The sequence below is a fragment of the Parabacteroides sp. MSK.9.14 genome, assembly GCF_019041495.1.
In the GTDB taxonomy this organism is placed as follows: domain Bacteria; phylum Bacteroidota; class Bacteroidia; order Bacteroidales; family Tannerellaceae; genus Parabacteroides; species Parabacteroides merdae.
In genome coordinates, this window is the sequence record NZ_JAHPXO010000039.1 from 1 (window position 1) to 41,766 (window position 41,766).

Annotated in this window: 29 protein-coding genes, 2 tRNA genes and 1 pseudogene; 14 read left to right on the forward strand and 18 right to left on the reverse strand. The window is 45.5% G+C overall.

The features are described from left to right. Positions 1–148: 148 nt before the first annotated feature. From KTG12_RS17485 to KTG12_RS17500, 5 genes and pseudogenes are all read right to left on the reverse strand, one after another. Positions 149–742 carry an RNA polymerase sigma factor gene (locus KTG12_RS17485; protein ID WP_005635085.1) on the reverse strand — a complete coding sequence of 198 codons (594 nt, stop codon included), beginning with the start codon at positions 740–742 and terminating at the stop codon, positions 149–151. A gap of 210 nt (positions 743–952) precedes the next feature. Beyond that, entirely contained in the window at positions 953–2,647 is a 1,695-nt protein-coding gene (locus KTG12_RS17490) for an OmpP1/FadL family transporter (RefSeq protein ID WP_022321506.1), read from the reverse strand. An 87-nt stretch (positions 2,648–2,734) separates the two neighbouring features. Further along, on the reverse strand, positions 2,735–4,093 hold the full coding sequence (locus KTG12_RS17495; RefSeq protein ID WP_022321505.1) for a hypothetical protein: 1,359 nt from the start codon (positions 4,091–4,093) through the stop codon (positions 2,735–2,737). A gap of 411 nt (positions 4,094–4,504) precedes the next feature. Further along, positions 4,505–4,651, reverse strand: a pseudogene (locus KTG12_RS21875) (cAMP-binding protein); the annotation flags it as partial. Next, positions 4,652–5,215: an RNA polymerase sigma-70 factor gene (locus KTG12_RS17500; RefSeq protein WP_022321504.1), complete on the reverse strand. Its 564-nt coding sequence runs from the start codon at positions 5,213–5,215 to the stop codon at positions 4,652–4,654. Between the two features lie 151 nt (positions 5,216–5,366). On the opposite strand from KTG12_RS17500, the gene KTG12_RS17505 reads away from it, so the two are divergent. The 6 genes from KTG12_RS17505 (at position 5,367) to KTG12_RS17530 (ending at position 11,051) form a co-directional block, all read left to right on the forward strand. Then, positions 5,367–6,635 (forward strand): carboxypeptidase-like regulatory domain-containing protein, encoded by a 1,269-nt coding sequence (locus tag KTG12_RS17505; RefSeq protein WP_138272984.1) that lies wholly within the window; start codon positions 5,367–5,369, stop codon positions 6,633–6,635. Between the two features lie 78 nt (positions 6,636–6,713). Beyond that, the gene (locus KTG12_RS17510; RefSeq protein ID WP_005635095.1) at positions 6,714–7,265 is read left to right on the forward strand and encodes an RNA polymerase sigma-70 factor; all 552 of its coding nucleotides are present in this window, start codon (positions 6,714–6,716) and stop codon (positions 7,263–7,265) included. After that, positions 7,258–8,106 (forward strand): FecR family protein, encoded by an 849-nt coding sequence (locus KTG12_RS17515; protein WP_155144271.1) that lies wholly within the window; start codon positions 7,258–7,260, stop codon positions 8,104–8,106. The genes KTG12_RS17510 and KTG12_RS17515 overlap by 8 nt, the downstream gene beginning before the upstream one ends. A gap of 30 nt (positions 8,107–8,136) precedes the next feature. Further along, positions 8,137–9,696, forward strand: coding sequence for an STN and carboxypeptidase regulatory-like domain-containing protein (locus tag KTG12_RS17520; RefSeq protein ID WP_155144273.1), 1,560 nt, complete (start codon positions 8,137–8,139; stop codon positions 9,694–9,696). Between the two features lie 493 nt (positions 9,697–10,189). Continuing rightward, positions 10,190–10,522: a 6-carboxytetrahydropterin synthase QueD gene (queD, locus tag KTG12_RS17525; protein WP_005635104.1), complete on the forward strand. Its 333-nt coding sequence runs from the start codon at positions 10,190–10,192 to the stop codon at positions 10,520–10,522. After that, positions 10,509–11,051: a radical SAM protein gene (locus KTG12_RS17530; RefSeq protein ID WP_005635107.1), complete on the forward strand. Its 543-nt coding sequence runs from the start codon at positions 10,509–10,511 to the stop codon at positions 11,049–11,051. Before queD ends, KTG12_RS17530 begins: the two co-directional genes overlap by 14 nt. Positions 11,052–11,093: 42 nt before the next feature. On the opposite strand, the gene KTG12_RS17535 is transcribed toward KTG12_RS17530, so the two are convergent. The 6 genes from KTG12_RS17535 to KTG12_RS17560 all read right to left on the reverse strand — a co-directional run bounded on the left by KTG12_RS17535 (position 11,094) and on the right by KTG12_RS17560 (position 21,503). Continuing rightward, complete coding sequence (locus KTG12_RS17535; protein ID WP_005635110.1) at positions 11,094–12,434, reverse strand: dihydroorotase; 1,341 nt, start codon at positions 12,432–12,434, stop codon at positions 11,094–11,096. Positions 12,435–12,441: 7 nt separating this feature from the next. Then, positions 12,442–15,240 (reverse strand): polysaccharide lyase family 8 super-sandwich domain-containing protein, encoded by a 2,799-nt coding sequence (locus KTG12_RS17540; RefSeq protein WP_022321500.1) that lies wholly within the window; start codon positions 15,238–15,240, stop codon positions 12,442–12,444. Positions 15,241–15,267: 27 nt separating this feature from the next. Beyond that, positions 15,268–16,770 carry a glycerol kinase GlpK gene (gene glpK, locus KTG12_RS17545; protein WP_022321499.1) on the reverse strand — a complete coding sequence of 501 codons (1,503 nt, stop codon included), beginning with the start codon at positions 16,768–16,770 and terminating at the stop codon, positions 15,268–15,270. Positions 16,771–17,038: 268 nt separating this feature from the next. After that, a complete protein-coding gene (locus KTG12_RS17550) occupies positions 17,039–19,384 on the reverse strand; it encodes a transglycosylase domain-containing protein (protein WP_046451801.1) in 2,346 nt (781 codons plus the stop codon). Positions 19,385–19,465: 81 nt separating this feature from the next. Beyond that, positions 19,466–20,512, reverse strand: a complete 1,047-nt coding sequence (locus tag KTG12_RS17555) for a YeiH family protein (protein WP_046451802.1) — start codon at positions 20,510–20,512, stop codon at positions 19,466–19,468. 103 nt (positions 20,513–20,615) lie between these two features. Then, positions 20,616–21,503, reverse strand: coding sequence for a LysR family transcriptional regulator (locus KTG12_RS17560; RefSeq protein WP_046451803.1), 888 nt, complete (start codon positions 21,501–21,503; stop codon positions 20,616–20,618). A 485-nt stretch (positions 21,504–21,988) separates the two neighbouring features. Between KTG12_RS17560 and KTG12_RS17565 the strand changes: the two genes are divergently transcribed. Together KTG12_RS17565 and KTG12_RS17570 are read left to right on the forward strand one after the other, a co-directional pair. Further along, positions 21,989–22,336, forward strand: a complete 348-nt coding sequence (locus KTG12_RS17565; RefSeq protein ID WP_138272988.1) for a hypothetical protein — start codon at positions 21,989–21,991, stop codon at positions 22,334–22,336. 263 nt (positions 22,337–22,599) lie between these two features. After that, entirely contained in the window at positions 22,600–25,881 is a 3,282-nt protein-coding gene (locus tag KTG12_RS17570; protein ID WP_155144275.1) for an AsmA-like C-terminal region-containing protein, read from the forward strand. Here the strand turns inward: KTG12_RS17570 and rfbB are convergent. Both rfbB and rfbC read right to left on the reverse strand, forming a co-directional pair. Next, positions 25,878–27,017, reverse strand: coding sequence for a dTDP-glucose 4,6-dehydratase (gene rfbB, locus KTG12_RS17575; protein ID WP_022322220.1), 1,140 nt, complete (start codon positions 27,015–27,017; stop codon positions 25,878–25,880). The genes KTG12_RS17570 and rfbB overlap by 4 nt on opposite strands. Before the next feature lie 22 nt (positions 27,018–27,039). Next, positions 27,040–27,597 carry a dTDP-4-dehydrorhamnose 3,5-epimerase gene (rfbC, locus tag KTG12_RS17580; RefSeq protein WP_036723469.1) on the reverse strand — a complete coding sequence of 186 codons (558 nt, stop codon included), beginning with the start codon at positions 27,595–27,597 and terminating at the stop codon, positions 27,040–27,042. A gap of 156 nt (positions 27,598–27,753) precedes the next feature. Here rfbC and KTG12_RS17585 point away from each other — a divergent pair. The 3 genes from KTG12_RS17585 to KTG12_RS17595 all read left to right on the forward strand — a co-directional run bounded on the left by KTG12_RS17585 (position 27,754) and on the right by KTG12_RS17595 (position 28,820). Further along, positions 27,754–27,825: transfer RNA gene (locus tag KTG12_RS17585), tRNA-Cys, on the forward strand. A 36-nt stretch (positions 27,826–27,861) separates the two neighbouring features. Continuing rightward, positions 27,862–27,933, forward strand: a tRNA-Cys gene (locus tag KTG12_RS17590). A gap of 80 nt (positions 27,934–28,013) precedes the next feature. Continuing rightward, positions 28,014–28,820, forward strand: coding sequence for an MBL fold metallo-hydrolase (locus KTG12_RS17595; RefSeq protein ID WP_022322219.1), 807 nt, complete (start codon positions 28,014–28,016; stop codon positions 28,818–28,820). Here the strand turns inward: KTG12_RS17595 and KTG12_RS17600 are convergent. Continuing rightward, on the reverse strand, positions 28,811–30,799 hold the full coding sequence (locus KTG12_RS17600) for a glycoside hydrolase family 97 protein (protein WP_022322218.1): 1,989 nt from the start codon (positions 30,797–30,799) through the stop codon (positions 28,811–28,813). The genes KTG12_RS17595 and KTG12_RS17600 overlap by 10 nt on opposite strands. Positions 30,800–30,919: 120 nt before the next feature. Between KTG12_RS17600 and KTG12_RS17605 the strand changes: the two genes are divergently transcribed. Further along, entirely contained in the window at positions 30,920–32,671 is a 1,752-nt protein-coding gene (locus KTG12_RS17605; RefSeq protein ID WP_122116562.1) for an SGNH/GDSL hydrolase family protein, read from the forward strand. A 247-nt stretch (positions 32,672–32,918) separates the two neighbouring features. On the opposite strand, the gene KTG12_RS17610 is transcribed toward KTG12_RS17605, so the two are convergent. Both KTG12_RS17610 and murB read right to left on the reverse strand, forming a co-directional pair. Beyond that, entirely contained in the window at positions 32,919–33,704 is a 786-nt protein-coding gene (locus KTG12_RS17610; protein ID WP_022322215.1) for an MBL fold metallo-hydrolase, read from the reverse strand. Continuing rightward, complete coding sequence (gene murB / locus KTG12_RS17615; protein ID WP_122116561.1) at positions 33,705–34,718, reverse strand: UDP-N-acetylmuramate dehydrogenase; 1,014 nt, start codon at positions 34,716–34,718, stop codon at positions 33,705–33,707. A gap of 253 nt (positions 34,719–34,971) precedes the next feature. Between murB and KTG12_RS17620 the strand changes: the two genes are divergently transcribed. Both KTG12_RS17620 and upp read left to right on the forward strand, forming a co-directional pair. Beyond that, on the forward strand, positions 34,972–35,262 hold the full coding sequence (locus KTG12_RS17620) for an HU family DNA-binding protein (RefSeq protein ID WP_005635153.1): 291 nt from the start codon (positions 34,972–34,974) through the stop codon (positions 35,260–35,262). Between the two features lie 106 nt (positions 35,263–35,368). Further along, a complete protein-coding gene (upp, locus tag KTG12_RS17625; protein ID WP_005635155.1) occupies positions 35,369–36,022 on the forward strand; it encodes a uracil phosphoribosyltransferase in 654 nt (217 codons plus the stop codon). A gap of 9 nt (positions 36,023–36,031) precedes the next feature. Here the strand turns inward: upp and KTG12_RS17630 are convergent, their stop codons facing one another. Both KTG12_RS17630 and KTG12_RS17635 read right to left on the reverse strand, forming a co-directional pair. Next, positions 36,032–38,428: a PAS domain-containing sensor histidine kinase gene (locus tag KTG12_RS17630; protein WP_227226269.1), complete on the reverse strand. Its 2,397-nt coding sequence runs from the start codon at positions 38,426–38,428 to the stop codon at positions 36,032–36,034. 141 nt (positions 38,429–38,569) lie between these two features. Continuing rightward, the coding region (locus KTG12_RS17635) for a DUF1080 domain-containing protein (protein WP_216945493.1) at positions 38,570–41,766 on the reverse strand (3,197 nt) is incomplete at its 5' end.

The following is a 41,766-nucleotide window of genomic DNA, read 5'->3' on the forward strand; positions in this document are numbered from 1 at the left end:
GTAAACGGGAATCTTCGGCACTTTTTCTGACTGTTTGAAGCAAAATAAGTCACGTGTTTCAACAAAAAAGACGGCATCTCCTACAGAAAAACATCCTCAATACAACTCTCACAACCAACAAATGCAAAATTTAAACAGGCTCTTATTATCAAGCCATCGACAGCTCGATACTGTTTTCTTCCGCCATACGACGCATATTCAAGATCGCATAACGCATACGTCCCAAAGCCGTATTGATGCTTACACCTGTAATATCGGCAATTTCTTTAAAACTGAGATCTTGATAGTAACGCATTTCCAATACTTCGCGTTGGCTGTCGGGAAGGTGCTTCACCAACTTTTTCACATCAGACAATACCTGACGGCGTACGATGTTATCTTCGATCGTGCCGTCGCAAAGTTTGATATTATTGAATAGATCCACTTCCACTTCATCATTTGAAACCGTATTTTCACTGCGTTCCTGACGGAAGTTATCGATAATCAGGTTATGAGCAATGCGGGTAATCCATGCTTTAAACTTACCGTTTTCGGTATAACGGCCTTGTTTAATGGTCATAATCACCTTGACAAAAGTCTCCTGAAAGATATCTTCTGTGAGATCTTTGTTATGGACTATAAAGTAAATGTAGGAGTGTATGCTACTTTTGTAACGATTCAACAATACATCGAAAGCAGCATTATTACCTTCTGCATAAAGAACGACCAGCTCTTCGTCAGTCATCATTCTTAAAGTCTTCATTACTTCTATATTTTTAGTTTTTTCTTGAGTAATGTTTATGCTATAGGCAACGATATTTAAAATTGTTAGACAATAATATTATTTATATTTACAAAGGCAAAAGAACAAAAAGTATTTTAAATAGGCAAACATTTCCTTTATTTTTTGCAAAAAAATCCTCTATCCGTAAAAAGTTACACGGATAGAGGATTCACCTAACACCTATATTTATTAAAACTTATAACCTAACGTAAGAGCAACCTGGGTTGTGTTTGTTTTCAGACCGATCGCTTCTGAATCGACAAGCGTGTGAAGACCATTATTATCTTCTATAATAACTTTAGAAAACGTATAAGCATCTTCCTTATATTGGCGATATACACAGGCCAAATCCATATAAAAGTTAGGAGTGAAACGATATCCTAACCCCACCGAATAGGAAATTGTTCCTTTATCCAAAGTGTAATGGGCCACTGTCCCTGCCGGAAATACCTCAAAAGCCCCTTCTCTAAACTCCTTTTTCATCGGACTTGTCCGCCAGTTAGCACCGGCACGAACAGCGAATTGAGGAGTGATTTTCACTTCCGCCCCCAGTTTCAACGTATGGGCCAAACCGAAATCCTTCTGGATCAAATCATGGTTCAAAGCTTCATAATGCTCATATCCATACGGATCGGAAAGCTTCATATATTTATAATTTCCTAATTCATAATCCAAACTGATCAATGCTGTCTGCCCGATAATACCAGCCACACTAAAAATCCACTTGTCTGCTGTACGAAGTTTATAATTCGTATAAGGATACGGGCTGGCAGGAGTCTCTCCACTTACATCCGGATCCTCCGGATAGTTTTCATTATGCGTATCGGCATATCCCCAATAAGAGTCTGTCATCTTATACCAGATGGGAGAATTATAGGCAACCCCTAAACGCAGATAATCGGCAGGACGCACGATAACACCCAAATTAAATGAATATCCCGTACCATCCACTCTCAAAGTATTGCCCCAATCCAAATAATCCATACTGTTATCCGTATAGAGATAATTTTCAAAATAACTGGAAGACATACGGTAATTCAAATCTGTCACCGCAATCGTCGCACCGATGAAAACCCGATTCGAAATATTGGTTGCAAACGAAAAGTCATACTGGTCAATAGCGCCACTTTCACTCACATCTAAACCGACATCATCCGGACGACTGTCTGAATACCAATTCTGATTGTTCTGATCCCATTCTGCAAAAGCAGAGTGATAATAGGTATCATTCACGTTTGCCTGATTTGCACCGATCATCCCCGATTGATAAGCCAATCCCGACAACCATCCACCATTATAAGCACCTAACTTATCATATACCAAATCTGATTCGTTGTTGACCACACCGAACGGAGGCATTTCATTTTCTGGAATACCAAACCATTCACCGCTATTCCGATCCGTTCCGGCATAAGACGCCTTAGCTGCTGCATAATCAGCCAATGAGTAATTTTGAGTGCCACGCAAACGATAATTACGATTGAAATTTTTCACCCGATTGTAGGAAAAACCGACATTCCACCCGATCAAACCTTCATCGTTTCCAGTAGGAAAATATCCGACATAAGCAATGTTATCAAAATTAAACTTCGTCTTATTCGCATCCACCTTCGAACCGCCCCAATCCGATTTTGCCTTGATCGAAGACAGACTCAATGTAGTAACAATTTCTGAACTACGATAGATTCCTAAACCTGCCGGATTAGACGACATGGACGAAATATCTCCGCCCAATGCGCCAAAAGCGCCTCCCATGCCCAAATAACGTGCAGTACCATTCAACTCCGTTTGAGAATACCTGTAGGCATCCAACTCTCCTTGTGCAAATACAACGCCACTGCTCAACAGGGATGCAGAAACTAATAAGCATGCTATTCTATTCATCACTTTTTCTTTATATAAATCATACTTTATAGAGAAAGGGGCAAAACTGCCCCCTACTATTTCTTACTTCGCCAAACATTCCTATCCTTATCGACGCCCGCCGCTTCTGCTGCTACCACCTCCCGAACGGCTGCTACCTCCACCGAAGGAGCCCGAACGGTTGCTGCCACCACTACTTCTCGAAGGAGCATAAGTACTCCGAGAAGGGCTATAACTATTCTGGCTTCGTGACTGATAAGAGCGGCTGTTGCCATTGTCGATGCTGCTCCGGTTGCTGCTTCTCGAAGGCGCGTACAATTGCTGACGACTTGACGAACCCGAAATACGGGATCGGGAAGAAGAGCCGATTGTGCCCGAATCATTCCGACGATTCACACGGGTTCTCGTCGTAGTGCCAACAGATGAAGGTCGTGTTGAAACAGAGTTGTTACGGAGGGACGTGCCTTCTGAAGAAGCCGGACGTCCGGAGCGGGTACTGCGGTTAGGCGCCGCAATGCTGCTGTTATCCCCCCTTAGCGAAGTAACGGATCCGTTATAGCGATTACGCGTACCGGAACGATAGGTCGAACTACTGCTTCGCCCACCACTTCCTCTATAATTGCTTGCATAGGAAGAACGTCTTCCTGTCTCATTCCGATAATAATTCGGTTGATAATGATGGTGATGATGTCCCCAATAGCCACCCCAGTAGCCGCCACCCCAATAACCAGGTCCCCAATAACTCGGACCCCAGCCCCAAGACGGGCCCCAGTAGCCGGCATAGAAACCACCCCAACCCCAGCCGAAACCGAAGGATGGACCGTAGCCCCAATAGCGGGCCGGGCTGTAAATCCAAGGATCATACCAACCGCCGTACCAGCCACCATACCATCCGCTGTACCACGGATCATAGTAACCGCCCCAGCCATTGCCGATGTTCACATTGACACTTACGTTGGTACTGCCGTTGGAATAATCCGTATCGTAGCCATAAGCATAATATCCGTCACTCAGATACAGATCGACTTGGTCTGCTCCGGCAATCGTAATCTTGCTCGGCGAATGGTAACGGATGATACGCTCGGTATATTCCGTATCCGAACGACGTTCCTTTTTAGAATCGGAAGCGACTGTTTTTTCATTATCCATATCGTCGTTATATTCGGCCAAGACTTCACCGTCTGAATCTTCATCATACGGCTCCTCCACGTCAACCGAAGTATAGCGACGGTTATATTCATCTACATCTCGTTCTTCATCAGACACAGCACTTTTTCTTTTGCTGGTGTTGTATGTAGACGTCATCGTAGTACGTTCAGCATCCTCTTTAGGCTGTATAACCTTCTCTTCTGTTTTTTCTTTTTTATCTTTTTTGCTGGAAGAGAAATACACATCATCAAAGAACTCCTCCTGGGCTGCGGCACTGAAGCCTACCAAAAGCATCACCATCAAAGATGTTAATTTCATGGGTTTCATATTCGTTTCTCCTCTACTTTATAATATTTCTACTCTTTAGACTAAATACAGAGGGGTAAGTTTAATACCCTTTCTGCCTCACCAATAAAAACCATCCATTTTATTCACAAATATAGCTGTTTCCAAATAGTTTCCAAGCATTTATATATACTTTAACCATCCGAACAGCTTCATCGTCCAATAATCCCCATCATAGATAAGATGCTTTGGAAAAAAGAAACGCTGCACAACATACAGAAATGACCGTGTATCAAAAATGTCAAGACCACCCCATGTAAATAGGATTATATAAGACATGCATTTTGAAACAACATTTGCGGGTAATATATTTTTTCACCTTTCTACCCGCCAGGCAAAATACAGACTCTACTTACTAAATGATAAACGTGTAAAAAACAAATGTTATTTCACAGAGGCGCGTATCCGGCTAAGCGACTGCGGGGTAATTTGCAGGAATGAAGCAATATGCTTCAACGGGACCCGTTGGAAAAGGTCCGGGCGCGTACGCAACAAGGTCTCGTATTGCTCACGGACATCACTCCAACTGTCTCAATTTTCGGTTCCGCTTATATAACGCGACAACATATCCCGCATCCGCCCGATCGCTTTCTGTAACTGTACATCGACCGTATTGACGCTTATACCCAAATCTCTCGCGACCTCGGCATAAGACTGCTTTTCTTCACGTACACGGATAAATATTTCACGGCATCGCTCCGGCAGACGATCAAGGGCCTTGACATAATGGGCGAAAAGTTCCTCACTGACCAGGATGTCTTCCGGCGATTCACCGGAGATGGACACACCGTCAAAAGCATCCGCCGTCATGTCTTTCCGGCGTTGTTCCTTTTCGAGATAGTTCAGAGAGGCATTTTTTATCGTGACAAAGAAATAATCTTCCAAATTGGCTATATGGTGCAAAGACTCGCGACGTTCCCATATTTTCAGGAATACATCGAGGACAACCTCCTGTGCCCACTCTTCCGTATGCAGATAGTAGTAGGCAATACGAAAGAAACGGTCGAAACAAAGATTATAAAAGCTACGCAGAGCAGTCTGGGAATTCTCTTCTTCGATCCGCCTTAAATATTTCCTTATCTCCTGCTCTGTCATCGTCTCATCTTATAACCTGCGCAAAAATAGTCAAATTTTCAAACTATGTCCATCATTATAAAAAAATCCAGGGACGAAGCATAGGGTATTTGCCGGCTGAACCATCTTAGTAATACAAGCACAAATATTTACTTATTAAACTATATGAGATATGAAAGCGATGCATAAACAACTATGGGGATACTTGCTCATTACACTGTCGCTGGCGGGATTCACGCCTTTACAGGCACAAACGGATTCGGTTGACGAAGGGGGATACATCACGGTCAGTGGTATCGTAAAAGACAAAAAGAGCAAAAAGAGCCTGGAATATGTTAATATTTCTATTCCAGGCAGTACGACCGGCACGGTCACGAACGCCGACGGTGAGTTTTCTTTCAAGGTAAAAGATTCCATCCATGCCAAAGAAGTGGAGATTTCGCACCTCGGATATTTCAACAGTAAAATAGAACTCAACGGCAAGGATGTGGAAGAACAGACCGTGTGGCTGACCCCCTACACGAATATGCTCGACGAAGTTATCATCCATGCCCGCGATCCTCGTTACTTGGTGGAAGAAGCAATCAAAAAGATTCCGGCCAACTACAGTTCGAAGCATAGCCTCCTGACCGGATTCTATCGTGAAACGGCCCAGAAAGGGCGCCGGTATATCAACATCTCGGAAGCGGTGATCGATATCTACAAGACTTCTTATGACGAGGGAGTAGACCGCGATCGCGTACAGATATTCAAAGGGCGCAAGCTGCTCAGCCAGAAAGCGAGCGACACATTGGCCGTCAAACTGCTGGGAGGCCCGAACCTGTCCGTCTATGTGGACGTGGTGAAGAATCCGGATGTACTGCTCGACCTGGAAAGCCTGCCTTACTATAAATTTCGGATGGAAGAATCGACAACGATCAACGACCGGCCACAATACGTTATCAATTTCGAGCCGCAAGCCATATTACCGTATGCGCTTTATTATGGAAAACTATACATCGACAAGAAACGGCTCTCTTTCACGCGGGCCGAATTCTTTCTCGACATGAACGACCACAACAAGGCCACGCAGGCGATCCTCCGGAAAAAGCCGTTCGGGTTACGGTTCAAACCGGTCGAAGTCTCGTTCCTGGTCAACTACAAGGAACGCAATGGGCTGACTTATCTGAGCTACATCCGTAACGGCGTCCGCTTCAAATGCGACTGGAAACGCAAATTGTTCTCAACCAATTACACCATCCTTTCGGAGATGGTCGTAACAGATGGCAAGGAAAGCGGCATAAACACTATTCCCTACAAGATGGCATTCAGATCCAGCCAGTCCTTATCGGACAAGGTTTCCAATTTTGCCGATGAAAGTTTCTGGGGTTCCTACAATATCATCGAGCCGACAGAATCATTGGAACACGCTGTCAACAAACTGAAGAAGCAACATAGGTAATGTGCCAATTTGCCAATGAGCAGATTAATGTATAAATTAGCCACATTTCTCAATTGGCACATTGAATAATTATTAAACATGAAAGACCTGCTTACACTTACAAAGATCAAAAATGGAGACGTCAAAGCTTTTGAACAAGTATTCCGTCTGTATTATATGCCTCTTTGTATGTTTGCAGCCAGCATAACCGGAAGAATGGATATTGCGGAAGAGATCGTACAAGAATTATTCTATGTGTTTTGGAAGGAAAGGGAACGGTTACAATTGTTTCATACGATAAAAAGCTATTTGTATGGGGCCGTGCGTAACCAATCCCTCCAGTACTGGGAACACCAGGATGTACGCAACCGTTATCGGGATGCCATCCTCTCCCACCCGGATAAAGACGACACACCGGACGACCCACAGGAGCAGATCGAATACAAGGAACTGGAAGCTCTGGTAAACCGGACACTCGAAAAGCTTCCCGAACGTCGTCTCCGCATATTCCGGATGCATCGTTTCGAAGGAAAGAAATATGCGGAAATCGCATCCAACCTCTCCCTTTCAGTCAAAACAGTCGAGGCCGAAATGACGAAAGCACTCCGAACACTACGAGACGAATTAGAGATTTACATGAAATATGATTGAAACAGAAAGAAATAAAAGAAAAACAGACCGGGCCTGGAATACGTTGTACCAACGTCTGGATGAAGAAGGTTTGCTTTCGAGCAGACCGGCTTCGCCATTCAGAAGCCCTGCATGGAAAAGAGGAGTAGCCGCTGCTGCCGTCGCCCTTCTTTGCCTGCTTGTCTCTGTCACCTACCTGAACAGGTCTGGGCAGGATACCGATCCGAACCTGCTCACCCGTCAGAACAGTGAGACGGCAACGACATTGGTAACCACCCTTGAGGATGGTTCCGTGGTCTACCTGGCAGGAAATACTTCATTGAAGTTTCCTGAACATTTCTCATCCGACCGACGGAAAGTGAGCTTGCAAGGGAATGCCCTGTTCGATGTAACCGGCAACCACAAGCGGCCGTTCGTGATTGAAACCGAAGATACACGCATCGAAGTGTTAGGGACGGCCTTCAATGTGAAAAGTAACGATAGCACCCCTTTCGAACTGTCTGTACAGCGAGGGGAAGTAAAAGTGACGTTGAAGAAGGACGGACAGGACATCCATGTAAAAGCCGGGGAAACCGTCACGCTCCTCTCCCGAAGACTGCAATTGAGCATGACGCCCGATCCGGCACTATTCGACCGCTATACCAAACGAATCAGGTTCAAAGACGAAAAATTAGGCAATATCCTGCGGGTGATCAATCTGCAAAATCCGGATACCCGGTTGGAAACGACACCAGAGCTATGGAACCGGACGCTTACCGTCACCTTCTTCAATGATACACCCGAAGCGATGGCTGAACTGATCTGCCTTGCCCTCGATTTGAAGAAAACACGACAGGACAACATGATCCTTTTATTCAATTGACAATTAAATGTTATTTATATAGTGAAGCTAATGATTCAGATTTTTCGCCTTCTCTGTCTGTGCTTTTGGATGCTTTTGCTTCCGACAGGCCTGTTATGCGCAGAGGGAGGCGATGATGTTTTGGCCCGCATGATTCACTTATCCAAAGAAAAAAATACCGTCTACCGCCTGCTTGACAAAGTATCGGAACAAACCGGCTTTCTCTTTATCTATGACAGCAAGCTGATCGATAATGAAAAAACGGTACGCATCCCGAAAGGAGACTACACCATCCGGCAGGCAATTTACCTGATCACAGGAAACAAAGAACTGAGCTTGCGTGTGATAGGCGATCACATCCTGATCTCCGGGCCGCAACCTGCCAGGCAAACAGCCATTCCCGAGATCATTCCTCCAAAAGAGGCAGACAACCATTTTATTGTCAAAGGAATCCTACAAGACCAACAGACGAATGAACCGATCAAGGCGGGCACTATAGGAGTCCTTGCTACTTCAATCGGCAGCATCACCAATGCAAACGGGGAGTTCCGACTCACGCTGCCCGACTCGCTTCGCCGGTCTACGCTCTACTTCTCCCACTTAGGCTACGAACCCCGCAAGATAGAGGCCTCTCTTCTCGCCGGACAACACACGGTGATCACGCTCGATGCCAAAATAATCCCGATCCAAGAAGTCGTAGTGCGCATCGTCAACCCACTCCGCCTGCTTCGAGACATGAAAGAAAACATCCGGAAAAACTACCCGCAATCACCCGCTTACCTGACTACTTTCTACCGGGAAGGAATCGAACGAAAAAATAAATTCGTAGGATTGACGGAAGCTGTATTCAAAATTTACAAATCGGCCTACAAGCCCAATCCGGCACCGGACCAGGTCAAACTGCTCAAAATGCGCCGGATCATCAGCCAGCAGGAAAAAGACACGATCATCGCCCGGATGAAGTCGGGAATCAACGCCAGCCTGAGCCTGGACTTGATAAAAGAATTGCCTGACTTCCTTCTGATAGATGAAAAGATAGAGTCTTATATGTATGCATCTTCCGATATCGCCGTGATCGACGACCGGTTAGCCCATGTGATCTATTTCGAACAAAAAGGAAACATCAACTCCGCCCTTTACCGGGGAGAACTGTATATCGACACGGAAAACAACGCATTGCTCCGCGCCCATTTCGAAATCAACCCCAAATACATTAAACAGGCTACCGGGATGCTGGTGGAGAAAAAGAGTCGCAACCTAAAGATCACTCCCCAAAAAGTGATCTATACCGTAACATACAAACCTTACAACGGCCAATATTACATCAACCATGTCCGAGGCGACCTCTTTTTCAGGATAAAGAAAAGGAAACAACTGTTCGGAACTTTCCCATTGCATACCTGGTTCGAGATGGTTACCTGCAAAATAGACACGAACCGAGTAAGCCGCTTTGCCCGTAGCGAAGCATTACCGACACGGACAATCTTTGCGGAAACCCGATTTACTTACGATGAAAAGTTCTGGGGCAACTTCAACATGATCCCACCTGAAGAAAAACTCAATGATGCGATTGGGAAAATATCGTCAAAAATAGAAGAAACGGAAGAGTAACCCTCTAAAAATCATAAAGAGGACCTTTTCTCAAAGGTCCTCTTTATAGGTTTTAATAGGTATTAGTCTTTAAGGCAAAAAGATTGTTTAGGTTATCTGCTTACAAAGATGAGGCATTTTAAATTACTGAACAAATAAAAAAAGATATTATAAAACACATTTTTAAGATTATCGAAACTTATTTGCAGCTTCTTCTATTTTTTAACAATATAGGACTGCTGTCGAAATACTGGTTCAGAGACATTAAAACCACCTCATATCTTTGATTATGAAGCAAATTAATACATAATATTTTTATTTCACAACAAAAAAGTTCATTTTTACGATAGATCCTCCCCTGATCTTTGTTTTAAATACATACAAACAGTTACAGATATTTTTAATATTTCAATACATTAAGTACCGCTTCGGAACCCGATTTTTTCAGTAAATTTGCACCTTGTACCGAGGTGACATTAGGTGCAGGCATAATATTCTAAAACAGTTTTATCGTATGTATACCGTTATCAAACGTATGGAGATTTCGGCAGCTCACAGTCTGTCGCTTTCCTATCCGAGCAAATGCGAATATCTGCATGGTCACAACTGGATTATCACCGTGCATTGCCGTTCCAAAGAATTAAACACAGATGGCATGGTGATCGATTTCACCCATATCAAGCAGGTCGTAAAAGATCAGCTCGATCACCGGAACCTCAACGAGGTGCTCCCTTTTAACCCGACAGCCGAGAATATCGCCCGGTGGATATGCGACCAGCTTCCCACCTGCTACAAAGTAGAAGTTCAGGAATCAGAAGGAAACACGGCAATCTATGAGAAAGATTAACGAGATATTCTACAGTCTCCAAGGAGAAGGTTTCCATACGGGTACGCCTGCCGTTTTCGTCCGCTTCTCCGGATGCAACCTGAAATGCAGTTTTTGTGATACCCGACACGAGGAAGGGATCTTGATGTCTGATGAAGATATTTTACAAGCTATTTCAGCCTTTCCTTCAAATGTCGTTATCTTGACAGGAGGCGAACCTTCGCTCTGGATCGACCAGACTTTTATCGATCTGCTACACATGGCAGGAAAATATATTTGCATCGAGACTAACGGGACAAACCCGTTGCCGGAAGGCATCGACTGGGTGACCTGTTCCCCGAAAGGGTTTCCCTTGAGGCTGACACATATAGATGAGATCAAAGTGGTCTATACAGGACAGGACCTGACGGAATACGCCGGTTTGAAAGCAACCTGGCATTTCCTCCAACCCTGTTCCTGCCTGAATACAAAAGAGGTGGTAGAGTACATCCTCCACCACCCCCAATGGCACCTCAGCTTGCAAACGCACAAACTTATTGATATCAGTTGAAAGGTGAAAGTTATAAAGAGACGTAAAATTAACTTTCACCTTTCAACTATACCGAGCTTCCATCCCGCGAACCTCATCATTCACCCGTCCATTGTCATAGGCCAGTTGCCCGTTGACGAATGTTTTCCAAACGGCATGATGGAATGTATAGCCTTCGAAAGGAGACCAACCGCATTTATACAGTATATTTTCTTTTGCCACTGTCCAGGTTTCTTTCGGATCGACCAAGACAAGGTCGGCATAATAACCTGGACGGATATAGCCACGGCGATCCACGCGGAAAAGTTCTGAAGGCATGTGAGCCATCTTTTCCACCACTTTTTCATAAGTGAAACGGCCTTCCATCGCCAATTCCAGCATAACAATAAGCGAATGCTGGATCAGCGGACCTCCGGAAGCGGCTTTCAGGCAACTTCCCTCCTTTTCGGAAAGGAGATGCGGGGCATGGTCGGTCGCCACAATATCGATCGTGTTGTTATTAACGGCTTCACGCAGTGCCGTACGGTCTGCCAGCGTCTTAATCGACGGGTTCCATTTGATACGGTTTCCGAACTGTTCATAATCGCCATCGTAAAACCAAAGATGATGCACACATACTTCACCTGTGATCTTCTTTTCACTAATCGGAAGCTTATTACTCAACAAAGAAAGTTCTTTTGCTGTCGAAAGATGCAGAATATGCAGACGGGAACCGAGACGGGTAGCCAGTTCAACTGCCTCGGACGAGGAAGCATAGCAGGCTTCCTCGCTACGGATCTTACTATGGAAGGAGATATCCAGGTCGTCACCGTGCAAGCCCGTATAATGAGCGATGTTCCGTTTGATGACCTCCTCCTTTTCAGCATGGATAGCGATAAGCATCCCGGCTTCGCCGAAAATACGTTCCAGGCTATCCTTCTTATCGACCAACATATTACCGGTGGAAGAACCGAGAAAGAGTTTCAGACCCGGCACACGGCTACGATCCAGTTTACGGATTTCATCCATATTGTCGTTCGTCCCGCCGAAGAAGAAGGAATAGTTAGCAACCGACATTTCAGCTCCCCGTTGCAATTTCCATTCCAGATCGGCAAGAGTTGTCGTCTGAGGCTTCGTATTCGGCATATCCATGAAGGTAGTCACCCCACCAGCTACGGCAGCACGGCTTTCGCTGGCGATATCGCCTTTATGCGTCAATCCCGGTTCACGGAAATGCACCTGATCGTCGATAGCACCCGGAAGCAAGTATTTACCTGTAGCATCTATCACGGTCGCATCACCGGACTCAGCCGGAATTGTCCCTTCATATACTGCGGCAATCTTATCATCTTCGATCAGTACCGAACCGGTGAAGGTGCGGCCTTCGTTAATGATAGTGGCGTTTTTTATCAGCGTTCTATTCATATTTCTTTTATTTTAGTCGTGACAAAGGTACGAAATTCTCCAGTTTTAATATTCCCAAAGAAGACGGGATATGGAAATCCGGTTCGGCAGCATCAGGGACGATCCAGGATGACCAGATCACGCGCTCCCCGGCATCGTCGAAATAATCGGCCCGGTAAACACCCATGCGGATTTCACCTTCCGGAGAAATCAACCCTAATTTTCTTAGCGTCTTCAACGAAATGCTCCCTTCCACACGGTAAGAATCTTTGCCGACGGAAGTTGCCAACTTCAGATCCTTGAAGTTCCAGTTAAAATCAAACTTACGATAGTTATGCGCTTCATAATCCATCACTTTCCCCTTCGGATCGATCTCCGCACAATAATACGTCTTCATCTCCGAATCCTTGCTCATAAAAAACTCGATCCGGTCTCCATTACCGACAGAAGCCTCCGTCTTCTCGTCATTATAAACCAAAGTAGTATCAGACACCTCATACAGGAAATACAGGTTCTTTTGATCATGACAGGCATAAAAAGCGGTTTTGTCTTTTTCCGCCCCGTCCCAGGGAGCGATTAGACCAGTTACAGCCGAGACGTTTTTCCAGTCGTCTTGTTTACCATCCACTTTGATTCCTTTGGAAAAAGGAGCACTGATAAACGGTTGGGCAGAAATGCTTTTTCCCGGTTCATGACAGGGAGGGAAGACGATCTTCACATCCTTCCCATTCATTTTGAGCGACAGGGAATGTTGCTTGTGTGTCGGATCGGCAGCTTCGATCAACCAATTTCCATTATGCAGACGGAACATATAAATACCCGGAGTCTGTAAATCGACCTGCAAGTCTTTTTGCAAGTTTACTACCTGCGGCTCATACGCCGTCACATAAAAACAGTTGCCGGCAGCAACAGCCTGAATGGATGTGTCATTCCGGATCACCCGGATATCCTGTACTGCAAAAGCTGCGGTTTTTTCGGCGGTAGAAGCTGGAAGGATCAAATATTGGTAATCGGCGTTATCCTCTCTTCCATGATCGATATAGAGACTAACAATCTCTCCTTCTACCATTTTAGGAGCATATGATCCCATAAAATCACACCAGCGCCCGGATCGCTTTTCCGAAATGGCCACATAGGCGGAAGGTTGTAACAGAATATACCCTGTGTTATCATGGAAGAAACGTTGTTCCTCCGGAGAAGAAACATACTTTCCCTGTACCGGCAACCAATTACCATCGGCATATCGGAGCAAATCGCCCCGTTTCACCCGCTGGTCTACAGATGTCGTAACCGCCAAAATGCTGTCCGAACGAATCCCGGCACCTAAGCAAAGGACATAATCGCGGGTAAAGATCCAGGACTTGTGCGCCTGCAAACCATCCCGATCCAAGACCATTGCCGTCATTCCGGTTTCACCATCCGTCACACCTCCGACAAAGGCAGTCTTATTCCTCACATGCGCCCCATAATTGAAAAAAGCAGGAACGGGAGCCTCGCTCTCATAAGCGGTAATGCCTGGAATCTTCCGCCAGTCCCAGAAAGGAAAAATATTCAGATACTCGTCACCACGACAGTACGTATAAAGAGCACCGTCGCCCATATAAAAGCCTTTCAAATTATCTTCGTTCACCAACTCCGTGCCGATCACCCGGTCAGAGGCCATCTTGACCGAAGCCATCCAGGTGGAGAAACGATGAACGGTCTGATCAGAATCCCAGAAATGTTTATGCCCGATGAAAGCACTACCTTTTCTTTCGGGAGCATAGTTATCTTTCAGGAACTCATTCATCTGCCGGATATCTTCAGCGGAACTGCCACGCATCAGGGCATTTGTGGCAAAAGCCAGACTGAATGCCTTGTGTATCTGCCCGCTATGAAACAATTGCCGGTCCAGAGCATTGACATCCATATACCCTTTCCAGACAATCCAACGATAGCCGTTCAGAAGGAAAGAATTCAAAATTCCCTGTTGTTCCTTGTTCAGGGCAAAAACGGTTCCCGCAAACAGGCCGGAATAAGAACTCATCTCCGTCAGGAAAGCCAATCCGTAGTTTCCGAATTGTTGCTGCGGTCCGTGCTGATGAAAGCTCCAGTCGCTTTTGATCCCTTCCTGCATACCAGTCGTAATCTCGGATACAATAGTATCACGGGCAGCCTTTACCAATTCGAAATCATCCTGCAACAGTCCACGCATCAACACATTCCCGGCAAGCCAGACTTTATTCTGTCCTGTCATGCCGAACTTGGCATTTTCCATCACCTCGATGGCGGCTTCCTTTTCCTCCGGGTTCAATTGTTCTTTCATTAGGAGGAAAGCTGGTCCCAATGTCTTGGGAACACCGATCTGGTTATACCACCAGTTCTTACAGACCGGTTTCTCCCGGAACCAGTAGCCCAATGCCAGGTGAATGACCGATTCGAGCTTCGGTTCCCAATGACAATCGCCCTCTTCAGCCCTGTACAGCTTGGCTAGTCCCAGCACCCGGTCGGCATGTTCCTTGACAGACCAGCCCGATCGTTTCTGGTCGTTATAGTTAATATCCGGCCAGGAACCGTCTTCTCGGATCGTTTCCATATATCCCGCTATTTTCTCCACGTTGAAAGGATAACGCTGGTGGAGTTCAACGACAACCTGATCGGATATTTCCATTTCAGGCTGTATACCTGACAAGAGTTCCACCAATGAAGCCATCCGGTCGTCATTCGATATAAAAGACTGGATATAGTTTTGTTGAAGCCGTTCCAATTCCTGTTGCGGTGTCTGTGCAAACAATGGAACCGCCACAAAAGAGAGTAGAAAAAAAGAGACTTTATTTCGTAAATTCATGGTATATATTATAGATTATTCATACAACTAATCCGCAGCCCAATTCAAGCTCCTACCGACCGCTTTATGCCATTCGGTAAGCAAAGTCTCGGCCGTTTCTTCATGCATTTCAGCACTAAAGATATTATCCAAGGACCACTGTTCTTTCAGTTCATCCACATCTTTCCAGTAACCGATCGCCAACCCTGCCAGATAGGCGGCACCCAAAGCCGTTGTTTCAAGGACACGAGGACGAACCACCGGACAACGACAGATATCCGCCTGGAATTGCATCAGGAAGTTATTAGCAATCGCTCCACCATCCACACGGATCTCTTTCGGCTTGGCATGTATATCGTTTTCCATAGCCATCAAGACATCGTAGACCTGATAGCAAATACCTTCCAAGGCGGCACGGGTCAGATGGGCTGTACTTGTTCCGCGCGTGATTCCGATGATGACTCCACGGGCATACTGGTCCCAGTAAGGAGCTCCCAACCCGGTCAGCGCCGGAACAAAATAGACACCTCCGTTATCCGGCACGGAATTGGCCAGCTGCTCCGTGATAGCGGCACTCTGTATCAATCCTAACTCGTCACGCAACCATTGAACGACCGCACCACCGACAAAAACACTTCCTTCCAACGCATACGTCACTTTCCCATCCAGTTTCCAGGCAATAGTCGTCAACAAATTATTTTTAGATAAAACAGGCTTGCTTCCAGTATTCAGAATCATAAAGCATCCTGTTCCGTAAGTCGTTTTAATCATACCGATATCCGTACACAATTGTCCGAACAGGGCGGCTTGCTGATCACCGGCCATTCCCGAAACCGGGATACCGGTCTTAAATATCGGGGTGGAAGTCTCGCAATACACTTCGCTACTACTTTTCACTTCCGGCATCATGGATGCCGGAATTTGGAAAAGGTCAAGCAGTTCCTTATCCCATTCCTGCGTATGAATATTGAACAACATCGTACGGGAGGCATTCGTAATATCCGTAATAAATTCGTTTCCGCGGGTCAGTTTCCAAACCAACCAGGAATCGACCGTACCGAAACAAAGCTCCCCACGCTCGGCACGTTCCCGGACACCCTTCACATGATCAAGAATCCAACGTATCTTCGTAGCAGAAAAATAAGCATCGATCACCAATCCGGTCTTCTGCTGGATCAGAGAGGCATACCCCTTTGTTTTCAATTCTTCGCAATAGTCTGCCGTACGTCTGTCCTGCCAAACAATGGCGTTATAGACAGGGAAGCCGGTCTCCCGGTCCCATATTATCGTCGTTTCACGCTGGTTGGCAATACCGATACAGGCAATATGCATATCCGTCACATCCGCTTTAGCCATAGCCTCCTTGATGGCAGACGATTGTGTGTACCAAATCTCGTTCGGGTCATGTTCCACCCAGCCAGGCTTAGGGAAATACTGCTGGAATGTTTTCTGCGCTAGTGTGATGATATTGCCCTGATGGCTGAAAAGGATGGCTCTCGAAGAGGTCGTGCCCTGGTCGATAGCCAGCACATATTTATTTCTGAAATTCATATCTTTCGTCTCATTAGATTATTTTAATATAATGGGATACTACCCGGTTAAAGTCTTTCAACCGGACGGTCTACCATGTTTTATCTTTTCCCCGTTCCATATCCCATATCATGAAAAGTTAACACATACAAATCTAACAAATAAATTCCGATTATGGTTCCACCGTCATGAAAAAGAAACACACGGATATAATAAAAAAATGCATGGCCATAAAATGAAAATTCCATAACCACGCATTTTTTATTGCACTTAAAAGCAAGCCTGTTTCTTATTCAAACATCTTATCAATGCCACCCACATCTGCCGGTGCCTGTTTTCGTTCCTCTTCGGTGGCCATTTTACAAGGATTCTGATACTGTTCGGGAATGTCGAAATCCTCTTCCTGCGAATAGCCCAACGTTTTGTCGGCATAAACTTTCTGCATGTAAAGTCCATAGATTGGCAGAGCCATACTAGCTCCCTGTCCTTCCGACATCCGGTCGAAATGGATAGAACGATCTTCACCGCCGACCCAGACACCGGATACCAAGCTCGGCGTAAAACCCATAAACCAACCGTCGGAGTTATTCTGCGTCGTACCGGTCTTTCCTCCCATCGGCGCTTTGATGCCATAACGGGCACGAATACGACCACCAGTACCACCGTCTATCACATTTTTCAACATGTGGAGCATCTTATAAGAAGCATCTTCCGTCAATACTTCACTCATCTGCGAATTGAAATTCGCAATCGTATTGCCGTAAGGATCCTCTATTCGGGTCACATACAAAGGTTCGACTCGTATGCCTTTGTTGGCAAAAGTCGTATAACCGCTTACCATCTCACCAACCGAGACATCTGGAGTCCCCAAACAAATCGAAACTACTGGATCCATTTCGTTCTTTAATCCGAACGAATGCAGCAGACGAACAAACGTATAGGGAGACAATTGGCTCATCAACCAAGCCGTCACCCAGTTGTCGGAATTCTGCAATCCCCACTGTACAGAAACCATCTCACCGATCCGTTTCTTATTCGAGTTACGGGGTTCCCAAAGCCGTCCGTTCTCATCGGTCAGGCGTTGTTGCACGTGCAACATCTCGTCACACGGACTGATACCTTCAATCATTGCAAGGGAATAGAGGTAAGGTTTAATAGTGGAACCGATCTGACGACGGCCTCCATTCACCATATCATACTGGAAATCATTATAATCGATACCACCCACATAGGCTTTCACATGACCGGTGCGCGGATCCATCGACATGAAGCCGGTACGCAGGAAACTCTTATGATAGCGGATCGAATCCAACGGAGACATCGTCGTGTCTATAGCACCTCCCCAACTGAACACACGCATCTCGACCGGTTCGTTAAAGGCAGCCTTTATCTCTTTCTCACTCGCTCCCGCCTTCTTCATGGCACGGTACCGATCTGTCTGGTGCATAGCATGCATAAAGATCGTATCAACCTCGCCTTGACGTAAATCACGGGAGAACGGAGCATAACTTTTTCCTCTCTTCTCTTTAAAAAATGCAGGTTGAAGATAACCTCCGATATGCTCACGGACGGCATCCTCAGCATATTTCTGCATACGGGAATCAATGGTCGTATATATTTTTAAACCATCCGTATACAAATTATAGAATTCTCCATCAGCCTTTTTGTTCTTGTTACACCAACCGTATGCAGGATTCGTTTCCCAGGCAACCGAGTCTTCCTTGAACTGCTGCATCTGCCATCCCCGATAGTTTTTACGCTCAGGTTTCTTCGCCGTCAAAAATAAGCGCAGATATTCGCGGAAATAAGGAGCCAACCCTTCCTTATGATCCATACGGCTAAAATGAAGTGTGAGCGGCAAAGCCTTCAGCGAGTCACATTCCGCCTGCGTTATATAGCCGGCTTTCTGCATTTGTTCCAAAACCGTATTACGTCGTCCGCGTGTCCGCTCGTTATGGCGCCTGGGATTAAAATAAGAGGGATTCTTACACATTCCGACAAGTGTCGCCGCTTCCTCGATCTTCAACGTCTTGGGCGTCTTTCCGAAATAAACACGGGCAGCAGACTGGATTCCCACGGCATTATAAAGAAAGTCAAACTTATTCAGGTACATATTAATGATCTCTTCCTTCGTATAATAACGTTCAAGCTGGACGGCAATCACCCACTCGATCGGTTTCTGGAACAAACGTTCCATCACATTGTCAACACTTGGAGAAAACAATTGCTTTGCCAATTGTTGCGTAATGGTACTACCACCACCACCACTTTTCTGCATCAAAATGCCTCTCTTAACAACTGCACGAAACAGTCCCTGCGCATCGATACCGCTATGTTCGGCAAAACGGACATCTTCCGTTGCGATCAACGCCTTCACCAAATCGGGAGATAGATCGTTATAATTGACCATGATACGGTTATCCTGGCTATGCGCATAGATACCGAGTGTTTTCCCATCAGCAGACACGACCTGTGAAGCATATTTATCAATCGGGTTTTCAAGCTGTTCGACCGGTGGCATATAGCCTATCGAGCCTTTGGCTATTGCTGAAAACAATAAAACTACAGCACCTACCGCTATCGCAAACAGCAGCCAGAACGAAATTATAATACCTTTTGTTACCTTTGAAACCACTTTTCTCTATTTTTCTTGTTTTGGGCACAAAGGTAATAATTTATTAAGACACTCCCTCACCACAGCATCAAGCAATTTATGTTAAACCAAATACTTCGCCAACAAATAGCCACCACCTAACAACCAGATATACAATACTGCCGCCAAGATGAAAGGTTTCGCTCCGGCTTTCTTAAACTTCTCGATACTAGTTTCCGTACCCAATGCCGTCATGGCCATCGTCAACATAAATGTATCTATATTATTGATCCCGTCCACAACTGCATGAGGCAACAGATCAAAAGAATTAAAACCAATCGCAGCCAGGAAACCGAAAGCAAACCACGGGATTGTGATCTTACCCCGTTTTGCTGTAACGGCTGCTGTTTCCTTTACGCTATCAGATACGGCTTTCACGGCGGTACGCGCCAAAGCAAAACTCATCATCACCAAGACGGGAGCCAGCATCATAACGCGAATCATTTTCACAATAATAGCCGTATCCGAAATTTCCTTTCCCATAACATTACTTGCACCTACGACATGCGCCACCTCGTGCAAGGTCGATCCGGTATAAAGCCCCATTTGTTCAGATGTCAGGTCCAATATGCCTGCACGGTACATGGCCGGATAGATAAACATCGACAAAGTGCCGAAAATAACGACTGTCGAAACGGCCACCGCTGTTTTATGCGGCTCGCTTTTCACGACCGGCTCGGCTCCCAATACGGCAGCAGCCCCACAGATCGCGCTACCGGTGGATGTCAGCAAAGCGAGATCTTTATCCATTTTCAGCAAACGCCCGACAAATAAACCTATGAATATGGTAACCGCCACTATAATCGCATCGATCAGGATGGCCGGAAGCCCGATCTCGACCACGCTCTGAAATGTCAGCCTGAAACCATACAACACAATACCGGCACGCAGTACCTGCTTCGTACAAAACAAAATACCGGGCACCCATGTCTCAGGCAGATGATTGCGCAAACTGTTCGCATATACCATTCCCAACAGAATACCGACGATCAGAGGACTAAAGGATAGATTTTTGACAAAGGGAAACTCTGCTATGTAAAAAGCAGAACAAGAGAAAAGGGCGATCAACAGAATGCCATGAAGTACGTTACTCCTTTTTTCGCTAAACATATTCAATCAAGTTTAAAATCCATTATTTTTTAAAAACGTGGCAAAAGTAAGGCTTTTTTCCTCTATCCTTTCCTAATATATTTTTATAGAGTATAACATCAGGTTATCGCCAGTTTTGGCAGGCATATCGGATGAAGCTCTCTTCCACTCCCCCGTTCTGTCCCTGCGGCTCGGCAAAGGCAAACATCCGTTCGGCGCGGAACCCCTCCACTTCGATCACCTTCAGCCTGCCGGACATCAATTCGCGGGTCACGGCACGGATAGAAACAATTCCCAACACCTCGGAGTTCTCCAAAAACAACTTAATACTTTCCGTACTCCCCATCTGCAACACCACATTCAGTTGCGAAAGTTTCACCTGATGTTCCGCCAGGGCAGCTTCCACCACATCCAGCGTTCCCGAACCGTTTTCGCGCAGGACAAGAGGCAGCGTACGGAGCTGTTTGAGCGAAATCTCGTCATAGGCCGCCAATGAACTGCCCGTATGCGCCACGACGACCAGTTCGTCTCTCATAAAAGGGGTATAGTGAAGCGTGCTCTGGTGCGCCGTTCCTTCGACCAGGCCGAGGGTGATCTTTCCCTCCCGCAAGACCTGTTCGATATCGCGGCTATTCCCGTTCAGCAAAGAGACTTTTATCTCCGGGAACTTCTTGATAAAAGAGGCAAGGACAGGCGGCAGCACATATTGGGAAATCGTCGTACTTGCCCCCAACCGCAGTTCCCCGGCAAAATTATCCGTCAACAGGTTCATCTCGAAATCCATCTGCCGGTATGCAGCCAACAGCTGTTTCGTATGCGACAACAACAATTCACCCGCATGGGTCAGTCCGATATGGCTTCCCACCCGATCGAACAACGGTGTTTTATATTGCACCTCCAATTCATGAATATGCTTGCTGATGGCTGGCTGACTGATAAACAACTCTTTTGAAGCCTTCGTAAAGCTCAAATTCGTGGCTACGCTGTGAAATACTTTCAGACGAAAATCCATAAATATATTACTTTTTACTTTACCAAACTCATTAACGTGTCATAACTGTCAATCTTGCCATACTTAACTTCGGAGAAACTCTGATTTAGAAGACAATCTGCTATTAAGGTCATCTACGACATGTTCATTTATATTTTTTATTAGTTTAGGGCTCCATACTACTCAATCAGGCAAATGTTTCATGACAATTGCAAAGATAATCAAAATATCACTACTACCCCATCAAAATCGGATTTCTATCCCATGTTTTTAGAATAGTATTGCGGGTAATATTTTTTAACACAACAAATATACAGCTTTACCGTAATACATATAGCAAAACGATATTTGTCCAAAATGCACATCTGCATTGTTTAGGCACGAACTCAAATAAAGTCAATTATTATTTCACAAGGATAAATTTTACAATATCCCCTGTTTTTCTATTTCAATCGAAAAGCTGAACGCTTTCAGATTGACCTTTACACACCAAAACAGCACTTTTCGTGGCATATATGAAAACCGTCCACTTGGAAAATAAAAAAAGCCGGCTGTTTGTCAATCTTTTTACCGAAATTCCCGACATTCCGACAAAGCTAAACTCCCGGAGAATCGGATATCCGGGGAAACAAAAGGGAGAGTCAAGGAATATGGAAAGAAATCCGAGGGTATTTTCAAGGATTCCGGCACCCCGTTTCCGTGACGACCGTCTTCATCGCCGTAAAAACGGACTTCATCGCCCCAGGATGCCGACTTCCCCTTATACAAAGACGGTCGTCATGGCAACGAAGACCGTCTTCGCGGGAAAAAACTGCGCACCTCACGGGAACAGTCTTTTCCTAACCACCTTTTAAACAGAAAACAGACCTCTGCAAACCGTTTATTTTAACTCAGATTTTGCAATTTCAGATCGTTTTTGACAATAAGGGGGCTCGCCATGCGATCCTAATCTTACTTTGTCTATCTTTTTTTAAACCACGACCCAATCTTCAAATGGCAAAACGGAATGAGTACTAAACGGATTATTCAAAAAAGGCAACAGATCACCTTCGTCATCTCCGGCTTTTTCATACTTTTGTATATTATAATTCTTGACAGAAGCATACATAAGATAAATATGAAAAGGAAAAAGAAAATACTGACGATCATCGTTCTGGCGACTATAACCCTGATATTCATACTCCCGGCTATCGGGTTCAGCATTCTGAACTGGGGAGTATTGCCGCCAGAGAAACTGACGCCACTGGTTATCGAGCAGGCAAATAAGTTCATCGATGCACATTTGGATTGCGAACGGGTGGAACTGACCTATTTCGAAACCTATCCTTATTTAGGCGTGAAGCTGACGAACGGCCACCTGATCTCGCACGCAGCCGAAGATTCGACCGCCCATGAAGAAGAACTGGCAATTCCTTCCGATTCGCTGCTTGCTTTCAACCGGGCAACCCTGTCTTTGCAACCACTCGATTACCTTTTTGGTAGTAAGATCACCATCAAAGACTTTTCCATCGAGAACCCGCGTTTCTATGGATTCGTCAATAAAAACGGACGTGCGAACTGGGATATTTACGAAAGTGAGACGGATTCGACAGAGACCGATGCAGGCAAAAAGCCCCTGCCGCCTATCGACCTGCAAAAGGTACGCATCTACGGAGGACATTTCACGTATGACGACCGCCAAGCTGACCTTTTTACCGAAATGCAGGGCTTCTTCGTACGCCTTGACGGTTCATTGGCTGGAGGAGCCAATACACTCGATTTGGAAATGGGCTGTTCATCCCTTTTATTCAGTAACCCAACTTATACATTGAAAAACGACTTGTCACTTCGTCTCAAAAGCAGGTTAGTGCTCGCCGAACACTACAACTCGATTACCTTGAAAGATGCGGAATTGAAGGTGAACAATCTGCCTTTCACCGCCGATGGCACTATACGCCACTTTCCGGAAAACCGACACACCCGTATCGATATGGATATGGGATTGAAAATCTCGGATATGAACGATCTGCTGAAATTCATTCCCGATGCCTATTTCCAGAATCGCGATAAGATACAAGCGGAAGGTTCAATCCTTATGGAAGGAAGCATTCACGGTTTCTTAGGGGACAGTATCGTACCAAATGCGAACCTGTGTTGCAAAATAGAAAACGGCTCCTATCATATAAAGGACATCAAACAAGGTATCGACACACTGGAAATGGACCTAGATATCCATCTGAACGGACCTTTTCCGGATTCTTCTTTCGTCTCGCTCGAACAACTCACGATGAAAGGGCTCAACACTTCATTGGATATGCAGGCCAAAGTAACCAACCTGTTCAAAAATCCGGCCGTCCGGGCCGGAATGAAAGGTAAAGTGGACTTCACCCGGTTGGGACAGGAATTCCTTAATCCGGACACGCTGTTAGTGGAAGGTGTAATGGATGCAGACCTATCGACCACTTTTACCGTGAATGACCTTGTCGAAAGCCGGTTCGGGAAGATACACAGTTCAGGAAAACTCAATATTGACAAGCTAAAAGCGTTCAGCCAGTCACTCGGCATGGATATTTTCATTTCCGATGCCTATCTGACAATCGACACGACACACCAGAAAAGTCTTTACATCGAATCACAAAACCTGATGCGGATGACGATGGGAATAGATAGCCTGAATATCAAATATAAAGATGAAATCAGCACGAACATAAGTAAATTGGAAATGCTTGCTCAAACATCGCCTGTTATTGATACAACAGCCGTCATACCGATGACCGGGCAATTGGCCTTCAACCATCTGAGAACCCGAACGGCCGATTCCGTCTGGATCGTGGCCGGACGTTCCGAACTGAAAGGTGGTATCAAACCGTCCACTTCCGACAAACTAACCCCGACTGCAGCCGCTGTCATTTCGATCGACACGCTGAAATACATCAGTATGCCTTTACGGACAGGACTCTCCCTAACGGGAAGCTCGTTTACGATCGAGGCCCTTCCCTATCGTGATGCACAACGCCTACAGATGGCAAACCGGCAACGCCGCACACTGACCGACGAACAACGTGTACATCTGACAGAAAAGAGAAAGAAGATGGCCGGGAAAACTGCCGTCGGCGACAGTAGCAAAACAGAAGGTCAATTCCTGCGCAAATGGGAAGCACGGGGCAGCATCTCTTTCAAACAAATGCGCGGTTTCAGCCGCATGTTCCCACTCCCGATATGGATGGAGCCGACGACGATGAGGTTCAACACAAACGACATCACACTGACAGATGCCCGCCTGCATCTCGGCAAAAGCAATTTCACCCTTAACGGCGAGATCAGCCAGATCCGGAAAGCGATGCTCCGCGGAGGAAAGTTGAAAGGAAATTTCAATCTAAATTCGGATTATATCGATTGCAATCAGTTGATGCAGGCAGCCAACAACGGTATGCAATATGGGGAAAACACGGACCTGCTAATGCTCAGTGATGAAAATATCGCACAACTCAATACCGAATCGCTGCAAGATAGTATCGCACAAACAGAAACCGACACGACCAGCCAATTATTTGTTCTTCCAGCCTTTCTCGACATGGCTCTCCATACGAATGCAAAACGTATCGATTTCAAGGATCTGGAATTAGAGAACGTGGTCGGCGAGATTGTCCTGCGCGATCAGAGTATCAACTTGAGCAAGCTCAATATACAATCCAATATGGGGAATGGGAACCTGACAATGGTCTACCGGGCTAAGAACGGACAGGAGGCAACCGCCGGTTTAGACCTCGATATGGAAGATGTGAAGGTGGAGAAGTTGATCGCCCTCTTCCCTTCCATCGACACATTAGTCCCGATGCTCCGTTCGTTCGAAGGTGTTTTGGATTGTCAGGTCACGGCTACTTGCAAGATGGATTCGACCATGTCTCTCATTATGCCGTCCATTAACTCGTCTTGCTATCTACACGGGAACAATATGGTACTGCTCGATGGAGAAACATTTACCGAAATATCCAAGACACTGATGTTCAAAAACAAGAAACGGAATATGATAGACAGTATTTCAGTAGACCTTGCCATCAAAGACAATAAGATCGAAGTCTTCCCATTCTTGGTGGAAATGGACCGTTACAAAGTGGCTGTCGGCGGAACGCATAATTTGGACATGACATTCAATTACCATCTATCGGTACTCAAATCGCCCGTTCCTTTCAAATTAGGAATCGACATCACCGGCAACCTGGATAATTTCAAATATAAGATCACGAAATGTAAATACAAGGATATATTCAAGCCGGCCAAGCAAGCGGAATTGGACAGCACACGCAAGAATATCCGGAAAGATATCCGCGACGCAGTACGCAAACAGATCGAGGAAGCTGCGCCGGAATTAGGAAAAGACTTAGCTTTGGTAAAGGCTGCGGATGTATGGGAACCTTAACGGTTCCCATACATCCGCTCGTAATATTTCATATAATCTCCTCCCGTGATGTCTTCCACCCACTTCTGGTTGTCCAGATACCAACGGATCGTCTTGACAATTCCGGTTTCGAAAGAAGTTTCAGGTGTCCAGCCCAATTCGTTTGTAATCTTTGTCGGATCAATAGCATAACGCTGGTCATGGCCCAAACGGTCTTTTACAAAAGTAATCAGGCTGTCGTTGATCCAGTCGATGGAAATCTGCCCGTCCGCACCGATCTCTTTTTTCTTCAGAATCCGGCGGTATTCGGGTTGTTCCGTCATCAATCGGCGAATGGTACTGATTGTCAACTTCACGATCTCGATATTCTGCTTCTCGTTATGGCCTCCTACGTTATAGACCTCCCCTGCCCGTCCCTTATGGATCACCAAGTCGATAGCCTTGCAGTGGTCTTCCACGTACAGCCAGTCGCGTACATTTGTCCCGTCACCATAAACAGGAAGCGATTTACCTTCGAGAATGTTTTTAATAATCAGAGGTATCAGCTTTTCCGGGAAATGGTACGGACCATAATTGTTGGAACAACGGGTGATGCTGACCGGCATCTTATAAGTTTCGGAGTAAGCTTGTACAAACAGGTCGGCACTCGTCTTGGATACACTGTACGGACTACGTGGGTCCAATGGAGTCGTTTCATGGAAATAGCCTTCGGCCCCCAGGCTACCATACACCTCATCGGTAGACACTTGGTGGAAACGGACACCCTCACGCCATTCAGGATAACCGGTAGCCGCTTTGCCCGTCACCCACGCTTTACGAGCAGAATCGAGCAGATTTTGAGTACCTAATATATTCGTGACCAGAAAAAGCTGCGGATTCTCGATACTGCGGTCCACATGGCTTTCCGCCGCAAAATTAACGACATAATCGAACTGGTATTTGGCAAAGAGCTCGTCCGTCAACGCACGATCGCAGATATTACCTTTCACAAACTCGCAACGCTCCCCGTCGATGTCTTCGGCAATCGTTCCGAGATTACCGGCGTAGGTCAGCAGATCCAAAACCACAATCTTTATTTCGGGATACTTCGCCAACATGTATTTAATGAAATTAGCGCCTATAAAACCAGCCGCTCCGGTAATCAAGTAAGTTTTCATATCTATATTTTTAATTCATAATTCAAAACTCAAAATTTATCTCAGCGTCTTGCAGTAAAGCAGCATTCCTATCTTTATCCGACAAATTGAGGATAGCCGGTTCCGTGATCTTCCAGTCCACCCCGACCGTCGGATCGTCAAAACGCAATCCGCGCTCATGTGTAGGTGCATAAGGGTTATCGACTTTATAAGTAAAAACCGCTTCCTCGCTCATGACATGAAAACCGTGGGCGAATCCCTGTGGGATAAAAAATTGACGTTTATTCTCATCGGACAACTCGACTGCTACATATTTCCCGAATGTCGGAGAACCTTTACGCAAATCGACGGCCACATCCAAAACACATCCTTTTATCACGCGTACCAACTTGGACTGCGAGTAAGGAGCCAACTGGTAATGCAATCCTCTCAACACGCCTTTTGATGAACAAGACTCGTTATCCTGCACAAATTCCACTTTGCCGATATGTTCTTCAAACTCCGCCTTCTTCCAAGCCTCCATAAAGTAACCGCGTGCATCTTTAAACACTTTCGGTTCAATGATCCACACACCGGGGATTTCAGTTTCAATATATGTCATTATCTTATTGTTTATGCTAATAGATGACAAAGTAACCTCTTTTTCCTTACTTCTCCAAACCTCCCCGAAAACAAAAAGAGAGAAAAAGATTTGCATATTCCAAATATATTATCTTTCTTTGCACTCGCAAAACCGGAATGTTTACAAAAACATATTGGTTCCTTGGATGAGTGGCTTAGTCAGCGGTCTGCAAAACCGTGTACGGCGGTTCGAATCCGCCAGGAACCTCTTATAATTGAAAATTATTTTTCACGACTTTATTTCGGTTCCTTGGATGAGTGGCTTAGTCAGTGGTCTGCAAAACCATGTACGGCGGTTCGAATCCGCCAGGAACCTCAAAAAAACCCTCTTAGCAAGTTTTTGTTAAGGGGATTTTTTATTTTTGTCCCGTAATCGGGTATTAAAAGAATAAGATTATGCATTACAAAATCACGACGCTCGTGGAGAATGCCGTCTACGGGCGGAACTTACAAGCGGAACACGGGCTTTCATTGCTTATTGAAAACAACGGGTATAAAATATTATTCGATACGGGACAATCGGATCTGTTTATCCACAATGCGACACTTTCGGATATCGAGATTGCGGAAGTGAATTTCCTTATCCTGTCACATGGACATAGCGATCATACAGGAGGATTGCGGCATTTCCTTTCCGTCAATAAAAAAGCTTCGGTTATCTGTAAACAGGAAGCCCTTTATCGAAAGTTTAAAGATAAACGGGAGAACGGAGTCATTGACTCCAACCTGTTGGATTTATCCCGATTCCGTTTTATCACCGGGCAGACGGAACTTATTCCCGGATTGTTCCTATTCCCGGACCTTCCGGTTATAAATCCTGAAGATACTCACTTCGAACGATTCTTCACCCAAACGCCCGAAGGAGTTGTTCCCGATATTTTCAATGACGAACTGGCGGTCGCATTGATAGCAGAAAACACATATTCCGTATTGAGTGCCTGTTCCCACCGGGGAATCACCAATATTCTCCGGACTATCGGCAACTGTTTTCCAGGATATACATTCAAACTCCTGGCCGGAGGTTTTCATATCCACAATGCCCAGGACGAGAAATTCAGTATCATAGCGGACTACCTGAAAAACAATCTGCCGGAACAGATCGGGATTTGTCATTGTACGGGTATAGACAAATACGCGTTATCCCGGCAGACATTCGGAAACCGTGTGTTTTACAACTACACGGGAAATACGTTTTATTTATAAATCTTGGCAGCCCAACCACCGCCAGGAGCCATCTTCACCTTTACCTTGCGATCGGCAGGAACTGGTATGACTTCCTTTTTATAATCACAGGCGGCACGATCGGCATTGATGCCATCTTTGAACAATTCCAGTTTATAATTACCATCACCCAAGAAAGACAGGTCAAGTTCCACCTCACGGGCATCCCAATTCGTCAAAGCGCCCACATACCAATCATTACCGTGAAGGCGGGCAATAGCAACAAATTCACCCACTTTACCATCCAGAGCAACCGTCTTTTCCCATACGGTCGGGATATTGGCGATAAATTCCGTACATTCGGGTTCCCGGTTATAGTTGGAAGGATTATCACACAACATGTTCAGCGGAGATTCGAAAATCACATAAGTAGCCAACTGATGGCAACGCGTTCCCTGACTCATCGGTTCGGTATAGATCGGAGCATAATTTTTACGGATCGCATTGCGCATGGCGCCCTGTGTATAATCCATCGGACCGGCAACCATACGGACAAAAGGAATCGTCACGTCGTAAAGCGGCATATCGTAGGTACTGGCTACCCATTTCATATTTTCCAAACCATGAACGCCTTCATAGTTGATCACGTTCGGATAAGTACGTTGCAAACCTGTCGGTTTACAGATACCATGATAATCGACCATCATCTTATATTTCGCACAAGTTTCGGCTCCTCTGTAGAGGAAGTCGACGATCTCCTGGTCGTCGCGATCCATAAAGTCTACCTTGAATCCTTTCACACCCATATTGGAATAATGCTTCACCACCTTTTCCATATCCCGGTCGAATGCATGGTAGCCCGCCCAGAGGATGATTCCGACATTCTTGGATTTGCCATAATTCACCAGTTCCGGAATATCGATTTCTGGAATAACCTGCATCAGGTCCGCAGCCATATTGACAGACCAGCCTTCATCGAGAATCACATATTCGATGCCATGTTCGGCAGCGAAGTCGATATAATATTTATAGGTTTCAGTGTTGATACCGGCACGGAAATCCACATCGTAAATGTTCCAGTCATTCCACCAATCCCATGCCACCTTACCCGGTTTCACCCAGGAAACATCCTGCAAACGGCAGGGAGAAGCCAGACGATACACCATATCGCAATCGGCCAGCTGCTTGTCATTCTCAGAGACGATAAACACACGCCACGGGAAAGCACGCGTGCCGCTTGTCTTGGCTATGTAATCTTCGCGTTCTTCCACTAACATCTGCAAATTATTGTGACCGCCTTGCTTTTTCACTTTCGGATAAGAGGCGAATATCGGCTTCAACACCGGCTTGTCGGTCGAGTTATTCAGGAACATTCCGGGATAATCTTCCAGGTCAGCCTCGGTGATACAGAGTTTCTTGCCACCGTCCAGTTCCACCAGGAGCGGAAGGATCATCAGGCGCTTGCTGTTCAGCTTCGTGATCGGTTCATGTACATACGGCTGCTCGAAAGAATTCATGAACTGTTCCTCAAATGTAGCCTTTTTACTGTTCACGTAAGGCGCAAAAGCCATATGGTCGGAAGAGAAAGTATAATCGGCTTCTTCATCCACGACGACGATATCATTCTTCATCTTCGTCGTGAAACGATAGGCCAGACCGTCATTATACATACGGAAAACAAGGCCGTAGTTACCCCGGAACGAGAGTGTCATTTCATTATAGATATCCTGTACTTCCGTCTTTTTATAGAAAGGAGAAGGGATCACTTTATCGACTGCGGCTTTCAGCACTTTCGAGACTTTGGGGCCGGCCCCTAAGACAACTCCGTTTTGCAACGTCATGGAGATGGGAGATGCGGCAAGAACTTCAGTCCCGTCGTGTGTAAATGAGAAACGAATATCGTCACCTACCGTAACGACTGCTTGCAGTTTTTTGTCCGGCGATTGCAACTGATAGCTTTTCTGTGCCGTCAGTGACATGCTCCCCATCAAGAAGAACACAATAAGAGCTTTTAATTTCATGGTTTTCAAATTTAATTAACTGGCGACAAATATACAGGATTAATCAGGAAATGCTTTTGCAAAATTGTCTTATCTTTGTAGATATTGTATCATAATACGGTTATTAAGGAGATAATACCCATGAAAAAGCTTATTTGTTTATTGTTTTGTTGCCTGCTTTTCCTTCCGGCTGCCGCCCAATGGAAATGGCACAACCCGATGGAAGCCGGTTTTCCGGTTATCCAAAATCAAGGATTCACAAAAGAGATCGGAAATTCTTACACACGCCTGCCCGAACGTGCAAAAGGCGTGGTGAGCGAACCGGTATGGAACCTGTCGCGGCATTCGGCAGGACTCGCCATTCATTTCTACAGTAATGCCCCGCAGATCAAAGTGCGCTACACCGTTACCGGTAGCCTGAATATGCCTCATATGCCTTCGACCGGAGTGTCGGGAGTCGACCTTTACAGCATTAACAGCGACGGGGAATGGCATTTTTGTTTCGGCAACTATTCTTTCAAGGACACGATCACCTATACATATAATAATATAGGCAAAGACCGCTACCACAAACAAGGTTTCGAATACCGGCTTTATCTGCCTTTATACAACGGAGTGAAATGGCTGGAGATCGGTATACCCGAAGATGCGAAACTGGAATTCATCCCGGTTTCTCTCGAAAAGCCGATTATCCTGTACGGAACTTCGATCGCACAAGGGGCCTGCGCCTCCCGCCCGGCAATGGCATGGGGAACGATCCTCCAACGTTCGCTGGATTACCCGCTCATAAACCTCGGCTTTTCCGGCAATGGCAAACTGGCGAAAGAAGTGCTGCAATTCATCGGCGAAACAGATGCCCGGCTGTACATACTGGATTGCATGCCGAACTTGCCCAATCAGAAGGAAGAAGATATTACGGCTTTGGCCATCGCCGCCGTCAAGCAACTTCGGGAAAAACATTCGGCTCCCATCTTGCTGATCGAACACGGAGGCTATAGCAATATGTATATGGATTCAATAAAATACAACGAAGTCACCCAGGTTAACCGTGCTTCCCGTAAAGCATACGAGCAGATTCAGTCCGAAGGAATTAAAGATGTATATTATTTGTCCCGCGAAGACCTGAACATACCGTCCGATGGTTGGGTTGACTATGTGCACCCGTCCGACTTCGGAATGAAGCAACAGGCGGTTGTCGTAGAAAGAAAGGTACGGGAAATCCTGCATATTCCCCTTGGCTCCCTGACAACAACCATCCCCGTCACCCAACGCCGGGAACCGCATATGTACGAATGGCTCTCCCGTCACCGCGCTTTCCTGGAGCAGGTACGCAACCATCCGCCTAAAGCTGTAATCTTAGGCAATTCGATCACCCACTATTGGGGTGGCGAACCGGAACACCGTAACAAAAATGGACGGGAGACCTGGGAAAAAGTCATGCGTCCTGCCGGTTTCCAGAACTTGGGCTGCGGATGGGACCGTATCGAAAACGTGCTTTGGCGTATATACCATGGCGAACTGGATGGCTATAAGGCCGGAAAAGTCGTCTTGATGATCGGCACGAACAATTGCGGCCTGAACAACGACAAAGAGATCGTCGAAGGTCTCCGCTTCCTCCTTTCCGCCATCCGTCAACGGCAACCGGAAGCCTCCGTCAAAGTGATCGGCATCCTTCCCCGCCGCAATCAGGAACAATGGGTAAGGAACATCAACTTCGATATTAAAGAGATGGTGGAAACGGAAGGTTACGAATTTGCCAATCCGGGAACAGCCCTATTGCTGCAAGACGGCAAAATAAACGAAAGCCTGTTTATCGGTGACGGTCTCCATCCAAACGACAAAGGATATGAATTGATTGCCGGAGAGATCGCATCCTCCAACAAAAGTTATTGAAAAATAATCCTTCATTCCTTTATCTGTATACCGGAATATTTCGCATTCAGGGTATTACGGATGAAGGAAATGACATAATTCATTTTTCTGCCAGCAACTTTTAAGACCAAACAACCCAAGTCTTAACACAAAACAAACTGCTTCTTTTTCTTCCGCCAAATGTCAGACACTTGTTCGACATTTGTAAAACGCTTGTTAGACTATTGAGAAACAAGCGTTTTACAACTGTGGGACAAGAACGATCATATTACTTACGAAATAAAAGACTATGAGACAAGGCGGTAGAAACGTGTAATCCGTCGTAGGCCAGATGGACATGAGGCGGCAACTCCTTCTCTACCTCCGCATGCAGACCAATGCGATGACTCATGTGGATCAGATAGGTTTCCTTCGGTTTTATCCTTTCGATATTAGCAAGGGCTTCTTCCAGCGATTCATGCGTAGGGTGGGCTCCCCGGCGGAGAGCTGTCAGAATCAGCACATCCAGGCCTTCCAGTTTGGCATACTCTTCTTCCGGAAGATATTTTACATCTGTCAAGTAAGCCATATTACCGATACGATAGCCGAAGATCGGCAGTTTCCCGTGCATCACCCGGACCGGCGTAACCGGGATTCCGGCAACCACAAAAGGCTCGTTTCCGATCCGGTGAAGTTCCAGGTTCGGAACTCCGGGATATTTATGGGCACGGAACACATAAGGGATACGTGTCTCGATAGCTTCCGCCACATTATCTTCCGCATATACATCCACTCCCTTTTCACGGCAAAAAGGGCGTAGGTCGTCCAATCCGCCGACATGATCGTAATGTTCATGCGAAATCAGGACCGCATCCAAACGATACGTCTTGTTGCGGATCACCTGCCAACGGAAATCCGGGCCACAATCCAACAAAATCCGTTTACCATCCGTCTCCACCAGTACGGACGTACGCAGACGCCAATCCCGTTTATCCGAACTGGTACACACCTCACACTGACAACCTATTTCGGGAACTCCGGTAGAAGTCCCCGTCCCTAAAAACGTTATTTCCATTTATCCTACATATTTTACCTCAGGCATAATCTCGATACCGAACCGGTCATGAACAGCCGTACGAATACTTTCGGCAACCAGTGCGATCTCGTGTCCTTTGGCTTCACCCAAATTGACCAATACCAATGCCTGCTTTTCATATACGCCGACCGCACCATGCGACTTGCCTTTAAAACCGCACTGCTCGATCAACCAGCCTGCCGGGACCTTCACCTTCCCCTCTCCTGCCGGATAGGACGGCATGTCCGGATATTGCCTCTTCAACTTTTCGTAATGGACAACCGGAATAACCGGGTTCATAAAGAAACTTCCGGCATTTCCCAACTCATCGGGATCAGGCAATTTTTGATGACGGATCGAGATCACGGCATCCCGCACAGCTTGCAACGTTATCTTTGGATATTTAGCCAGTTCCTCTTTCAAATTGCCGTAATTGACAGAAAACCGAGGCTTTTTGCTCAAACGTATATTTACATAAGTAACAATGTGCGGGTCGTTATGCTCATTCTTGAAGAAACTATCCCGATAACTATAAAGACATTCTTCATTTGTAAACATACGTTTCTCGAACGAAAGCTGGTTATATGTCTCCACCGTCTCGACCACATCCTTGATTTCCGTACCGTATGCCCCGATATTCTGGACAGCGGCTGCTCCGACTTCGCCCGGAATGCCGGACAGATTTTCTATCCCTCCCCAACCTTTGGAGACGGCATAAGCGACTACATCGTCCCACTTCTCGGCAGCTCCAATGCGAAGCAATACCAAATCGTCTGTCTCTTTCGCAACAGAGATACCTTTTATCTGCGAATGCAAGATAACCCCGTTAAAATCATTTATAAACAACAGATTACTGCCACTTCCGATATGCAACGACAAACATTCCTGAAAATATTCGTCCCGGAAGATCCGCCCCAGTTCTTCTTCATTCGTATATTCCATAAACCAACGGGCCTTCACCGGAAGGTGAAAAGTATTATGTTTCTCCAGCGAGTAATTCTCTTCTATTCTCATTTCGCGTATGTTTTATTTTGCAGGACAAAAGTAACGATAAATATCAAATCAATCAGCAGGTATATAAAAAAGCCTTTCAAATATAGCGACCAAAGGTTATTTAACATTTTTTGTTTCGCAAATCGTAACAAATGCATATACGTGTTGTTAAATAAGAAATGAACGCTGATTTCTTTATATGCAAAAGGAGATACAACATATCAATGAAAAGCGTACATTTGCCTTGAATATCATTAATTAAATAAAAACATTCATGAACAAAGCAGAATTGATTGAGGCCTTGGCCCAGAGATCGGGATTACAGAAACAAAAAGCGAAGAAACTATTGGAGGCTTATGTAGACATCGTAACAGAAGCTATGTCCCACAACGAGGAGATCGTATTGATCGGTTTCGGAACATTGATACCACGTCCTCAGACAGAGCGTTTAGCTCGTAACCCCAAAACAGGAACACCGGTTATGATTCCAGCCAGAACGACTGTAAAATTCAAACCGGGTAAATATTTGCTGGATGCAATTAACAAACCCGAAGAAAAGAAGTAAGACTTTTTACCTGACAAAGGGAGGCAATCTGAAAAAGGTTGCCTTCTTTTTTGCGACCTGTCCAAATTATGAGTAATTTCGGCGCCGGAAAAATGACAATTCAATCATGAAAATAGTTAATCTTGGAGAATCAAACTCGGTGTTAAACCGGTTTGTCGCAGAACTGCGCGACGTCAATATACAAAAAGACAGTATGCGCTTCCGTCGTAACATCGAGCGGATCGGTGAAATCATGGCTTACGAGATCAGTAAGGATTTCACCTACAGCAAAAAAGGTATTCAATCTCCTCTCGGGATAGCACCAATGAACACTCCCGACGATTCAGTCGTCATCAGTACGATCCTGCGTGCCGGCCTCCCCTACCATCAGGGTTTCCTCAGTTACCTGGATAATGCGGAAAATGCATTTGTTTCCGCTTACAGGAAATACAAGGACCGTCTGAACTTCGATATTCATATCGAATACATCGCATCTCCCCGATTAACAGACAAGACATTGATTATAACGGATCCGATGCTGGCAACCGGCAGTTCTATGGAACTGGCCTACGAAGCATTGCGCACCAAAGGCCACCCGGCGCATATCCATGTCGCTTCCATCATTGCCAGCAAGCAGGCAATCGAATATCTCCAGCGTAAAATGCCGGACGACATCACGACTATATGGGTCGCGGCTGTCGATGACGAACTAGATGATCATTCTTATATCGTTCCGGGACTGGGAGACGCCGGCGATTTGTCCTATGGTGAAAAAGAATAAGATATGAATCTAACGGGGTAAAGTAAACCAGAAACGGGACCCCTTCCCTATCTCGGACTCTACCCCGATTTTACCGCCAACCTGTTCTATTATGCTCTTACAGATCGAGAGCCCCAAACCTGTCCCCTGCTTGAAACTGTTTCCTTTATAGAAACGGTCGAATACATGTCGCTGCACTTCCGGCGACATACCGTCACCGGTATCCGTCACAGAAAACTCAATCTCATCCCAGCGTATCTCGTAACCAAGCAGGATCGTTCCTTTGCTGGTGTGTTTGATGGCATTATTAATAAAGTTGGATATGATCTGTGTCAGCCTCACCTTATCACAACGCATGATATAGGAAGGCAAGTCCGGAACCACACAGAGCGCGACTTCAGCCGGTACTTTGATACGAATCGAAACGACCAGTTCTTTACATAGCTCCCGCAAGTCGACCTCGACAAGTTTCAATTCGATTATACCAGATTCTATCTTCGCCAGATCCAGCACATCGGAGATCAACTGTAACAACAGTTCATTGTTTTTTTGGATAATCTCGACAAACTGCTTCTTTTCCTCCGGATCGTCCGTATCGACCAACAACGTGGAAAAACCGACAATGGCATTCAGCGGAGTCCGGATCTCATGGCTCATATTGGCAAGGAATGCAGATTTCAAACGGTCGAGTTCTTCGGCTTTCTCACGCTGCTTCTGCGTTTCCTTCAGTTCGGTTATATCATAATTCACACAGATCATTTCAAGTCTGTCCGGATTAGTCGACTGGGTGTTCCGCATTACATTCACACGAGTCCAATGCCAACCTTCTCCATACTTCACCCTTAATTCCCGCCGAATACTATCACACTGTCCTTTTTTTACCTGTTCAAAGAAATTAAACATAACCTTCCGGTCTTCAGGATGGATCTGGCTATAAACACCTATGACTTCCAATAGCGGCACACCTTCTTTTTCTCCTAAATTCTGATACCATTGGTCGATAGCATACCCTTCACGAGTCAACAAATCAAATTTGGCATATCCAACTTTTGCAAAACGGCTGACCAGACTGAAGAAATGTTCAAACTCCTCGATACGGTTATATGCGACCGCCTTATCTGTATTATCAAGATTAATAAACATATAATTAATCAGATCTCCATATATGTCATACAACATGCAGACTTTTGTGAAAATATCGATCGTACCATTCTTCATTGTCGGATAGAACCCTTTGTCCTCAATTGTGTTAAATGAATAATCCATGTGAAAAGAGACTGGCTCCCGACTAATCAGTTTTTCTCGTATTTCATCATTAATCATAGGATTTTCAAAGATATTAAGCCCCAAAACAGACTCTTTGGAAGGAAGGCCGAATATCTCGACATCCATATTATTCAAATCCACCAGATAGCCCTTCTTATCATACAACTCTATTCCGACCGGTATGTTGGTATAAATATTCCGAAGTAACTTTTCACTATGGTCCAAAGCTTCATTGGTACGGGCCATCTTCGTTATTATACTAATGATATTGGAAATAGACGACAACCATTGATAGTCCTCCAAGCTCCACATACGATACTTATCTACTATATCGATTCCCATATACCCCCAAGACTCACCTTTGATTATTAATGGAATTAAAATCAGAGAACAGGTTCGACGCGCTTTCAGGTAGCGCTTCTCCTCAACCGCTTCAGGAGGTAATTCATCCAGATTATTAATTAGGATAGGATATAAATTCCGTATTTTATGTGTAGACCAAGGTAACGTAGCAACCGGAATGTTTTGCAAAAACGGACGGACAGGCTCAACTCCCTCACTACACACCTCATATGTGCAGCCAATCTGCTTCTCATCCTCATATTCCATAATGTATACACGCCCCTTCGTATCGATCGAAAATAGAACCTCCGTAAGAGCCAAATGGATCGATTTATGCAAATCATTTGTCTGGATAAAAGAATGTAAGGCATGGGACAAACTCCCCAAATGCCTGAGAACACTATCAACCTGTCCATTCACGACAGGTCTATTCTCCTCCATTTCACTAAAAGGAATCAACTGTAAAATACCCAATACGGTCAACTTGCCATCGGAAGCCTTTTCACGTTTATAAATTTTTGTACGGACGAACCTATAACCATAGCAAGTCTTTATAGGGAAGATCTGTTCGTATATACCAATACCTTTAAAGAAAGCAAATTCGTTAGCGATACGATCCCGATAGTCTCCACGGATCAACAAAAAGAAATCTACTATGGATATTTTCGGACCATCCAACTCCAAGAGACTAATCAAATAGTCAGAACAGATATAACATCTTTCTTCAAAATCAGCTTTCCACCAGCCAACCTGAGCATTGTCTAATATTAATTGATACTGGTCTACATCCATGAATACGACTTCTTTATTATCCTTCATACAAAAGTCGTTATAATAAACCGAACCAACAAATTTTATTTCCCTTAATATTCAAGGATTTTCCACATACATTAATCATAAAAAATAGCAACATAAGCTAATTTCTGCTTATGCTGCTATTTAACTATAGATAAAAAAACGTTATTTCAACTCTTTAATGCGAATATTACGGAACTTGACAGGAGAGCCATGACCTAAGAAACCGATATGTCCTTTCTTATTGAACAGGCCCGGATGTTCCTTATGATCGGCAGTACCGTTCTTTGTCGCTTCACGGATATTGCCTTCCATGATTACCACCCCGTTGACCGTTACCTTGATGTTATCCCCATTAGCTACAATTTCTTCATAATTCCATTCACCCGCAGGTTTAAACGCACTATGATGTTCCGCCTTAGCCGGGATAATTCCATAAACGGAACCGTGATGCTGCAAAGGAGTAATATCCTTATAAATCGGATGTTCGCAATCCAGAATCTGGATTTCCATACCAACATAAGCGGCATCCCCTTCCATCGGGGTACGGATACCGACACCGTTATTAGCACCCGGCGTCAACTGGAATTCGAAACGGTACACGAAGTTGCCATACTCGTCTTTCGTATACAGGTTTCCACCATAGCTCTTGCTCGGTATCATGGAAATGCAACCGTCTTCCAGGGTATAATCAACCGTGTTACCTGTCCATTCATGCATATTCGTACCGTCAAACAGAACCTTAAAACCTTCCTTCTCTTCTTCGGCTGAAAGTTTGAACGGTTCCTTGCGTTCGAGTTCTTTTACATAAATATTCCGGTAATAAACCTTGCTGCCATGAGCCTGCAATTCAATCTGTTCGACCGGGAAGATCGGGAGCTTGCGATCCCAATAGTTTTCCAGAATCACATCATCCACCACTTTCTCTCCGTTCAGTACGACTGTCACACGGTCACCGACCATCTTGATGTAAAAGCTGTTCCATTCACCCAGCTTATTATCGGCCACTTTCGTCGGCTTGCTCTCGTTCATCTGGTTGTTGTATAATCCACCGGAACCGACTTGCGCTCCTACGTTTACACGCGAAGTATCCCATATCTGCACCTGAGGCGTACCACGCAAGTAAATACCGGCATCCGCTTCAGGACCGGCCGGATCAAGCATCCAGTCCACATACATTTCAAAATCACCGTATTGTTTTTCCGTGCACAGATTGTCACCCTTGCCATTGAATATCAGCATACCGTCTTCCACGCTCCAGCCTTTACGCATGACCTCATCGGCTTTCGCCTGCTCTTTGGCCAACTGTCCCGGTTTCATCTTCGCACGGGCAATCGGATTCTGTACCAAACCTTTCCAGCCGGTCAAATCCTTACCGTTAAACAAAGAAACGAATCCTTCGCCTTGCGGCATCTCGGCCAGATGTTTCTTGATCGCTTCTTTTTGATAGCCGGCATCCGGATTGTCAAGCACCTCCATTACCTTATTCAACAAAGCACGGACATTTGCCCCCATATACTCCTTATTACCCAAAGCAATATTCATGACTGCATTGGCGGCAGCCTGCTGTACAGGTTTCTGATCCAGAAATTCACCGGCATACAGCATACCCAAGAATGTTCCGGTTTTTTCAATCTGTTGTAAAATCGCGATCTTCTGTGCATCCGTTTTGGCAATTTCCATTGCCTTACGCAAGCTTAACAAACGGTTTTCACCTGTAAATGCCGGATTGGAAACCAGTTTCACATAAGTAGTGAGAGCCGGATCAAAATAGTTGGACGACGGGCTTTCCTTACAGATCGTATATAATTCGTCCGCCACTTCAATACCCTTCCAGTTCAACAGGGCTTCGAAGGCTGCATCCCTTTTGACACCCGTATTAGAACGGAAACCTTTCACGACTGTCGCCAGCGCATCCGGTTGTCCGGTAGAAGCCAACACCAGATAATACAAATAATCTTTATTGCCGGCCTGCAACATACGACGTGTCACCGTTTCGACCCGGTCGGCAACCGGAAGAGAGGACAATGCTGAAATAACAGCCCGCTGCATGGGAGGAACAGCCAATGCGTCAGCCGTTTCCAGCATACCGCACATATTGGTTATATCACGTTCTCCCACTACATCCTTCAAAGCCACATAAGCCGCGGCTTTCACTTCTGGAGAGCCTATCTGTATCTGATCAAGTACGGTATTGATATTGGCAGTAGCTTTGCGCATGGCCAACAACTCAAGTCCAGCTATTTTTCCCGCATTAGCAGCAGAAGAGACGGCCTTTGCCACTGCCCCGTCGATATCTCCAGGGAAGGCAGCCAAAGCATCCTGTCCCAACAGGACGACTTGCTTGTCATTGCTCTTCAGCAATTCGGCCAACGAAGGAATATAGGACTTATCGCCTATCTTCACCAATGTCCAGGTTGCAGCCTGCTTCACGTCAAAGTTAACATCACCGAGCTGCTCCAACAGGATCTGCTTGGCAGGAAGATCGAAACGAATTTCCAGATTCTGGATAATGTCATGTTTGACAGGTTTCTTGGCCTCGCGTCCGATCCAGTTCAAGATGTCTATTTTCAGTTCCGGTTTGGCTTTAGGAACCATTTTCATAAGTTCTATATACAACTCTTTATCTGCAAAACCGGAAGCATAGCTCAAAGCCGCATTCCGGTAGTTCTTGCTCGGATCTTTCATGGCAGCAATAACCATCTTAGATACTTTAGCCGGTTCCTCGGCTGCTAAAAGTATTTGCAAGGCAGCTTCCCGTGTCTGCTCCTGTCCGGCTTTAGCCGCTGCTTTCTGCAATTTCTTTGCAGCTTTCATCACCGCATCACGATCACTCTGGACCAATCGCTTCAACAAAGCGATATAAGCTTCGTTGGCACCAGTCACTTCCATCGTGTAACCGGCATTCTCGGCCGCTTTTGCTAACACTGGCAATGAATTAGAACTTCCGACACAACTCAAGGCATACAATACCTCTTTCTGCATATTCGGATCAGACGCTCCCTGCAATACCAACAAAACAGGTTCAGCCCCATCCACCCGGGCATCGGTAATCGCACGGATCACATCCTTTTGTGTTTTAGAAGAACCGGTACGACTCTTCAAAGCAGCAACCAATGCCTGACCTGCTTTTTGACTGCCATTAGAAGCCAGCGCACGAGCGGCAGGACCGCTCAACGACTCATCGTTCAGATAAGAAGCCAGTACATCTATACATTCGTCTTTCCCCAACATCTGAAGTTGGCGGATAATAAACGCTTTTGTTTCACGCTCGTTCACCATTTCCAAAGCCTTCAGATAAGCCTTTGCAGTCACTAACCGGGCATTCTCCTCCCCTTTCGCCATGACATAATGCGTAAGAC

Bases quoted from the DNA above. Each gene is read 5' to 3' on its own strand.
- KTG12_RS17485 (WP_005635085.1), bottom strand. From the start codon at position 742: ATGAAGACTTTAAGAATGATGACTGACGAAGAGCTGGTCGTTCTTTAT.
- KTG12_RS17490 (WP_022321506.1), bottom strand. From the start codon at position 2,647: ATGAATAGAATAGCATGCTTATTAGTTTCTGCATCCCTGTTGAGCAGT.
- KTG12_RS17495 (WP_022321505.1), bottom strand. From the start codon at position 4,093: ATGAAATTAACATCTTTGATGGTGATGCTTTTGGTAGGCTTCAGTGCC.
- KTG12_RS17500 (WP_022321504.1), bottom strand. From the start codon at position 5,215: ATGACAGAGCAGGAGATAAGGAAATATTTAAGGCGGATCGAAGAAGAG.
- KTG12_RS17505 (WP_138272984.1), top strand. From the start codon at position 5,367: ATGAAAGCGATGCATAAACAACTATGGGGATACTTGCTCATTACACTG.
- KTG12_RS17510 (WP_005635095.1), top strand. From the start codon at position 6,714: ATGAAAGACCTGCTTACACTTACAAAGATCAAAAATGGAGACGTCAAA.
- KTG12_RS17515 (WP_155144271.1), top strand. From the start codon at position 7,258: ATGATTGAAACAGAAAGAAATAAAAGAAAAACAGACCGGGCCTGGAAT.
- KTG12_RS17520 (WP_155144273.1), top strand. From the start codon at position 8,137: ATGATTCAGATTTTTCGCCTTCTCTGTCTGTGCTTTTGGATGCTTTTG.
- queD (WP_005635104.1), top strand. From the start codon at position 10,190: ATGTATACCGTTATCAAACGTATGGAGATTTCGGCAGCTCACAGTCTG.
- KTG12_RS17530 (WP_005635107.1), top strand. From the start codon at position 10,509: ATGAGAAAGATTAACGAGATATTCTACAGTCTCCAAGGAGAAGGTTTC.
- KTG12_RS17535 (WP_005635110.1), bottom strand. From the start codon at position 12,434: ATGAATAGAACGCTGATAAAAAACGCCACTATCATTAACGAAGGCCGC.
- KTG12_RS17540 (WP_022321500.1), bottom strand. From the start codon at position 15,240: ATGAATTTACGAAATAAAGTCTCTTTTTTTCTACTCTCTTTTGTGGCG.
- glpK (WP_022321499.1), bottom strand. From the start codon at position 16,770: ATGAATTTCAGAAATAAATATGTGCTGGCTATCGACCAGGGCACGACC.
- KTG12_RS17555 (WP_046451802.1), bottom strand. From the start codon at position 20,512: ATGTTTAGCGAAAAAAGGAGTAACGTACTTCATGGCATTCTGTTGATC.
- KTG12_RS17560 (WP_046451803.1), bottom strand. From the start codon at position 21,503: ATGGATTTTCGTCTGAAAGTATTTCACAGCGTAGCCACGAATTTGAGC.
- KTG12_RS17570 (WP_155144275.1), top strand. From the start codon at position 22,600: ATGAAAAGGAAAAAGAAAATACTGACGATCATCGTTCTGGCGACTATA.
- rfbB (WP_022322220.1), bottom strand. From the start codon at position 27,017: ATGAAAACTTACTTGATTACCGGAGCGGCTGGTTTTATAGGCGCTAAT.
- rfbC (WP_036723469.1), bottom strand. From the start codon at position 27,597: ATGACATATATTGAAACTGAAATCCCCGGTGTGTGGATCATTGAACCG.
- KTG12_RS17595 (WP_022322219.1), top strand. From the start codon at position 28,014: ATGCATTACAAAATCACGACGCTCGTGGAGAATGCCGTCTACGGGCGG.
- KTG12_RS17600 (WP_022322218.1), bottom strand. From the start codon at position 30,799: ATGAAATTAAAAGCTCTTATTGTGTTCTTCTTGATGGGGAGCATGTCA.
- KTG12_RS17605 (WP_122116562.1), top strand. From the start codon at position 30,920: ATGAAAAAGCTTATTTGTTTATTGTTTTGTTGCCTGCTTTTCCTTCCG.
- KTG12_RS17610 (WP_022322215.1), bottom strand. From the start codon at position 33,704: ATGGAAATAACGTTTTTAGGGACGGGGACTTCTACCGGAGTTCCCGAA.
- murB (WP_122116561.1), bottom strand. From the start codon at position 34,718: ATGAGAATAGAAGAGAATTACTCGCTGGAGAAACATAATACTTTTCAC.
- KTG12_RS17620 (WP_005635153.1), top strand. From the start codon at position 34,972: ATGAACAAAGCAGAATTGATTGAGGCCTTGGCCCAGAGATCGGGATTA.
- upp (WP_005635155.1), top strand. From the start codon at position 35,369: ATGAAAATAGTTAATCTTGGAGAATCAAACTCGGTGTTAAACCGGTTT.
- KTG12_RS17630 (WP_227226269.1), bottom strand. From the start codon at position 38,428: ATGAAGGATAATAAAGAAGTCGTATTCATGGATGTAGACCAGTATCAA.